Annotated in this window: 67 protein-coding genes, 1 other RNA gene and 1 pseudogene (1 of these 69 cut by a window edge); 51 read left to right on the top strand and 18 right to left on the bottom strand. The window is 64.4% G+C overall.

Annotated elements, in window-relative coordinates:
* From I2F59_RS03395 to I2F59_RS03285, 23 genes are all read left to right on the top strand, one after another.
* Window positions 1-205, top strand: partial view of a hypothetical protein gene (locus I2F59_RS03395; protein ID WP_195503250.1) — the 3' portion only. The gene continues 134 nt to the left of window position 1, outside the view; the window shows 205 of its 339 coding nt (coding positions 135-339); its start codon lies beyond the left edge, outside the window; its stop codon occupies window positions 203-205.
* A gap of 49 nt (window positions 206-254) precedes the next feature.
* On the top strand, window positions 255-455 hold the full coding sequence (locus tag I2F59_RS03390; protein ID WP_195503249.1) for a hypothetical protein: 201 nt from the start codon (window positions 255-257) through the stop codon (window positions 453-455).
* A gap of 88 nt (window positions 456-543) precedes the next feature.
* Window positions 544-744, top strand: coding sequence for a hypothetical protein (locus tag I2F59_RS03385; protein WP_195503248.1), 201 nt, complete (start codon window positions 544-546; stop codon window positions 742-744).
* Window positions 732-1,130, top strand: coding sequence for a hypothetical protein (locus I2F59_RS03380; protein WP_158551308.1), 399 nt, complete (start codon window positions 732-734; stop codon window positions 1,128-1,130). The genes I2F59_RS03385 and I2F59_RS03380 overlap by 13 nt, the downstream gene beginning before the upstream one ends.
* The gene (locus I2F59_RS03375; protein WP_195503247.1) at window positions 1,127-1,492 is read left to right on the top strand and encodes a RusA family crossover junction endodeoxyribonuclease; all 366 of its coding nucleotides are present in this window, start codon (window positions 1,127-1,129) and stop codon (window positions 1,490-1,492) included. Before I2F59_RS03380 ends, I2F59_RS03375 begins: the two co-directional genes overlap by 4 nt.
* Window positions 1,489-2,046 (top strand): hypothetical protein, encoded by a 558-nt coding sequence (locus I2F59_RS03370; RefSeq protein WP_117765305.1) that lies wholly within the window; start codon window positions 1,489-1,491, stop codon window positions 2,044-2,046. The genes I2F59_RS03375 and I2F59_RS03370 overlap by 4 nt, the downstream gene beginning before the upstream one ends.
* A gap of 42 nt (window positions 2,047-2,088) precedes the next feature.
* Window positions 2,089-2,385, top strand: coding sequence for a hypothetical protein (locus I2F59_RS03365; protein ID WP_117765307.1), 297 nt, complete (start codon window positions 2,089-2,091; stop codon window positions 2,383-2,385).
* Complete coding sequence (locus tag I2F59_RS03360; RefSeq protein ID WP_195503246.1) at window positions 2,373-3,656, top strand: ParB/Srx family N-terminal domain-containing protein; 1,284 nt, start codon at window positions 2,373-2,375, stop codon at window positions 3,654-3,656. Before I2F59_RS03365 ends, I2F59_RS03360 begins: the two co-directional genes overlap by 13 nt.
* Window positions 3,657-4,667 (top strand): DUF1351 domain-containing protein, encoded by a 1,011-nt coding sequence (locus tag I2F59_RS03355; protein ID WP_117637859.1) that lies wholly within the window; start codon window positions 3,657-3,659, stop codon window positions 4,665-4,667.
* A gap of 1 nt (window position 4,668) precedes the next feature.
* A complete protein-coding gene (locus tag I2F59_RS03350; protein WP_229065310.1) occupies window positions 4,669-5,241 on the top strand; it encodes an ERF family protein in 573 nt (190 codons plus the stop codon).
* Window positions 5,242-5,595 carry a hypothetical protein gene (locus I2F59_RS03345; protein ID WP_117637860.1) on the top strand — a complete coding sequence of 118 codons (354 nt, stop codon included), beginning with the start codon at window positions 5,242-5,244 and terminating at the stop codon, window positions 5,593-5,595.
* Complete coding sequence (locus tag I2F59_RS03340; RefSeq protein WP_161160587.1) at window positions 5,592-6,146, top strand: single-stranded DNA-binding protein; 555 nt, start codon at window positions 5,592-5,594, stop codon at window positions 6,144-6,146. The genes I2F59_RS03345 and I2F59_RS03340 overlap by 4 nt, the downstream gene beginning before the upstream one ends.
* A 19-nt stretch (window positions 6,147-6,165) precedes the next feature.
* Window positions 6,166-6,867 carry a conserved phage C-terminal domain-containing protein gene (locus I2F59_RS03335; RefSeq protein WP_117637862.1) on the top strand — a complete coding sequence of 234 codons (702 nt, stop codon included), beginning with the start codon at window positions 6,166-6,168 and terminating at the stop codon, window positions 6,865-6,867.
* The gene (locus tag I2F59_RS03330) at window positions 6,851-7,579 is read left to right on the top strand and encodes an ATP-binding protein (RefSeq protein WP_152067353.1); all 729 of its coding nucleotides are present in this window, start codon (window positions 6,851-6,853) and stop codon (window positions 7,577-7,579) included. Before I2F59_RS03335 ends, I2F59_RS03330 begins: the two co-directional genes overlap by 17 nt.
* Window positions 7,566-7,961: a hypothetical protein gene (locus I2F59_RS03325; protein ID WP_195503245.1), complete on the top strand. Its 396-nt coding sequence runs from the start codon at window positions 7,566-7,568 to the stop codon at window positions 7,959-7,961. Before I2F59_RS03330 ends, I2F59_RS03325 begins: the two co-directional genes overlap by 14 nt.
* Window positions 7,958-8,206 (top strand): hypothetical protein, encoded by a 249-nt coding sequence (locus I2F59_RS03320; protein ID WP_195503244.1) that lies wholly within the window; start codon window positions 7,958-7,960, stop codon window positions 8,204-8,206. The genes I2F59_RS03325 and I2F59_RS03320 overlap by 4 nt, the downstream gene beginning before the upstream one ends.
* Before the next feature lie 11 nt (window positions 8,207-8,217).
* Complete coding sequence (locus I2F59_RS03315) at window positions 8,218-8,616, top strand: DUF3110 domain-containing protein (protein ID WP_195503243.1); 399 nt, start codon at window positions 8,218-8,220, stop codon at window positions 8,614-8,616.
* A gap of 2 nt (window positions 8,617-8,618) precedes the next feature.
* The gene (locus tag I2F59_RS03310) at window positions 8,619-9,110 is read left to right on the top strand and encodes a hypothetical protein (protein ID WP_195503242.1); all 492 of its coding nucleotides are present in this window, start codon (window positions 8,619-8,621) and stop codon (window positions 9,108-9,110) included.
* A 2-nt stretch (window positions 9,111-9,112) separates the two neighbouring features.
* Window positions 9,113-9,295: a hypothetical protein gene (locus tag I2F59_RS03305; protein ID WP_195503241.1), complete on the top strand. Its 183-nt coding sequence runs from the start codon at window positions 9,113-9,115 to the stop codon at window positions 9,293-9,295.
* Window positions 9,292-9,513: a hypothetical protein gene (locus tag I2F59_RS03300; protein ID WP_195503240.1), complete on the top strand. Its 222-nt coding sequence runs from the start codon at window positions 9,292-9,294 to the stop codon at window positions 9,511-9,513. The genes I2F59_RS03305 and I2F59_RS03300 overlap by 4 nt, the downstream gene beginning before the upstream one ends.
* A 234-nt stretch (window positions 9,514-9,747) precedes the next feature.
* Window positions 9,748-10,500 (top strand): hypothetical protein, encoded by a 753-nt coding sequence (locus I2F59_RS03295; RefSeq protein ID WP_195503239.1) that lies wholly within the window; start codon window positions 9,748-9,750, stop codon window positions 10,498-10,500.
* 29 nt (window positions 10,501-10,529) lie between these two features.
* Window positions 10,530-10,961 (top strand): hypothetical protein, encoded by a 432-nt coding sequence (locus I2F59_RS03290; RefSeq protein ID WP_195503238.1) that lies wholly within the window; start codon window positions 10,530-10,532, stop codon window positions 10,959-10,961.
* Window positions 10,945-12,228 (top strand): PBSX family phage terminase large subunit, encoded by a 1,284-nt coding sequence (locus I2F59_RS03285; protein WP_195503237.1) that lies wholly within the window; start codon window positions 10,945-10,947, stop codon window positions 12,226-12,228. Before I2F59_RS03290 ends, I2F59_RS03285 begins: the two co-directional genes overlap by 17 nt.
* Before the next feature lie 130 nt (window positions 12,229-12,358).
* On the opposite strand, the gene I2F59_RS03280 is transcribed toward I2F59_RS03285, so the two are convergent.
* Window positions 12,359-12,622: a hypothetical protein gene (locus I2F59_RS03280; RefSeq protein WP_195503236.1), complete on the bottom strand. Its 264-nt coding sequence runs from the start codon at window positions 12,620-12,622 to the stop codon at window positions 12,359-12,361.
* 34 nt (window positions 12,623-12,656) lie between these two features.
* Between I2F59_RS03280 and I2F59_RS03275 the strand changes: the two genes are divergently transcribed.
* The 27 genes and pseudogenes from I2F59_RS03275 to I2F59_RS03150 all read left to right on the top strand — a co-directional run bounded on the left by I2F59_RS03275 (window position 12,657) and on the right by I2F59_RS03150 (window position 33,298).
* Window positions 12,657-13,742 (top strand): phage portal protein, encoded by a 1,086-nt coding sequence (locus tag I2F59_RS03275; RefSeq protein WP_195503235.1) that lies wholly within the window; start codon window positions 12,657-12,659, stop codon window positions 13,740-13,742.
* A 50-nt stretch (window positions 13,743-13,792) separates the two neighbouring features.
* On the top strand, window positions 13,793-15,415 hold the full coding sequence (locus tag I2F59_RS03270; protein ID WP_195503234.1) for a phage minor capsid protein: 1,623 nt from the start codon (window positions 13,793-13,795) through the stop codon (window positions 15,413-15,415).
* Window positions 15,412-15,615, top strand: a complete 204-nt coding sequence (locus I2F59_RS03265; protein WP_195503233.1) for a hypothetical protein — start codon at window positions 15,412-15,414, stop codon at window positions 15,613-15,615. Before I2F59_RS03270 ends, I2F59_RS03265 begins: the two co-directional genes overlap by 4 nt.
* 192 nt (window positions 15,616-15,807) lie before the next feature.
* On the top strand, window positions 15,808-16,365 hold the full coding sequence (locus I2F59_RS03260; protein WP_195503232.1) for a phage scaffolding protein: 558 nt from the start codon (window positions 15,808-15,810) through the stop codon (window positions 16,363-16,365).
* A 3-nt stretch (window positions 16,366-16,368) separates the two neighbouring features.
* Window positions 16,369-17,250, top strand: a complete 882-nt coding sequence (locus I2F59_RS03255) for a hypothetical protein (RefSeq protein WP_195503231.1) — start codon at window positions 16,369-16,371, stop codon at window positions 17,248-17,250.
* A gap of 14 nt (window positions 17,251-17,264) precedes the next feature.
* The gene (locus tag I2F59_RS03250) at window positions 17,265-17,429 is read left to right on the top strand and encodes a hypothetical protein (protein WP_195503230.1); all 165 of its coding nucleotides are present in this window, start codon (window positions 17,265-17,267) and stop codon (window positions 17,427-17,429) included.
* Window positions 17,419-17,778, top strand: coding sequence for a hypothetical protein (locus tag I2F59_RS03245; protein ID WP_195503229.1), 360 nt, complete (start codon window positions 17,419-17,421; stop codon window positions 17,776-17,778). Before I2F59_RS03250 ends, I2F59_RS03245 begins: the two co-directional genes overlap by 11 nt.
* Window positions 17,775-18,104, top strand: a complete 330-nt coding sequence (locus tag I2F59_RS03240; protein ID WP_195503228.1) for a minor capsid protein — start codon at window positions 17,775-17,777, stop codon at window positions 18,102-18,104. The genes I2F59_RS03245 and I2F59_RS03240 overlap by 4 nt, the downstream gene beginning before the upstream one ends.
* A 2-nt stretch (window positions 18,105-18,106) precedes the next feature.
* Window positions 18,107-18,457, top strand: coding sequence for a minor capsid protein (locus I2F59_RS03235; RefSeq protein ID WP_195503227.1), 351 nt, complete (start codon window positions 18,107-18,109; stop codon window positions 18,455-18,457).
* A 1-nt stretch (window position 18,458) separates the two neighbouring features.
* The gene (locus tag I2F59_RS03230) at window positions 18,459-18,857 is read left to right on the top strand and encodes a phage tail terminator protein (protein WP_195503226.1); all 399 of its coding nucleotides are present in this window, start codon (window positions 18,459-18,461) and stop codon (window positions 18,855-18,857) included.
* A gap of 2 nt (window positions 18,858-18,859) precedes the next feature.
* Complete coding sequence (locus I2F59_RS03225; RefSeq protein ID WP_195503225.1) at window positions 18,860-19,576, top strand: phage tail tube protein; 717 nt, start codon at window positions 18,860-18,862, stop codon at window positions 19,574-19,576.
* 108 nt (window positions 19,577-19,684) lie between these two features.
* Window positions 19,685-20,182, top strand: coding sequence for a hypothetical protein (locus I2F59_RS03220; protein ID WP_195503224.1), 498 nt, complete (start codon window positions 19,685-19,687; stop codon window positions 20,180-20,182).
* A complete protein-coding gene (locus I2F59_RS03215) occupies window positions 20,182-20,838 on the top strand; it encodes a Gp15 family bacteriophage protein (protein ID WP_195503223.1) in 657 nt (218 codons plus the stop codon). The genes I2F59_RS03220 and I2F59_RS03215 overlap by 1 nt, the downstream gene beginning before the upstream one ends.
* Before the next feature lie 2 nt (window positions 20,839-20,840).
* Window positions 20,841-23,531, top strand: a complete 2,691-nt coding sequence (locus I2F59_RS03210) for a phage tail tape measure protein (RefSeq protein WP_195503222.1) — start codon at window positions 20,841-20,843, stop codon at window positions 23,529-23,531.
* Window positions 23,528-24,241 (top strand): distal tail protein Dit, encoded by a 714-nt coding sequence (locus I2F59_RS03205; RefSeq protein WP_195503221.1) that lies wholly within the window; start codon window positions 23,528-23,530, stop codon window positions 24,239-24,241. Before I2F59_RS03210 ends, I2F59_RS03205 begins: the two co-directional genes overlap by 4 nt.
* On the top strand, window positions 24,241-26,793 hold the full coding sequence (locus tag I2F59_RS03200) for a phage tail spike protein (RefSeq protein WP_195503220.1): 2,553 nt from the start codon (window positions 24,241-24,243) through the stop codon (window positions 26,791-26,793). The genes I2F59_RS03205 and I2F59_RS03200 overlap by 1 nt, the downstream gene beginning before the upstream one ends.
* A 21-nt stretch (window positions 26,794-26,814) precedes the next feature.
* Window positions 26,815-27,135 (top strand): hypothetical protein, encoded by a 321-nt coding sequence (locus I2F59_RS03195; protein ID WP_117637887.1) that lies wholly within the window; start codon window positions 26,815-26,817, stop codon window positions 27,133-27,135.
* A 3-nt stretch (window positions 27,136-27,138) separates the two neighbouring features.
* Entirely contained in the window at window positions 27,139-28,041 is a 903-nt protein-coding gene (locus I2F59_RS03190) for a BppU family phage baseplate upper protein (RefSeq protein WP_195503219.1), read from the top strand.
* A gap of 12 nt (window positions 28,042-28,053) precedes the next feature.
* The gene (locus I2F59_RS03185) at window positions 28,054-28,962 is read left to right on the top strand and encodes a DUF6273 domain-containing protein (protein WP_195503218.1); all 909 of its coding nucleotides are present in this window, start codon (window positions 28,054-28,056) and stop codon (window positions 28,960-28,962) included.
* 105 nt (window positions 28,963-29,067) lie between these two features.
* Complete coding sequence (locus tag I2F59_RS03180) at window positions 29,068-29,538, top strand: hypothetical protein (RefSeq protein WP_229065309.1); 471 nt, start codon at window positions 29,068-29,070, stop codon at window positions 29,536-29,538.
* A gap of 34 nt (window positions 29,539-29,572) precedes the next feature.
* Window positions 29,573-29,710 (top strand): annotated as a pseudogene (locus I2F59_RS10065) (hypothetical protein); the annotation flags it as partial.
* 192 nt (window positions 29,711-29,902) lie between these two features.
* Window positions 29,903-31,084 (top strand): RNA-directed DNA polymerase, encoded by a 1,182-nt coding sequence (locus tag I2F59_RS03175; protein WP_195503217.1) that lies wholly within the window; start codon window positions 29,903-29,905, stop codon window positions 31,082-31,084.
* An 18-nt stretch (window positions 31,085-31,102) separates the two neighbouring features.
* Complete coding sequence (locus tag I2F59_RS03170; protein ID WP_195503216.1) at window positions 31,103-31,348, top strand: hypothetical protein; 246 nt, start codon at window positions 31,103-31,105, stop codon at window positions 31,346-31,348.
* A 74-nt stretch (window positions 31,349-31,422) separates the two neighbouring features.
* Window positions 31,423-31,848 carry a hypothetical protein gene (locus I2F59_RS03165; protein WP_233514508.1) on the top strand — a complete coding sequence of 142 codons (426 nt, stop codon included), beginning with the start codon at window positions 31,423-31,425 and terminating at the stop codon, window positions 31,846-31,848.
* Between the two features lie 13 nt (window positions 31,849-31,861).
* Entirely contained in the window at window positions 31,862-32,167 is a 306-nt protein-coding gene (locus I2F59_RS03160; protein WP_117637892.1) for a hypothetical protein, read from the top strand.
* 3 nt (window positions 32,168-32,170) lie between these two features.
* On the top strand, window positions 32,171-32,983 hold the full coding sequence (locus I2F59_RS03155) for an N-acetylmuramoyl-L-alanine amidase (protein ID WP_117765363.1): 813 nt from the start codon (window positions 32,171-32,173) through the stop codon (window positions 32,981-32,983).
* A 3-nt stretch (window positions 32,984-32,986) separates the two neighbouring features.
* Window positions 32,987-33,298: a hypothetical protein gene (locus I2F59_RS03150; protein ID WP_195503215.1), complete on the top strand. Its 312-nt coding sequence runs from the start codon at window positions 32,987-32,989 to the stop codon at window positions 33,296-33,298.
* 105 nt (window positions 33,299-33,403) lie between these two features.
* Here I2F59_RS03150 and ssrA read toward each other — a convergent pair.
* Window positions 33,404-33,767: a transfer-messenger RNA gene (ssrA, locus tag I2F59_RS03145) on the bottom strand.
* Window positions 33,768-34,005: 238 nt separating this feature from the next.
* Between ssrA and I2F59_RS03140 the strand changes: the two genes are divergently transcribed.
* Window positions 34,006-34,440: a hypothetical protein gene (locus I2F59_RS03140; protein WP_195503214.1), complete on the top strand. Its 435-nt coding sequence runs from the start codon at window positions 34,006-34,008 to the stop codon at window positions 34,438-34,440.
* A gap of 60 nt (window positions 34,441-34,500) precedes the next feature.
* Here I2F59_RS03140 and I2F59_RS03135 read toward each other — a convergent pair whose 3' ends face one another.
* The 16 genes from I2F59_RS03135 to I2F59_RS03060 all read right to left on the bottom strand — a co-directional run bounded on the left by I2F59_RS03135 (window position 34,501) and on the right by I2F59_RS03060 (window position 53,213).
* Window positions 34,501-35,016: a type II toxin-antitoxin system VapC family toxin gene (locus tag I2F59_RS03135; protein WP_195503213.1), complete on the bottom strand. Its 516-nt coding sequence runs from the start codon at window positions 35,014-35,016 to the stop codon at window positions 34,501-34,503.
* Window positions 35,013-35,366 carry a hypothetical protein gene (locus I2F59_RS03130; protein ID WP_195503212.1) on the bottom strand — a complete coding sequence of 118 codons (354 nt, stop codon included), beginning with the start codon at window positions 35,364-35,366 and terminating at the stop codon, window positions 35,013-35,015. Before I2F59_RS03130 ends, I2F59_RS03135 begins: the two co-directional genes overlap by 4 nt.
* 138 nt (window positions 35,367-35,504) lie before the next feature.
* Window positions 35,505-37,520: a heavy metal translocating P-type ATPase gene (locus I2F59_RS03125; protein WP_271755854.1), complete on the bottom strand. Its 2,016-nt coding sequence runs from the start codon at window positions 37,518-37,520 to the stop codon at window positions 35,505-35,507.
* 78 nt (window positions 37,521-37,598) lie between these two features.
* Window positions 37,599-37,844, bottom strand: a complete 246-nt coding sequence (locus I2F59_RS03120) for a DUF6110 family protein (protein WP_195503210.1) — start codon at window positions 37,842-37,844, stop codon at window positions 37,599-37,601.
* Window positions 37,845-38,494: 650 nt separating this feature from the next.
* A complete protein-coding gene (gatB, locus tag I2F59_RS03115; RefSeq protein ID WP_195503209.1) occupies window positions 38,495-40,171 on the bottom strand; it encodes an Asp-tRNA(Asn)/Glu-tRNA(Gln) amidotransferase subunit GatB in 1,677 nt (558 codons plus the stop codon).
* Entirely contained in the window at window positions 40,171-41,685 is a 1,515-nt protein-coding gene (gene gatA / locus I2F59_RS03110; protein WP_195503208.1) for an Asp-tRNA(Asn)/Glu-tRNA(Gln) amidotransferase subunit GatA, read from the bottom strand. The genes gatB and gatA overlap by 1 nt, the downstream gene beginning before the upstream one ends.
* Window positions 41,685-41,996 carry an Asp-tRNA(Asn)/Glu-tRNA(Gln) amidotransferase subunit GatC gene (gatC, locus tag I2F59_RS03105; RefSeq protein ID WP_055287082.1) on the bottom strand — a complete coding sequence of 104 codons (312 nt, stop codon included), beginning with the start codon at window positions 41,994-41,996 and terminating at the stop codon, window positions 41,685-41,687. Before gatC ends, gatA begins: the two co-directional genes overlap by 1 nt.
* 345 nt (window positions 41,997-42,341) lie before the next feature.
* Window positions 42,342-43,259, bottom strand: a complete 918-nt coding sequence (locus tag I2F59_RS03100; protein ID WP_195503207.1) for a class C sortase — start codon at window positions 43,257-43,259, stop codon at window positions 42,342-42,344.
* Window positions 43,260-43,391: 132 nt separating this feature from the next.
* Window positions 43,392-44,165 carry a hypothetical protein gene (locus I2F59_RS03095; RefSeq protein ID WP_195361732.1) on the bottom strand — a complete coding sequence of 258 codons (774 nt, stop codon included), beginning with the start codon at window positions 44,163-44,165 and terminating at the stop codon, window positions 43,392-43,394.
* A complete protein-coding gene (locus tag I2F59_RS03090) occupies window positions 44,147-45,115 on the bottom strand; it encodes a MarR family transcriptional regulator (protein WP_195503206.1) in 969 nt (322 codons plus the stop codon). The genes I2F59_RS03095 and I2F59_RS03090 overlap by 19 nt, the downstream gene beginning before the upstream one ends.
* Before the next feature lie 511 nt (window positions 45,116-45,626).
* The gene (locus I2F59_RS03085) at window positions 45,627-46,031 is read right to left on the bottom strand and encodes a prealbumin-like fold domain-containing protein (protein ID WP_195503205.1); all 405 of its coding nucleotides are present in this window, start codon (window positions 46,029-46,031) and stop codon (window positions 45,627-45,629) included.
* A gap of 412 nt (window positions 46,032-46,443) precedes the next feature.
* On the bottom strand, window positions 46,444-46,848 hold the full coding sequence (locus tag I2F59_RS03080; protein ID WP_267473345.1) for a family 4 glycosyl hydrolase: 405 nt from the start codon (window positions 46,846-46,848) through the stop codon (window positions 46,444-46,446).
* The gene (locus I2F59_RS03075) at window positions 46,808-47,947 is read right to left on the bottom strand and encodes a class C sortase (protein WP_229065307.1); all 1,140 of its coding nucleotides are present in this window, start codon (window positions 47,945-47,947) and stop codon (window positions 46,808-46,810) included. Before I2F59_RS03075 ends, I2F59_RS03080 begins: the two co-directional genes overlap by 41 nt.
* A gap of 164 nt (window positions 47,948-48,111) precedes the next feature.
* A complete protein-coding gene (locus I2F59_RS03070) occupies window positions 48,112-49,905 on the bottom strand; it encodes an isopeptide-forming domain-containing fimbrial protein (protein ID WP_195503204.1) in 1,794 nt (597 codons plus the stop codon).
* Between the two features lie 39 nt (window positions 49,906-49,944).
* A complete protein-coding gene (locus I2F59_RS10030; RefSeq protein ID WP_195503203.1) occupies window positions 49,945-53,028 on the bottom strand; it encodes a SpaA isopeptide-forming pilin-related protein in 3,084 nt (1,027 codons plus the stop codon).
* A complete protein-coding gene (locus I2F59_RS03060; RefSeq protein ID WP_195503202.1) occupies window positions 53,025-53,213 on the bottom strand; it encodes a hypothetical protein in 189 nt (62 codons plus the stop codon). The genes I2F59_RS10030 and I2F59_RS03060 overlap by 4 nt, the downstream gene beginning before the upstream one ends.
* Between the last annotated feature and the right edge of the window lie 275 nt (window positions 53,214-53,488).

Raw genomic sequence — 53,488 nt, 5'->3', positions numbered from 1 at the left:
CGTCAGCCTCAAGCGCCGCATCGCGGCCATGTGGGGCTTCCAGACGAGCGGCATCGAGCTTCTGGAGGCGAGCACGACCTGGTTCGAGCTCGGCGGCATGCAGTTCAACGTCTACAGCTCCGTGCAGTTCAGCGTGAACGGCAAGGGCTGGAGCACCGACTTCAAGACCGTCGCGCGCGACACCGCGTACGACGAGAAGGAGTAGGCCATGCTGAACGAGGTGACCGTACGGGGGGGGGTTCACCGCCCTCAACGTGAAGAGCGGCAAGTGCGTGCTGCAGTTTGAGCTGGACCCGAAGTTCCGCGACTCCATCCCCAAGCTGGTGGAGTTCACGGGGCAGATGCTCAACATCCACGTGTACGACGACCAGGAGGTGATGTTCGTGGATAGGGGCACCGGTGAGGTCGCCTACGAGGACGCCCCGCTGCTTCTGCCGGGCGTCGCGGGCGAATGACCCCGATACAGCGCGCCATGTGCGACGAGTGCGCCTCCATGATGCGCGAGTTCTACAAGGACCCAGAGAACGAGAGGAAGTTCCAGGAATGGAAAAGATCAAGGGAAGGAGGGTGCGCGTCGCAGCCGGCAAGCGAAAGACGCGCACCGCAACGGTTCACTTCCGAACCGAGACCAGTGTAACACCCGAGCGGCGCCGCGAGAGGCTGCAGGCCGTTTTCGCCGCCCTGTTCGTCTGCGCGTGCATCGCCGCCACATGGGCGCTGGAGGCAACAGTATGGCCGAGGTAGACGCCAAGGCCCAGGCCCTCGTGGCCAAGGCGTGCGGCTGGGTTGCCTCGAACCCCGATACATGGGCGAAGCTGCGCCGCATCTGCTACCGCCTGATGCTGGAGGGCCACGTCATCCAGCGCGACAACGTGTACACCCTGGCGTGCCAGAACGGCATGACCGTGAGCGAGGCCAGCGAGTTCAAGCGCGACCACAACCTGTGGAGCGTGCTGTCCCGCTACATGGTGCTGCAGCGCCCCTCCATGCTGGCCGCCGTGAGCTTCCGCCGCACGCCGGTGGACTCCGTGGACCTGGTGGGCACGTGGGAGGCCATCGTGGGCCCAGCCGTTTTCGCCGCCTCCACGCTAACCGAGGCGCAGGGCATCTACGACAGGGGCGCGCAATGAGGTGCACCGTCACGGTCGAGGGCCGAATGCCGAGCCTGAACGACTACATCGGCGCCGAGCGCGCCAACCGCTACAAGGCGGCGGCCATGAAGAAGCGCGAGACGGCGCGCGTGAGGGCGGCGGCCATGCAGCAGCGCGCGCCGCGCTTCGAGCGCCGGGTGACCGTGCGCACCACGTTCTACGAGCCCGACATGCGCCGCGACGCCGACAACGTGGGCTTCGCGCGCAAGTTCGTGCTCGACGGCCTGGTGGCGGCGGGCGTAATCAAGGACGACTCCCGCAAGTACGTGGAGCAGTGCCCCGACAGGGTGCTCACCGACAGGGCGCGCCCCCGCGTGGTCGTGGAGGTGAGCGACGAGTGACCCGCCGAGACAAGGGCAGGCCGCACAGGGCGTGGCGCAAGGCCGACCTCGACCGCATAGCCGAGCTGGCGGGAAAGGTGCCCGCCCGCGAGATTCGCCGCGAGCTGCGGCTGTCCAAGAACCAGTTGGATAACGCGCGGCGCGTGATCAACGCCAGCGGCGGCCACGTGTCCCTGCGCTGCTACCGCCACCGCCTGGAGCTGTGCCCGTCGTGCGGGTGCCGCAGGGCGACCCTCGGCAAGGACGGCATCTGCGAACCGTGCAGACGCCAGCAGCAGCTTGAGGCCATAGAGGCCCGCATAGCCGAGCTGCTGCCGAGGCTGACCGCAGAGGAGCGCCGCACCTACGAGCGCACCGAGTGCGGCCGAGAGAGCCGCGCCGACCCCATGCCGCAGGCCCCGGACACCTCGGGCATGAGCCGCTACGCCGCCGACAAGGCGGCAGAGGCGCACGACGAGGCCATGGAGCGGTGGCTGTGCCGTTACCTGTACCGCAGGGTCAAGGCGGCGCAGAAGCGCAAGGAGCGCATAGAGAAAAAAGTTCCGAAATCCTGAAAAGTTTTTATCACTTTTAGTTTTCCCAGTTAGGAGACCAAAATGCTCACGGAAATCATCAGCAAGACCGTCGCGGACAAGACGGTGGACAGCATCCTGAAGCGCATCGAGCGCGCCGTCCCCGTGCCCGAGCCGGGCGACGGCGGCTTCGACGCCGCCATGCGCCAGGCGTTCAACATGGGGGCCGCCTGCATGGCCGCGCAAATCAAGAACGGCCCCGTGCCCACCAAGCGCATCGCGCTCATGGGCGAGGTGGCCCGCGTGGCGTGCCGCGCCCGCCTGGTGGGCATGGAGTGCCGCGTGGTCGTAGACGAGGAGGCCCGCGCATGCAATCGCTAGAGGAGGTCGCGATCTGCGACGTGTACCCCTACGAGCGCGCCGACGGCGAGCCGATGAACCCGCGCGACTTCACCACCAGGGAGAGCGCCGAGCACATCGCGGGCCTGGCCGCGCAGTTCAAGGCCAACCGCCTCAACCCCGGCCAGCCCGTCATGAAGCCCATCCTGTACAAGGAGGGCGGCATCTACTGGATCATCGACGGCGAGTGCCGCGTGCGCGCCATGAGGGCCATCGGCACCGAGCGTTTCCTCGCCGAGGTCTACGACGACCTGGACGACGCCGAGCTGGCGCGCGTGGAGGCCGCCAAGGCCATGGTGGAGACCGACGCCAAGCTGGGGCTGACCGCCGAGGAGAAGTCGCGCGGCGTGCAGACCATGCTGGCGCTCGACATTCCCGACGAGGAGGTGGCCGTGGCCGCCCGCACCGACGCGGGCACCGTGGCCAAGGCGCGCCGCGCCGCCCGCAGGGTGCAGGACGCCGCCTACGACATGACGCTCGACCGCCTGGCCGCCATCGCCGAGTTCGAGGGCGACGACGAGGCCGTGGCCGAGCTGCGCGACTGCAAGCAGTCCGAATGGCAGCGCGTGTACGCGGGCCTGAAGGCCGAGGCCGAGCAGAGGCGCAACCGCGCCGAAGTGGTGGCGGTGCTTGCCGACGCGGGCGTCGAGTTCGTCGACGAATGCCCCGAGGGCTTCGCCGCATGCCGCACGTTTTCCGACTACCGCCCCGACCTGGCGGCGCTGGACGCCTACGTGGCCGGCAACGCGGGCGCGGGGCTTCTGGCCGAGGAGACGTCGTTCGGCGTGACCCTGCTGGCGCCGGTGGCCGAGGGGGCCGACGAGGCCGCACAGGCCGCAGCCCAGCGCAAGGCCGACTTCCAGGCCGCCTACGAGGACGGCGCGAAGGCCCGCCGCGAGTGGCTTGCCGCCCACGCGGGCGACCTCAAGTCGATGCGCCGCACGGCTCTGGCGCTGACCGCGTTCGCCATGGAGGCCGAGGCCGTGGAATCGTTCGAGGAGCTGCTGGGCCGACCCATCGACCGCACGCCCACCGAGCTGGCCGTGGCCATGGGCTGGCGGGCAGCGTGGAACATGAGCGGCTGGACGGCCTGGAGCCTCATGGAAGGCGGCAGCCCCGTGTACCTCAACCGAGCGACGGTCGAGAACGTGACCATCATCTACGAGGCCATGAAGGCCGACGGCTACGAGCCGAACGCGGCCGAGACGGAAACCTACGAGGCGTGCATGGCGCGCCTGGGAAGCGAGGAGTAAATGAGCGAAGCAGTTGAGGCCGAGATCATCGAGCCCGAGGAGGCGTCAGAGCTGACCGTGGCGTACTCCCCCGCCGTGATCGAGGCCAACTTCGACGCCCTGGAGGCGCACGTGCGCAGGCTGGTGGCCGACTACGAGGGCGCGACCTACGACATGGGCAAGGACGAGAACGTGAAGGCCGCCAAGCGCGACCGCGCCTACCTCAACGGCATCGCCAAGGAGATAGACGAGCGCCGCAAGGCCGTGAGCCGCGAGTACACGAAGCCCCTGGCCGCGTTCGAGGACAGGTGCAAGGCCGTGGCGGGCATCGCCAAGCAGGCGGCCGACGGCATCAAGGCGCAGCTGGACGAGGCCGAGGAGGAGCGCCAGCTGCGCGCGTACGCCAAGCTGAGGGAGCACTACGAGGAGTTCGCCGGGCTGCTGGCCCCCGTCGTGCCCTATGAGCGTTTCCACGAGAAGCAGTGGACCAACAAGACCTTCGGCGAGGTGAAGGCATTCAAGGCCCTGGAGGCCAAGGTGGAGCGCCTGGCCCAGGACTGGGAAACCCTCAAGGCGCAGTTCCAGGGCGAGCCGTTCTACGACGAGGCCGAGCGCGAGCTGTTCGCCACCCTGGACCTGGGCGCGGCCATAACGGCGGCGCACAAGGCCGAGGAGGAGCGCCGGCGCATCGCCGAGCTGAAGGCGGCCATGGAGCCGGAACCCGTGGAAGAGCCCGAGCCCGAACCCGAAGCGGTGCCCGAGCCCGCGGAATGCCAGCCCGCAGAGTTCCCGCAGCCGCTTGAGCAGATGCCCGAGCCGCAGCCCGCGCCCATGCCCGCCCCGGTGCCGCCAGCGCCGCCCGCACCGGCACCCGTGGCCATGGCGGGCGACCCGTGGACGGTCGTGGTGCCGTGCGCCACGCGCGAGCAGATGCAGGGCGTCGCGGCGGCCCTCAAGGCGCAGGGCGTCGTGGGCACCATCATGCACGGCACGGTGGGCCAGGTTTACGAGCGGATGAACGGAGGCTACTAGCATGACCCAGGAACAGCATCCCATCGACCTCATGGCGGCCGTTGCCCGCGTGCAGCGCGCCGTGGTGGTGCCCAAGGCCAAGTACAACGCTTTCGGCAAGTTCAGCTACCGCAGCTACGAGGACATAGTGGCCGCGCTGAAGGAGCCGTGCGCCAAGGAGGGCCTGGCGTTCTTCATGACCGACGAGCTGGTGCAGATAGGCGACCGCTACTACGTGAAGTCCACGGCGTGCGTGTTCCCCGCCGAGGGCGGCGAGGGCCTGCTGCAGGTGAGCGCCTACGCCCGCGAGGACGAGCACAAGAAGGGCTCGGACGACGCCCAGGTGACCGGCATGGCGTCGAGCTACGCCCGCAAGTACGCGCTGTGCGGCGCGTTCGCCATCGACGGGCAGAGCGATCCCGACGCCATGGAGGAGCGGCCCGCGCCCGAGGAGAAGCAGCCGCCCGCAGACGGCCCCTTCACGGCCCACTGCCGCAGCTGCGGGGCGCGCTACCAGTTCGCCAGCATGCCGCAGTACATGGAGTTCGTGGCCAACAGCCCGTGCTGCCCGCGCCCCGACTGGCAGGTGGAGTAGATGCAGGCGCTCACCGAGGAGCTGGACGAGCTGACCGACAGGCTGGAGGCCGAGCTGAAGACCTGCAAGGAGTCGGGCTGCCAGTACGCCGAGAACGAGGCCGAGTACCGCAAGGCCCTGCGCATCGCCATCCTGAACGAGCGCCAGAAGGGCACGCCCGTCACCATCATCGGCGACGTGTGCCGGGGCCAGGAGCAGATAGCGGAGGCCAAGCGCCGCCGCGACTGCTCCGAGGCCATCTACAAGGCCTCGCAGGAGGCCATCAACGTAATCAAGCTGCGTATCCGCATGGTGGACGCGCAGATCACCCGCATCTGGAACAGCGGGGACGTAACCCAAGGAGGGTATCTATGAGCATCAACCGCGTGTGCATATCCGGCAACCTGACCCGCGACCCCGTGCTGCGCTCCACGTCTGGCGGCATGTCCGTGCTGTCCATGGGCGTGGCCGTCAACGACCGCCGCAAGAACCAGCAGACCGGGCAGTGGGAGGACTACCCGAACTTCGTGGACTGCACGCTGTTCGGCACCCGCGGCGAGAAGCTGGCGCAGTACCTCGCCAAAGGCAGCAAGGTGGCCATCGAGGGCAAGCTGCGCTACCGCAGCTGGAACGACCAGCAGACCGGCCAGAAGCGCAGCGCGCTGGAGGTCGTGGTGGACGAGCTGGAGTTCATGAGCGGCCAGCAACAGCAGCAGGGCTACGCGCCGCAGCAGTACGCGCCCCAGGCGGCCCCGCAAGCGCCGCAGGCCCGCACGTACGGCCAGGGACGCCCCGCCCCGGCACCTGCGCCGCAGCAGCCCGCCTACGCGCCGCAGCCGGCCACTCAACAGGCGTACGCGCCACAGCAGCCCGCGCCGCAGCAGCAGGCCATGCCCGATCTGTACGACGAGGATATCCCGTTTTAGGGAAGGCGACGGCGACACTATGGGCATGGTTATACACGACGACTTCTGGGCGGCCGCGCAGGCCATGCCCGAGAAGCAGCGCGCGCCGTTCATCTACGCCATCGTCGAGTACCGGTTCACGGGCAAGGAACCGCAGGGCAGCCCCGCGTGGCTGCCCACCTTCCTGGTGCTCAAGGGCAGGCTCGACATGGGCGACGAGAAGAGCGAGCGCGCAAGGAAGGCGGCCAACGCCCGCTGGGGCAACAGGCCGGGGAAGGAAGACGCGGTGGACGATGCGGCGGCACGGGCGCAAGCCGATGCGCAAGCACATGCGGGAGCATATGCGGATACAGATGCAGTCGCACATGCGCAAGCAGATGCGGATGCACATGCAGGCGCATCGAGTTGCGGCAATGCAGAGGTTGAGGTTGAGGTTGAGTATATAGATAACCCCTTAATCCCCTTTGACGAAATCGTGCATGCGCTCAACGAGGCAGCCGGCACCCGCTACCGCTCAAGCAGCGCCAAGACCCGCAGGCTGATACACGCCCGCTGGGCCGAGGGCTACCGCCTCCCCGACTTCCTGGCCGTCATCGACACGATGGCAGCCGAGTGGGCGGGCGACCCGAAGATGGCCAAGTACCTGCGGCCCTCCACGCTGTTCTCGCCGAAGTTCGAGGACTACGTGAACCGCGGCCCGAGGACCCGGAAGGAGGCCGACGGCTATGCCGAGTACGACTGAGTGCCCCCACTGCGGGGCGCAGCTGGAGGTCCGCTACGTGGTGCTGGCTGGCCGCCGCACCTTCTGCGGCTGGAAGCCGTGCGGCTGCCCGGGTGCCGTGGCGGAGCGCGACGAGCGTTCGCGCCTTGAGGCCAGGGCCAAGGCCGAGGAGGCCGCAGCCAAACGCCGCCGGGCCTACGAGCGGGCCGGAATCAAGCCCCGCTTCATGACAGCCGCCTCCCCCATGGCCGAGGGCATTGCCGCGAAGGTTGAGCAAGGGCGCGGGGCGTACATCTGCGGCCCCGTGGGAACCGGCAAGACCCACCTGGCGAGCGCCGTGGCGCGGCTCCTGGTGGACGGCGGCACCAGCGTGAGGGTGACCGACATGCTGGGCGTGCTGGCCGCCATCAAGGGCACCTACGGCGGCGACGGCACCGAGGACGGCGTGCTGTCCAGGCTCTCCCGCGTGGGGTGCCTGGTGCTGGACGACCTGGGCAAGGAGTCCCCCACCGACTGGACGCTGGGGCAGGTGTTCCGCGTCGTGAACGACAGGTACGAGAACATGAGGCCCGTGGTCGTGACCACGCAGTACGGCAAGAGCGACCTCATACGCCGCCTGGCCAAGAACGGCGACGAGGAGACGGCGGTGGCCATCGTGAGCCGCCTGTCGGAGATGTGCGACAAGTACGAGCTGCAAGGCAAGGACAGGAGGCTATCGAATGGCAAACGTTGACACGCTGCCCGAGATCCTGCGCCCCCTCATGGAGGGGCCGAGCATCGAGACGCCCAGGTGCGCCGTGTGCGGCGCGCCGTGGCCGCTCAACCGCCACCACATCGTGAGGCGCGGGGCGGGCAAGCTGTTCCGCGACGGGCGGGAGGTTCCCAAGCCCACGGTGATGCTGTGCGGCAGCGGCAACGGCAGCGGCTGCCACGGGCTGGCGCACGCCAACCGGCTGCACTTCCGCTGGGTCAGGGCCGAGCAGAGGTTCAACCGCCTCGCCCCGCCGGGCTCTGGGCACTGGGAGTACCTGCTGCTGCCCGAGCCGACGAAGTACGCCGACGCGCTGGCCATGGACGGCTGGAGGCGGCTGCCAGGCGGGAGGCGGTGCATGTGAGCGGGTACGAGCCTTCAAGCGGGTGGAACCTCCCGCCCGGGTGCTTCGAGTCCGACCCCAGGGCACCGTGGAACAGGCCCGACCCGTGGGAGGGCCGCACGTGCCGCGAGTGCCGATTCTGCGGGCGCGTGCAGGGCGCTGGCGGCGAGGCAGTGTGCACCTGCGACGCCATGACCGGCGGCGGCCCCGACGTGGAGGCGGTAGACGAGACAAGCGAGGCATGCGAGTGCTTCGAGTTCGAATAGGAGACGAAACGATGAAGAAGATCTACGCGGTGGCCACGGAGAGCGACGTGGTGCTGGCGTTCGAGAGCAAGCCGGACGCCGAGGAATACGCAGGCGAGCACGACGGCATGGCGGTGCTGCCGGTGCCGTGCGTGGGGGGCCTACGAGTACCCGAGCGAGAGGTCGGCCACCGACTGGGACCGAATCGCCGACGCTCTGCCGAAGGGAGGCGAGCAGGCATGAGGCTGTACACGTGCGCATGCGAACGCTGCGGCAAGGAGGTGCCGGCGACCCTGAAGGGTTGCGCCATGATGGTGCTGAGGAACAGCGCGCGAATCGACGGCAAGGCAAGGGCCCTGTGCCCGGAGTGCGCCGAGAGCCTGCGGGCGTGGTTCCTCGCAGGCGCGGTGAAGCCGGAAGGAAGGGAGTAGCCATGGGAATCATCTGCGATACCTGCGGGCGCGATATCGACGCCCTGGGGCAGGACAACATGGGCGTGGACGAGCCGCTGTGCGAGGACTGCTGGAACGAGCGGCAGAGCCACGCGGTGGGGTCTCTGCGCCGCGAGGTACGCGAGCTGAGGTCCGAGAACGCACGATTGCGCGAAAAGCTGGACGCCAAGGCCGAAAAGGCTGTCGCGCATCCGAAAGTGGAGGTAGGCCCCGCGCTCGGGGTCGCCGCCCTGCGCCTGAGCATCGAGAACGCGTACGAAACGAGCCGAGAGCGCGCCCTGGCGCTCACGAAGCTGGACGAGTGCAGGCTGTGGCTGGGATGCTGCGAGCCCAAGGAGACGGCGGCTCCCGCTGCGGGCAGCGCGGCCCAAAACGCCGCCGCACCGTGCCTGAAGGAGGAAGGCTTCGCCATGCTGGGGCAGGATGCCCTGCGCAAGGTCGCCAAGCCCATGCTGCGGATGGCGGTGGAGTAGCCATGGAGCAGCAGACGAGGAAGAAGCGCCGACCCAGCATCGAGGTGCGCTGCCCGAAGTGCGGCATGCGCGAGATATGGCACCACCTGCCAAGGGGCGGCGACCGCTGCCGCTGGTGCGGGCACCTGTTCGAGGACTTCACGTACCGCAAGGTCGGCCCTGGTGCGGAGGAGGACGCGCGATGACGAACTGGGAGCACTTCTTCGGAACGCCCGAGCGCGCCGCGCAGATGGAGGTGGAGTTCCAGTCGTGGCCGTTCATCATCATCGTGAAGCGCACGAGCCGAATGAGCGCATGCACGTCGAGCCACCAGCTCGTAGAGTGGTTCTACGAGGAGGCCGAATACCTGAAATGGCTCAAGGCCGAGCACGACGACGGCACCATCAGATGGGAGGACGAATGAACCGCCCGGGGTGCAACTGGGGCTGCCTGCTTTTCATAGCGGCGGCGATCGCCATAGACGTGGCCGCGTTCTTCGCCATGCGCGCGCTGGCGGCCGGCCTCGTGGCCTTGGCAGCGGCGGCGTGCGGGTAGGGACAACCGAATACGCAAATAGGCAGAGGGCCGTCCTTCGGGGCGGCCTTTTCCGTGCCCGGCGACACGCTTGCGACCATATGGGCCGAGAGATAGGAGACGCATGGCGAGAGGCGAGACATACGAGGAGTTCACGGCAAAGTTCGAGCCGAAAAGGACGACGGACGACTGCTACACCCCGCCCGAGGTGTACGACTGCGTGCTGCGGTGGGCGCACCGGGAGTATGGGTTCGACCTGGCGAAGGTGGCGCGCCCGTTCTATCCGGGCGGCGACTACGAGCGCGAGGAGTACCCGCAGGGCTGCACGGTGGTGGACAACCCGCCGTTCTCCATCCTGAGCAAGATCGTCAAGCACTACCAGGAGCGCGGCGTGGGCTTCTTCCTGTTCGCCCCCACCATGACGTGCATGGGCATCCGCAACTGCTGCAAGGTCGTGACGGGCGCCGGCGTGACGTACGCCAACGGCGCAAGCGTCAACACGTCGTTCGTGACCAACCTCGACCCCGCCCAGGCCCGCAGCGCGCCCGACCTGCGCTCCGAGCTGGATGCCGCGATAGAGCGCCTGCGCCGCGAGAAGGCCAAGGCGCTGCCGAAGTACGAGTACCCCGACGAGGTGCTGACCGCGCCCATGCTGGCGCGCTACTCCAAGTACGGCATCGACTTCCGCGTGGGGCCGCAGGAGTGCAGCCTCACGAGGGCGCTCGACGCGCAGCGCGTGCAGAACAAGGCGATATACGGCAGCGGCTACCTCATATCAGAGCGTGCAGCCGCAGAGCGTGCAGCCGCAGAGCGTGCAGCCGCAGAGCGTTTCGCGCTTTCGCCGCGCGAGCGCGATGTGATCGCGTCGCTTGGCTAGCGCGAAACTAATCAGGAAGGAGGCCGCAGGTGCCCAAGAAGGACAAGCCGCTCACGGCGAAGCAGGAGGCGTTCGCCCGCGAGATGGCCAAGCCCCGCGCCAAGCAGCAGGACGCGTACCGCGCGGCCTACGACTGCAAGCGGATGAACTACAACTCGATAAGCTGCGCCGCCTCCAAGCTGATGCGCGACCCACGAATCGCGCACAGAATCCAGGAAATCCGAGACGCGGCAGCCCAGGAGTGCCGCTGGGAGCTGCAGGACGCCGCCGCGCCGCTGTTCGAGGTGCTGGACGGCGCGCTGCCCATCTTCCGCCGCCAGGCGGCCGAGGGCAGCATCAACGGCGACGCGCGCCTGGCCATAACCGAGAGCGTGAAGCTGCTCAACGATATGTTCGGCGCGGACGGCGCGAAGGCCGCCATGGCGGAGGCGGGGGTGACCATCGTTGACGACCTCGGTTAGGCTCTCGGACGTCGTGGCCGCCGTGTTCGCCGGCGTATGGCGCTCCATCAAGGCGCACGAGTTCACGCACTACTGGTTCAAGGGCGGGCGCAACTCCACCAAGTCGTCGTTCATATCCATCGCCATCGTGCTGCTGATCATGCTCAACCCGGAGGCCAACGCCGTCGTGCTGCGCAAGGTCGGCAACACGCTGCGCACGTCCGTGTACGAGCAGATAGGCTGGGCGTGCGACGTGCTGGGCGTGGCGCACCTGTTCGACTTCGGCCTGTCACCCATGGAGGTGACGTACCGCCCCACCGGGCAGGTCATACGCTTCCTGGGGTGCGACAAGCCGAAGAAGCTGAAGTCGGCGAAGTTCCGCACCGGCTACTGCGCCGTGGTGTGGTTCGAGGAGGTAGACGAGTTCGACGGCATGGACGAGGTGCGCAGCGTGCTGGCCACGTTCCTGCGCGGCGGCGAGCGTTTCTGGGTGTTCTACAGCTACAACCCTCCCCGCTCGGCTCGCAACTGGGTGAACAAGGAGGCGCGCGACCTGGAGGCCCACCCGGGCGAGGACGGGCGCTTCATATGCCACACCACGTACCTGGACGTCATAGACGAGCACCCCGAGTGGATAAGCGCCACGGCGCTGGCGGAGGCCGAGCGCAGCCGCCGCAAGACGCCCGAGTCCTACCGCTGGCAATGGCTCGGAGAGGTCATCGGCACGGGCTCCGAGGTGTTCCCCGACGAGCTGCTGGACATACGCCCCATCACCGCGGAGGAGCGCGCGTCCATCGCCCTGCGCTCGTTCGGCGTGGACGCGGGCAGCGTGCACCCGTGGGTGTTCATGGAGGCGGGATACGACGAGAACGAGCGCGTGCTGTACCTGCTGGACGAGGAGAGCCGCCAGGGAACCGAGGCCATCGACGTCAAGACCGCCGAGCTGGTGGCCGCCAAGCTGCAGGAGGCCGAGGACCCCGCCGCCGACGTGTGGTGCGACAGCGCGGCGCGCGGCATGATCCTCTACTACCAGGAGCAGGGCATCGGCGCGCAGAAGTCGCTCAAGCAGGGCCTGAACGCGCCCAAGAATCGCATCAGGTGGATGCAGAACCTTACGCGCATAGTCATCGACCCAGACCGCTGCCCGCTCGCCGCCAAGGAGTTCCCCGAGTACGAGTACGTGTCGAACGGGCAGGGCGACATAACCGAGACACTGCCGAAGGTCAACGACGACGCGATAGACGCGGCGGGCTACGCCGCAGGACTGTGGATAAGGAGCAACCTCTGATGGAGAAGCGAGGCAACACGGGCTACGCCGAGGCGTGGCTGCGCCGCATGGGATACCAGCCGGACACCCGCATGCAGGGCATGGTGGACGTCTGGTTCGGATGGTTCGCGGCGAACAACGGCTGGTACCACTACAGCGAGCGGCGCGGCTTCCGCGTGTACAAGCGCGAGCGCGCGAGCCTGCACCCGGCCGCGCTCGTGGCCGACGAGTGGGCCAGCCTGATAATGAACGAGAGCACGATCATCTCCAGCACGAGCGACGAGCGCCGCGCATGGATGGCGCGATACTTCGCCAACCCCACGGCGACCGGCGGCGACGGCCAGGAGGCGCCGGAGGACGGCCAGCCGGCGGCGCGGCCGAACGAGGACAGCGGCGCGCCCTCCTCGTTCGCCATGGACAACGCCGACTTCATAGCCCGGGCGTTCGCCATGGGGACCGGCGCGTGGGTCATCGAGCCGCGAGGCGTGACAGACAACATCTTCACCCCGGACGCCGAGCTGCGCATCGTGCGATACGACGCCACCCAGATACTCCCGCTGACGTGGAGCGCCGACGACTGCACGCAGTGCGCGTTCGTGGGCCGCGTGGAGGTCGGCGGGCGCGACTACGACCAGTGCCAGGCGCACGTGCTCTTGGGCGGCACCTACCACATCCTCACGCAGCTGTTCGACACCAAGACACACAAGCAGGTGGCGGTCGAGGGCATCAGCGCCGACATGGACACGCGCTGCACCCGCCCGCTGTTCAGCCTGGTGCGCCCCGCCGTGTCCAACCGCTACTACGGGTACTGCGCCATGGGCGCGAGCGTTTACGCCAAGGCCGTGGGCGCCATGAAGGTGGTGGACGAGGCCGTCACCTCCCTGCTCGACCACATCCGCGTGGGACGCCCGCGCACGTTCGTGGACAAGACGCTCATAGAGTCGAAGAGCGAGAAGGGGCCGGACGGCTCCATGACCAAGACCTACTACGCCTTCGGCGAGGCCGACGACACCATCTTCTCCATGAACCCCGGCGACGAGGGGGCCTCCAAGATTCAGACCTCCCAGAGCGACCTCAAGGCGGACGAGAACGCCAGCGCCATCAACACGGGCCTGCGCCTGCTGTCGATCGCGTGCGGCTTCGGCAACGGGTACTTCAGCTGGGAGGCGCACACGGGGCTCAAGACGGCCAAGGAGGTCGCCGCCGACAACTCGCAGCTGATGCGGTCCATCCACAGCCACGAGAACGCCCTGCGCAAGTCCATCGTGCGGCTGGTCAACGGGATGGCGGACGCCTGCCGCAACATCAAGGGCGAGGCGGTGCCGTACGGCGACGTGACGGTGGACTTCGACGACTCCATCATCAGCGACACGCAGAGCGCCCGCGAGATGGCCATGAGCGAGGTGGGCGCGGGCATCATGGCCCCGTGGGAGTACCGCCGCCGCTTCTACGGCGAAACCAGCAACGAGGCCAAGGCCAACGTGCCCGAGCAGCAGGGCGGCGCGTTCGACATGCTGGGCGACGGGCTGGCCTGATGCTGGGGCCGGACTACATAGAGCACTTCACCGACGCGGCGCAGGGGGCCATGGACGAGTACACCCTGCGCCTGGTGTGCATCTACGCCGCGCTCATAGGCTCCATCGACTTCGAGGGCGAGAGCGCCTACTCCCAGGCCGCCAGGAAGGCCGCGCTGGCCGCCAAGGACGTGCAGAAGGCCATGAGCGAGGAGGGCCGCAGAGCCGCGCGAGAGGCGGCCAAGGCTGCGGCCGAGGCCGTGGCCAAGAGCGCCGAGTCCGACCTGGCCGCGCTGGGCACGGCCATGGGCGCGCTGTCCAAGGCGATGCAGTGGAGGCTCCACAACTCGGCGCGGGCCACGGCGGCGGGCGTTCAGGAAGTGGTGAGCCGCGACAACCTGAAGATGCCCGCCAACGTGCAGCGCGCGTACCTGGAGGTCGTGGCCCAGGCCGTGGCGCAGGTGAACTCGGGCATGGCCGGGTACGAGAAGGCGACCCGCGACGCCGTGCTGAAGCTGGCGCGGCGCGGCGTGTCCGTGGTGGAGTACAAGAGCGGGGCGTGGGCGCAGGCGGACGTGGCCATGCGCCGCCATATCCGCACCCAGGTGGCGCAGGCTGGCAGCCGCAACACGCTGGACCTCATGGAGGAGACCGGGCACGACCTCGTGCAGACCTCCTCGCACGGCGGCGCGCGCCCGAGCCACGCCAAGTGGCAGGGCCGCGTGTTCAGCTTGTCGGGCAAGTCCAAGAAGTACCCGCCCTTCAGCCGGACCGGGTACGGCGCCGTGGACGGCCTGTGCGGGGCCAACTGCAAGCACGACTTCGGCATCTACGTGGAGGGCCAGCCGCTGCGCTACGAGCGCGACCCCGATGGCGGCGACGAGAAGCGCGAGGAGCGGTACCAGGCCGAGCAGAAGCAGCGCGCCATCGAGCGCGAGATACGCGCCACGAAGCGAGAGGCGACCGCCCTGAAGGCGGCGGGGCTGGACGACACCAAGGAGCGCGTGCGCCTGGGCAAGCTGCAGAAGCGCCAGCGCGAGCACATAGCGGCCCACCACTACCTCGCCCGCGACTACTCGCGGGAGAACCCCTACGAGACGGGCAACAAGAAGCGCGCCCTCACACGCCAGACGGCCAGCCGCACGGCCTTCATGGCGCAGCCGGACGTCAAGGCGGCCATAGCCGAGGCGGGCGTGAGCCGCAAGCGCGTGGGAGAGCTGGTCAAGGCGGGCGGCGATGGCTTCGGCCTCATGGCCAAGGCGGAGCGCGACAAGGTTCTCAGAACCGCCATAAACCAGGCCAAGGCCGAGAAGGCGCGCGACCTGCGCGTGGCGGACGCCGCAGCGATGGCGGTGCACGACGACAAGCAGGCGAAGCACATAGCGGGCAGCCGCCAGCACGAGCAGTACGTGGCGAACCTGAAGCGCAAGGGCAGCGAGTACAAGGAGCCGAGCGGCATCACAGCTACGCTCGAAGAGGTGCGGGACCTCGTCTCGAAGCACGCGGGAACAGGGCTGGCGCGCGCGACGCGCGCCGGAAACTGGAACAAGCGCGAAGTTTGCGACGCGGGGCGCGTGATCGGATACGTAATCGGCGATAATGGAGAGCATATCCCGACCACGCGCTTCACCATCCACTACGCCGAAGGCGACGTGCACATCGTCCCAGCGAAACCGAAGGAGGCACAGCAATGAAGCTATCGGAAGCGGTGAAGTTTTTTCGCCAGCAGGTCAAGGTGACGTGCACCGACGGCCAGGTGGTCACGGGCAGGTTCGACGACTACCAGAGCGATGCCGAATCGCTGGACGAGCCGAACACTATCGGCATCGACAACGGCGCGGGCATCATCGTGGACATACCCGTCGACGAGGTGGCGAGCATCGCCGCCCTGTAACCACAACCGAATAGCGAACGGCATCAAGGCCGCCCATCACGGGCGGCCTTTTCTTTTGCCTGGCGACACCTCGGGGAAGATGCGGTCACGCGATGGGGCGGCGACAACGGCCCCGCACGCGACCGCGGCGACAACGGCGGGCCATCCAAGCGCGCAGGGAAGCGCGACAACCAAACACGGAAGGAGCAAGCGATGGCGGACGACAACAAGCCCCAGGGCAACGAGGGCGGCGACAACGGCCAGCAGGCCGAGCCCGCGAAGGAGGTCGTGTCCTACGCGAAGTACAAGCGCGAGACCGACGAGTACCAGGAGCAGGTGAAGGCCCTCAAGGCCGAGCTGGAGCAGCGCGATAAGCAGATCGAGGAGTTCACCGCCAAGGCGGGCAACGCCGACGAGCTGCAGGCCGCGCTCGACAAGGCGAAGGCCGACAACGAGGCGTACAAGGCCGACGCCGAGAAGCGCGAGGCCGACATGCGCCGAGACTTCGCCATCGACACCAAGCTGGCGCAGATGGGCGTGCGCAACGCCAAGGCGGCGCGCGCGATCATCCCCAACATCGCCGAGGCGAAGCTGGACGAGCAGGGCAACCTGACCGGCATCGACTTCGACGCCCTGAAGAAGGACAACGCCTACATGTTCGCCGACCAGCCGCGTTCGAGCGCGGGCGGCGAGCAGAAGGGCGGCGCAGGCTCCGACGGCCTGGCGGACTTCCGCGCAGCTTTCGGACTGACCAACGAATCTAAGGAGTAAATCATGCCTAACAGCATCGAACTGCCCCATGGCTACGAGAACGTGCTCATGGAGGCGTACCGCAAGGAATCCCTGACCGCCGTGCTGGAGAGCGCCGCGCCCACGGGCAACATCGCGCAGATGGAGCAGCTGGGCGAGTTCTACTACCCCGTCTACAGCATGGGCGGCCTGGGCGACGTGAAGGACAACGGCCGCCTGCCCCAGAACAGCGGCGCGTCCCTGACCTGGAAGCCCATCAGCGCGAACTACGACCGAGGCACCATCCTCGAAATCGACCAGAAGGTCGACGCGCAGTCCTTCAACCTGGCGTTCGGAAACGCGGCCGCGCACTTCAACCGCAACAAGGTCGTGCCCGAAGGCGATGCGTTCGTGTTCTCCACCCTGTGCAAGGGCACGGGCATCAACAAGGAGCAGAATACCTACGCCGACGGCGCGGACATGCTCAAGGGCCTGAACGCCGCCATGTGCGACATGGACGAGAAGGAGGTGCCGGAGGAGGGCCGCGTGCTGTTCATCACCCCCACCCTGCTGGGCATGGTGAAGGACCTGGACACCACCAAGTCCCGCGAGGTGCTGGACGGCTTCTCCAGCATCGTGAAGGTGCCGCAGTCCCGCTTCTATTCCGCCATCGACCTTTTGGACGGCTCGACGAAGGACGAGGAGATCGGCCACTACAAGAAGAACGCGTCCGCCGTGGACATGAACTTCCTGATCGTGCACAAGGACGCCGTAATCCTGCGCTGGAACTTCGCGCACGGCAAGGTCATCGACGCCGAGGACAACCAGCAGGGCTTCGGCCACCTGTTCAAGTACCGCAAGTACGGCGTGTGCGGCGTGCGCGAGAACCTGGCGCACTACATCACCGCCGGAATGAAGGCAGCGTAGGAAGGGGGCGCGAGATGCGCGTAGTGGGACTGACGTTCGAGAAGAAGCCCGCCGCCAAGAAGAAGGCGGCCGCCAAGGGCAAGGAGCAGGCCGCGAAGGCCGAGGAGCATCCGGAGAAGGCCGCCGAGCAGGCCCCGGAGCCGGAGAAGGCCGAGGAGGCCGAGGGCGATGGGGACTAGCGCCCCGACCTACGAGGACTACCTGGCATCCGGGCGCGGGGAGCTGTCCGCCGAGGAGTTCAAGGCGGCGCTCCCCCACGCCACGGCGGCCGTGCGCGACCTGATCTTCCCCAACGAGCCGGACGGCTCCGAGGAGTGGGCGCGCGCGGTCATGGCGGCCTGCGAGGTCGATGCAGCGTACGGATGCTCCGGCGGCATCATGGAAGGCGGAGGGTTCACCGTCGGCTCGTTCTCGTGGAACCCCGGCACCGGGATAGAGGGCAGCTACCGCCGCGACATGCAGGCGGCCGTGCAGAGCGAGCTGCTGGGCACGCCGCTGCTGTATCCGGGCCTGGGGGGCGCGAGATGATGCGGGTGCCGCGCTCGGCGCGGCCCTCCACCATGTTCGTCAAGGTGCCCAAGGAGGGCGGCTACGGCGGCGAGTTCGAGCAGCCCGTCCAGGTGCGCCGCGTGCGCTTCGAGCCGGCGAGCGCATGGCTCGTGCGCGAGTACGCCCTGGGCGACGGCGCGCAGGGCCTCGTGATAGCCGACGGCGCGGACAGCCCGGGCATGTTCGAAGTGCCAGTGGGCAGCCGCGTGAGCATCGACGGGGGCGAGTGGATGAACGTGGCGAGGTGCACGCCCCGCCGCGCGTTCGGCACGCGCCCCCACCACTGGGAACTGGAGGTGAGGTAGCAATGCCCGCAGCAGTGACGGTCGACCTGACCAAGCTCATGAAGCGTTTCAGCGCGAAGGAGCTGGAAGCCAAGCAGGTGAAGTTCGCCATGAGCGTGGCCGAGGACATGAACGCCTACACGCCCGAGGACTCCCAGCACCTGCACAAAACCATGCAGGCGGCCTCCGACTTCAGGCAGGGCTTCGTCATATGGGACGCAGACTACGCCGCCGCCGTGCGAGAGCTGCCCGACGGCTCCATCAAGCACGGCAAGAACCCGAGGGCGAGGGCCGACTGGCCGAAGGCCGCGAAGGACGCGCACGGCGAGGACTGGAAGCGCCTGGCAGTCGACCTCCTGACCGAGGAGGCGTGATATGGCCCCGGACGTGATGGAGGCGGCGAAGGCCGCCATAGAGGCCCTGGGCTACGGCCCGGTGCTCCTCACCCGCCTGGCAGCATCGCGCGGCCACGACGACGCGATTGTGCTGCGTCCCATGCCCACGGCCGACGTGGTGCGCCACATGGACGGCACCCGCCGCGTGGGATACGTGCTGCAGGTCATCGTGAAGGCCACCTCCGAGGCCAAGGCCATGAACGACGCCTACGACCTGGCCGACGCGTTGGACGGCGCCGACCTGTCCTCGCCCACAGGCTCCTACGGGTTCACGAGCGCGGCGCTGTACACCGAGCCGCAGGAGATAACGCCGCCGGAGGGCGGGCCGTACCTGTGGGAGTTCCGAATCAAAGCGATCATAACCATAGAGAAGGGATGACGATGGCAAAGAATCAAGACCTCGGATTCGCACCAAACTACATGAGCGCGCTGGAGGTTGACATCACGCCCGAGGCGGCGACCCCCACGTGGGCCATCTTCTCGCGCGGCATCACCGAAATTAAGCCGGCCACGAACGAGACCACCGACACCAAGGACTACTACGACGGCTACGGCACGCCCACCGACAAGGTGAAGAGCGTGCAGCCGCAGTACGAGGTCACGGGCGACCGCTGCTACGGCGACCCCGCGCAGGACTACGTGGCCAGCCTGGCGCTGGAGACCGGCGACGGCCGCACGGGCCACTTCCGCCACACCGACCCCAACGGCGACGTGGTGGAGGGCGACTGCACCTACCTGAACCTGACCGTAGGCTCCCAGCAGGGCGCGGCATCCGACCCGGGCGCGTTCTCCTGCACCATCTCCGGGGCGGGCGCCATGAGCTTCATCGAGGCCAACAAGCTGAAGCAGCCTGCAAGCGTGACGTGCACCGCGCCGACCGGGGCCGCCGTCGGCAAGTCCGTGAAGCTGGCGCCTGCGGTGATGCCCGCCGAGGCGAACCCCAAGTGCTTCTTCGCCTCCGGCAACACCGACATTGCGACCGTGGACAGCGACGGCAACGTGACCGGCGTGGCGGCGGGCAAGGCCGTCATCACCGTGCGCTGCGCGTCCAAGCCGAGCCTCTGCACGCAGGTGGAGGTGACCGTGGCGGCGAAGTAGCGCCAGGCGACACCAGACATAACCTCCCAGACATGGGGGCGCGGGCTAGTGAGCGGCCCGCGCCCCTTTTCTATGCCCAACGCTCACCGCTCACGAAAGGGGCAGCAAATGGAACTTTTGAAAAACATCCGCGCGTACGAGGACGTGTACTTCGAGGACCCAGAGGAGAACCCCGACACGCCGCGCTTCCGCGTGTGGTTCGACGACAAGCACATCGAGGAGTACCTGGCCAAGGTCGGCAACGCCATCGACCGCGCGCAGGCCAACGAGGAAATGGCGCGCGAGGCGGACACCCCCGAGAAGGTGGCAGAGGCCAACGCCGCGCAGGCCCGCCTCATGAAGCGCACCGTCTCGGCGTTCATCGGCACCGAGGGCTGGGAGGAGCTGCTCGCGTGGATGGGCGGCGACGAGGGCCCCATCGTGCCGGAGGAGAACATCCGCATCTTGGGCGAGGTGTTCGCCACGTTCCTGAACATGCTGGCGCGCCACGCCACGAGCGAGCAGCTGATCGCGTGCGGGCTGGCCTACAGCGACCGCGCGGGACAGGTGCATGCGCTCAACCGCGCACAGCGCCGCGCCAAGGGCAAGCGCAAGAAGGGCAAGTAATGCTCCCCGCCGCGCTCACGGCGGAGCGGGTGCGGCTGCCGGACGGGACCAGCGCCACGCGCTACCCGTGGAACGGCGAGGACGTGCTGGTGCGCGACGACGCGCTCACGATCATCCGCGTTATCGAGGTGCTGACCGACGAGGGCAAGTCCGACGAACAGCGCCGGGACGAGTTCCTGGCGCTGTTCTTCGTGGACTGGGCGGACGCGTGGTGCGCATGCGACTACGACGCCGCCGAGTTCATGCGGATGCGCGACGCGGCGGTGTGGGATATGTGCGGGCTGGACCTGACCGGCAACCGCCCGCACGAAACGCCTCTGTGGGACCTCGAAGAGGACGCCGCGCGCATCCGCATCAGCTTCCGGCAGGCCTACGGCATCGAGTGGGACGAGGTGCGAGGGCGGATCAGCTTCGCCGAGTTCGTGGCGCTCGTCGGCGGATGCCCGCAGGACACGCCGCTCGGCGCCGCCATCCACTACCGCAACCCGGCGACCAAGCCGAAGCCAACCAAATACAACAGGCAGGAGGTCGAGGCCTGGAACGCCGCCCACAAGGCGTTCGAACTCGGCAAAGGCCGCAGCTCACACGGCTCTGAGGAAGGAAGCGACGCGGCGATGCGCGATGTTTTCGCCGCGCTCAAGAGAGCAACGAGGTGAGCATGGACGGCAGCGTCATCATCAAAGCGGTGCTCGACACCGTAGACGTATCCAAGAACATCAAAGCCCTGGAGCGCGACCTCCAGGGCATCTCCTGGAAGAACATAACCGAAGGCGACGAGAAGGCGGCGAAGCTGTCATCCTCGTTCAAGAAGGCCGGCACCGCCGCCACGCTGACGCTCACCGCGCCCGTGGTGGCCGCCGGCAAGGCCGTGTTCGGCGTGGCCAGCGACTACGAGCAGGCCAACGCCCGCATAGCCGCCGCGTTCGGCGTATCCGGCGAGGAGGCGGAACGCTTCAGCGGCATAGGCAAGCGCATCTACGAGGGAGGCTGGGGCCAGTCCCTGGACGAGGTCAACGACGCGCTCATTCAGTGCAAGTCCACCCTGCGCGACGTGTCCGACGAGGACCTGCAGACCGTCACCACCAACGCGCTGATGCTGTCGCAGACGTTCGGTGCCGACGTGAACGAGTCCATACGCGGCACCAACGCCCTCATGGAGGGCTTCGGCCTGTCCGCCACCGAGGCCAGCGACCTGCTCACGGCGGGCATGCAGCGCGGCCTGAACTACACCGACGAGCTGGGCGACAACCTGAGCGAGTACAGCGTGCGCTGGGGCGAGGCCGGCATGAGCGCCAGCGAGTACTTCAGCCTGCTGGAGGCCGGCACGTCCAACGGCGCGTACAACCTCGACAAGGTGGGCGACTACCTCAACGAGTTTTTGACCGCGCTGGCGGACGGCCGCATGGAGGAGTCCATCGGCTCGTTCAGCGAGGGCACGCAGGAGGTATTCGAGAACTTCAAGAACGGAAGCGCCACCGCCGAGGACATGCTGCAGGCGGTGCTGGGCGACCTGACGCAGATGCCCAACGAATACGACAAGGCCGCGCTGGCCTCCACCCTGTGGTCCTCGCTCGGCGAGGACAACGCCATGGGCATGATCGAGTCCCTGGCGGGCGTGCAGGACAGCTTCGGCGACGTGGCCGGCGCCGCAGAGCAGGCCCAGGAGGCCGCCTCCGATAGCTTCGCCGTGAAGTCGCAGGAGGCCATGCGCGAGCTGCAGGGCTCCATCGAGCCGCTGGGGCAGCCGCTCCTCAACATCGCCACCAACGTGGCCGGCGTCGTCAAGTCGTTCTCCGAGTGGTTCGCAGGCATCGGCGAGGGCGGCCAGACCGCCGTTCTCGCGATCGCCACGATAGCGGCCGCCATCGGCCCCGTGCTTTCGACGGTCGGCACCGTCGTGGACACCGTGCCGAAAATCGGCGCGGCCTTCCAGGTGGTCGGCAAGCTGGGCACCGGCGCGCTGGGGCTCATAGCCGCCCATCCCGTGGTCGCGGCCATCGCGGCCATCATCGCCGCCGTCGTGCTGCTGTGGAACAACTGCGAGGGGTTCCGCGACGCGGTAACGGCAATCTGGGACGCGGTATGCCAGGCGTTCCAGGTCGCCGTGCAGGTCGCGGGCGAGGTCGCGCAGTCCGTCGGCGGGTTCTTCTCCCAGCTCGGCGAGACGCTGGGCGGAATCTGGGACGGGATATGCGCCACGGTGCAGGGCGCCATAGAGGCCATAGCCGGGTTCTTCCAGGGGATGGCCGACACCGCCGCGAGCATCTGGGACGGCATCTGCAACGTGGTGCAGGTGGCGGTCATGCTGCTAGGCGAGATATTGAACCTCGCCATAGAGGTGCTGCTCGCCCCGTGGACCTTCATCTGGGAGAACTTCGGCAGCCAGCTGAGCGCGGCGTGGGACGCCATATGCGCGGCGGTGGGCGCCTACCTGGAGGCCGTGAGCCAGAACATCACCGCCGTGCTGACCGTGCTCTCCGAGTGGTGGTCCGCCGCCTGGGGCGCGGTCAGCTCCGTGGCGAGCGCGGTGTGGGAGGCCATCAGCTGGGCGGTGTCGACCTACATCACCGCCGTGCAGACGAACATACAGACGGTCCTCGGCATCATCCAGGAGGTGTGGAGCACGGTCTGGGGCGCGGTCAGCTCCACGGCGTCCACCATATGGGGCGGCATCAGCTGGGCGATAGGCGCGGCCATAGACGCCATCAGCTCCACCATCTCGGCGGTGCTGTCGGCAATCCAGGCCGTGTGGAACTCCATATGGGGGGCGGTCAGCTCCACCGCGTCGAGCGTGTGGGGCGGCATCAGCTCGACCATATCCGGCATCGTGAACGGCATCCGAGACACCATCTCCAGCGTGTTCAGCGCCGCGCGTGACACCGTGTCGAGCGTGTGGGACTCCATCAAGAGCGCCATAGAGACGCCGATACAGAACGCGCGGGACACCGTGCGCAACGTCATCGACACGATAAAGGGGTACTTCAACTTCTCGTGGTCGCTGCCGGACCTCAAGCTGCCGCACCTGTCCGTCAACGGCTCGTTCAGCATCGACCCGCCTTCCGTCCCGAGCTTCGGGCTCAGCTGGTACGCGAAGGGCGGCGTGTTCAACGGCCCCAGCGTCATCGGCGTCGGCGAGGCCGGCCCGGAGGGCGTCGTGCCGTTCAACGAGCGCGGCGCGCGCCCGCTCGCCGAGGGCATCGCCAAGCTGCTCGACGGCAAGGGCGGGGCCGCGCGCGGCGACACAAACGTGACCATCAACGTGTACGCGACCGTGCGGGAGGAGGCCGATATCGAGAAAATCTCCCGCCAAATCGCGAAGGAGATCAAACGGCAGGAGTGCTTCGCATGATATACAACGGCTTCGACTTCGGGCCATGGTTCGACACCCGGCTCATGACCCGCTCGCTGCTACCCGACTACGACATAACCACCAGGACCGTGCCGGGAACGCCCGGCGAGCGGTTCATGCGCGCGGACCTGAAGCCGCTGTCCATAGACGTGACGGCGGCCTTCCGCGCCCGCCCCACCGACGACATGGCGGCGGTTCGCCGCCTCATGGCGTCGAGGCTGCTGTGCCTGAATGAGGCGGACCTATGGCTGGACGACGAGCGCCACCTGGGCCTGCGCTACAAGGCGGTGCTCACGTCCCCCGGCGAACTCGACACGCTCTGGCACACGGGAGAGGCGACGCTGACCTTCACCGCGTACGACCCCATAGCCTACGGGGCGGACGCGCAGGCCACGTTCTCGGGCACCTCCTCGCTGCAGGTCGGCGGGACGTTCCGCACGTACCCGGTCGTGACCATCACGCCGGGCGGCAACACCTCCACGCTGCGCCTGACGAACATGGACACGGGGCAGTACGTGCAGGTCGACGAAGCCGTATCGGCATCGACCCCGGTGGTGATAGACATGGCCGCGCCGCAGGCGACGGTGAGCAGATCGGCGGCGCGCGTGACGTTCGACAGCGACTTCTTCTCGCTCGAACCCGGGGCGAACACGCTGCGGGTGTCGAGCGGGACTGCGGTAGTGAGATGGACGGAAAGGTACGTGGGCTGATGCTGCTATGGGTCACGAACAGATGGGAGACGTACAAGGGGCCCATCAAGACGCTGTTCGAGTGCAAGGACACGCGCGAGGTCAACGGCGAGAACGCCTTGAGCATCACCACGCTGGCGCGCCTGGACAAGGGCGACCGCCTGGTGTGGCGCGACCTCAAGGGCCGATGGCACGAGAACATCGTGGACGGCGTGGAGGAAGAGCGCGCGAGCGCGGGCATCCTCTACACGTATTACTGCCCCACCTCCGCGCAGGTCGAGCTGCTGGGCGACTACCTGGAGGACAAGCGCCCTTACGACGTGAGCGCATACACCGCGCTGGCCTCGGCGCTGTCCTCCTCGCGCTGGCAGGTCGGCACCGTCGATGACCTCGGGCAGGCGGGCACGAACTTCTACCACACCAACGCATGGGCGGCCATACACGACGTGGCGGACACCTGGGGCGGCGAGCTGTCGTTCGAGATACAGGTGAGCGGCACCAAGGTGACCTCGCGCCGCGTTTGCATGGCCAAGCAGGTCGGCGAGGACAACGGCAAGCGTTTCACCTACGCCAAGGACCTCGTGAGCGTCCGCCGAAGCGTTGACGAGGGCAACGTGTGCACCGCCCTGTACGGCTACGGCAAATCCCTGCAGACCACCGACGACGACGGCAACCTGACGGGCGGCTACGACCGAAAGCTGACGTTCGGCGACGTGAACGGCGGGCAGAACTGGGTGGGCAGCGCCGACGCTCTGGCCCGCTGGGGACGGCCCGACGGCAAGGGCGGCAAGGCGCACGTGTTCGGCGACGTGGAGTTCTCCGACTGCGAGGACGCGGCCGAGCTGAAGAAGCTCACCGAGGCGCAGCTGGCGAAATCGTGCGTCCCGGTCGTGTCGTACACCGTGGACGCCGTGGCGCTCGCCAGGGCCGGCGAGGGCTTCGAGGGCGCTGACGAGGGCGACCTCGTGACCGTGCTCGACATGGTGTACAACCCTCCCCTGCGCGTCCAGACCCGCATCACGAAGGTGGTCGAGGACCAGCTGCGCCCCGGCGAGGTCACCTACACGTTCGGCAACTACCAGACGGTCGCCGAGCTGATGGCCGCGCAGAAGTCCGCCGCCAAGTCCACGGCCTCGACCATCCGGGCGACCGTGACCGAGGCCGTGAACGCCTCGAACAAGGCCTCGACCGGCAAATGGGGCGAGAGCCTGGCGGCCGCCGAGGAGCGCCAGAAGGCGTACACCAAGGAGGTCGGCGGGGCCGCCCAGGACTACACCGACCAGATAAGGGACGAGCTGGACAAGGCCCTCAAGGAGTACGCCGACAACGGGGACACCACGCTGGAGAAGGCGCTGAAGAAGTACTCCGACGACGGCAACCTGACCCTGGACGAGGTGCTGCGCCTGTACACCGACACGTCGATAGAGCAAAGCGAGAGCGTGCTCAAGCAGATAGACGAGGCCAACAAGGAGTACCTGGAAGGCGTCACGGACAAGCTGAACGAACGGCTGACGAGCGCCGAGGGCGAGGTGGATGGGCTGCAGAAACAGCTCGACCAGCTGCCGACGGATATCCGCAAGAAGATCGTGGAAATGCTCAACAGCGAGATAAACACCACGGGCGGCTGGGTGTACGAGGAGCCGGGCCAGGGCATCCTCGTGTACGACAAGAAGCCGGAAAGCGCGACCAAGTGCGTGAAGATAGGCGGCGGCGTCATCGGCGTGGCCAACTCCAAGTACTCCACCGGAGCCTGGAAGTGGCGCACGGCCATCACCGGCGACGGCGTGACCGCCGACGAGCTGACCACGGGCCGAATCAAGGGCGGGAACTCCTACTGGGACCTCGACAGCGGCGCCTTCTACCTGCGCGACGGCTCCATCTTCATGACGGACAGCAACGGCAACAAGGTGTACATCAACGCCACCAACGGCTTCCAGATATACAGTAAGACCGGCTCCATCATCGCCGGCACCGTGCTGGTGGGCAACACCGCCATGTTCCGCTGCAACATGGTGGGCACGTCGTCCACGAACTACATCACAACGGGCACCACGACGGACAACCGGCCCGGCGCGTCGTTCGTCAACAACACGGCCGAATACTGCACCATCGAGGCGCTCCACGCCGTGGACAACCCGATAAAGACTGCGACCGACGGTGTAGGCATATCGGCATGCGGCTACGGGTTCCTTAGCGCGAACCGCTATTACCGGCAAACGAGGCTCACGACCCCCTACTACAAGGGGCACATGAGCCTCCCCGACGAGATGCTGTACATGAGGAGCGGCAACAGCAGCGGGGGCGGATCGCCGTATGTGAAGCTGCAGGAGAACTCGAGCAACTACCTGTACCTGGACAACGGGCGTGCCGACCTCGGCGCGTCAGGCACCGCCAGGATACTCGCGCCGAAGTTCGCCATTGGCACAAGCGCGGGCTCCGGCGGCACCTACGGGTACACGGGCTCCACGCAGTTCATCGGGTGCATAACCAACAACGGCAGCAACTGGACGTGGGGCACCATCAACGTGGTGAACGGAATCATCACCGGCATGAGCAGCATCACGGGAAACTAGACCAGCAAGAGAGGAAACGGAATGTTCTACCACCTTGTGCAGCAGCCCGAAGCGCCGCAGGCGCTCGACGGCGCGCCAAAGCCGCCCGAGGCGCTTCCGGTGTTCGAGTGTATCAGCGACCCGGCCACGGCGCGGGCCATCGTGGAATCGGAAGACGTGTTCGAGTTCGACGGCAAGGGCGGCTTCACGCTCGTGTCCAGCCCCGTGGCCGTCATGGACGCGGAAGGCGGCGAGGCCAACGCCGTGGACTTCTCGGCGCTCACCGACGAGGAGATATGCGGGGTCCACAGAGCGCAGCCCGGCGACATATCGCGGACACTTGCGGCCGAAGGAAAGGAATGAGGCATGGCAACGCACGAGCTTACGCTCAACCTCAAGAAGACCAACATAGCGCCGCCCGTCATCACCGTGCACCAGGGCGACAGCGCCGAGGTCCTGAAGGCCGCCATCTACGACGGCGACAAGAAGGCGGCCCTGACGGGCTGCAAGGTGCACCTCATGGCTGCGAAGCCCGACCACACCTACGTGGAGCAGCAGTTCACTGGCATCAGCGACAACGTGGCCACCGTGACGGTCGACCCCGCCGTCTTCGGCGTGGCCGGGCTGCTCAAGGTGTGCTACGTGCGCGTGCGGAACGCGGCAGGGCTGGACGCCACCACCGAGAACGTCCTGGTGAACGTGCTGCCCTCGGCGAGCGCGTCGGGCGAGATATCCGGCCCGTACGTCGATGCGGTGGAGGCGATCATCGCGAACCTCGAAGGGCAGCTAGCCGACGTGAGCGCGCTGAACGCGCAGATGCAGAAGGCCGAGGCCTCCCGCGCGAGCGCGGAAAACCAGCGCGCCGCGAGCGAGAAGGCACGCCAGACCGCCGAAACCGGGCGCGCAGAGGCGGAGAAGAAGCGCGCCACGGCGGAAAGCGCCCGCGTCACCGAGGCGGCGCAGCTGAAGACGGCCTCGCAAGCCGCCACGGCTGCGGCAAACGGCGCGGCCTCGAACGCCGACGCGGCGGCCAACACCGCCCTGCAGATAGCCAACAGCGTGGCGCAGGGCAGCGCGGGCAGCTCGGACATGGCCAAGCAGAGGCAGCAGATAGCCGACCTGTACGGCAAGCTTGCCGACGCCACGGACGCGTTCATCTACGACGACGGCACCGTGTACTGCCCCGCCTCCAAGGCCAGTGCATCTGGCAGCACCGTCACGTTCGGGAGCACCTGCACGGCGTCCGGCACAACCCTCAACCTCAAGTAGAAAGGCAACGAAATGGCACAAGCGAAAACCCTGTCGGTGGGCGGCATCGGCTACGAGGTCATCGACGATACCGCGCGCAGAAACGCGCAGACGGCGCTCAACAACGCCGAGTACAACCGCCAGGGCCAAATCGGCAAGTACGGCGGGCAGAACATCGCCACCATCCTGGCGGGAGAGATCGGCAGCGGCAGCGTGTACGACGCGCTGCACAAGCGAGCCGCCAACGGCAACTTCGCGGGCCTGCGCGTGGGCGACTACTTGGACGTGCCGCTTGTGAGCGCATCCGCCGTCACCGCACAGCAATCTGTGCGGTTCCTGCTTGCCCACATCGACCCGTACCTTTACTGCGGCGACAGCTCCAAAGGCCACCACATCGCCTTCGTGGCCTCCGCGCCCATCGCCGTGGCCAAGACCGTGACCGGCGTTGCCAACGACAGCTTCCTGATGTGGAACACGACCAACACGAATCAGGGCACCGCCGACCGGAAATGCCCATACCTGGGCAGCAACCTCAAGGCGTGGGAGAAGCTGTTCGAGGCGTGCCTGCCCGATGGGCTGACCAAGTACCTGCTCACCCAGCGCGTGCTGCTTGAGGAGCGTTACAGCGCGAGCGGCGCGCTCAGCGACTCCAACAGCTGGAGCTGGCAGGACATCGGCAAGGTGTGGTCGCCCTCCGAGATGGAGGTGTACGGCTGCCCAGTGTGGGGCACCAAGGGCTACAGCGTGGGCTTCGACTGCCAGTTCGACCTGTTCCGCGATACCGCGCACCGCTTGAACGGAACTCGGTACCATTGGTGGCTGCGTTCCGTCATGGGTGGCTCCTCGTCCCACGTGTGCTGCGTCGGCCACAACGGCCCTGCCGACTGCGCCTCGGCGACGAACGTCTGGGTTCGCCCCCGCCCCGGCTTCCTCGTCGGCTAGCCAGCCGAGTGCTCTATACTTCTCTTTCGATGCGACCGCCTTGCGCGGTCGCATCCCTGCCCGCGCAGCGGGCCGTTTTTTTCGCCACTATTTCCGGGAGGTGCCATGAGCGGCGTCTACCAGCGAAACCGCGAGGTGTCCGAGTACAAGTTCTTCACGCAGGCCATCGCCATCCGCGTGGAGGTCAACAAGCTCATGGCCTCCTCGTCGGTCGTGCCGAAAGCCTACAGGCTGCTGAACGCGGTGCCCACGGTGGAGACCGCGCGCAGCATCGTGTACAACGTCAACCGCGCCGACTGCTTCTACCCCAACAGTTCGTTCAACGCACTTGAGCGCAAGCGTTACCTGACGCTGGCGATAGCCGACTGCGAGCAGCTGATGCTCGACATGCAGTGCCTCATGGATATCGGCCTGCCCGTGAACGCCAACCGCTTCGAGGAGCTGGCGGCCATGGTCGAGGAGGAGATCAGGCTGCTAAAGGGCGCGCGCAAGAACGTGCGCGTCACCGGCAAGAAGTCCACCGAGGAGCGCATAGCCGAGGCCGAGGCCGAGCTAGAGCGCCTGCGTTCGCTATAATGGGCGGCGGTCGCGCCTTGTATATCGGTACAATTGGTGGCTGCGTTCCGTCATGGGTGGCTCCTCGTCCAACGTGTGCTACGTCAACAACAACGGCAATGCCAACTACAACTCGGCGACGAACGTCTGGGTTCGCCCCCGCCCCGGATTCCCTTATTGCCAGACCGAGTAGGCCCCAGGGCCGAAAGCAGAGCGCGGAGAGGAAGGAAGGCGCGACCGTCGGGCTCACGCCCGTAAATACGCACCCCGCGAGGGTGGCCGGACGCTGCTTGCATGGCGCGGCGCTCCGTGGCTTCGCCGCGTTTCATGGCCATACCTCAAGCGGCTGTCAGAGCCACATTGAAAGCCGTGCGGGGTGCCTTCTGTGAACTCCGAGCAAAGAAGGGCCGCACGCCGGAAGCGCCGCGAGGAGAAGCGGGCCAAGGCCAAGGCCGAGCGCGTCAAGACGTGCACGCTTGAGACCGTGGCCGACCTCAACAGCCTGTGCAAGGCTTCCAAGCAGGCCGCGCGCGGCGTGATGTGGAAGGCGTCCACGCAGCGGTACATGAAGGACTATCTCCGAAACGCCGTCCTGTCCCGCCGCGACCTTTTGGAGGGCCGCGACATATGCCGGGGCTTCATCCGCTTCGACCTATGGGAGCGCGGCAAGCTGCGCCACATCAGCGCCGTGCACTTTCCCGAGCGCGTGGTGCAGAAATCGCTGTCGCAGAACGCGCTCGTGCCCGCGATCGTGCCCACCCTCATAGCCGCGAACTCCGCGAACATAAAGGGGCGCGGCACCGACTACGCCCTGAAGCTGCTCAAGCGCCACCTGGCCGACCACTGGAGGCGGCACGGCCGCGAGGGCTACATACTGCTCGGCGACTTCTCCGACTACTTCGCGCGCATAGCGCACCAACCCGTCAAAGACCAGGTGGCCTCCGCGCTGCTAGATCCGCGCGTGGTCGCCTTGGAGCACCGCCTGATAGACGCGCAGGGCGATGTGGGCCTGGGGCTGGGCAGCGAGCCGAACCAGATATGCGCCGTCGCGCACCCCAACCGCATTGACCACTACGTAATCGAGATGCTGCGCCCCGAGGCCTACGGTCGATATATGGACGACTTCTACCTGATACACGAGTCCAAGGACTACCTGCAGGTGTGCCTGCTGCTCATAGAGCGCAAATGTGCCGAGCTGGGCATCGAGCTGAACCCGCGCAAGACGCGCGTGGTGAAGCTCACGCGCGGGTTCACGTGGCTGAAGAAGCGCATCTTCTACACGGAGACGGGCCGCATAGTCGTGAAGCCGTGCCGAGACTCCATAACGCGGGAGCGCCGCAAGCTCAAGAAGATGGCCCGCATGGTCGCCGATGGCATCATGACCCCCGAGCAGGTGGAGCAGAGCTACCAGAGCTGGCGCGGAGGCATGAAGCGGCTGGACGCGCACCGCAGCGTGCGGGCCATGGACGCGCTGTACCGCAGCCTGTTCGGAAATCCCGCGGGGGGGGGTTGCTCAATGCAGTCCAAACCTGGAGGCGACACGGATGGGAACATGCCCCTACCCTAGCAACGGAAGGAGCGACCCATGACGGAACAGGAAATCGCCGGGGAGATCAACGGCTACAAACAGCAGCTTGAGCAGAGCGACTACAAGGTCATGAAGGCGGTGGAGCGCATCTTCTCCGCATCGTCCATCACCGACCTGCTCTCGGGCATCGCCGCAGCTGCCAAGGAGGTGGCCGAGATCATCTCGCAGCGCCAGACGTGGCGCGACCGCATCAACGAGCTGGAAGCCATGGAGCCCGACCAGCCGGAAGCGCCGCAGGAGTAGCGAGCGCCCCTTCGGGGGCGCTTTTCTTTTGCCCGGCGACACCTCGCGGACAATCGCGGCAGCGATTCGAGGAGGTGAGAAAACGAATGACCGACGTGCTGGAAATCTTCGCGCCGTACGGCCCCGGGTCGCTTTTCGGCGCGCTGCTCGTCCTAGTGGTCCTGTACTTCGGCAAGCAGTTCCTAGAAGAGTTCAAGGCCCAGAACGAGCGCAAGGCGAACATCGACCTCAAGCGCGAGGAGCGAAAGCAGGACGAGGTGAACGAGCGGGCGCAGCGCGACCGCGAGCGCAGCCAGATGGAGGGCCGCATCGCCGCGCAGATGGAGCGCAGCAACGCGCTGATGGAGGCTATGAAGGCGCTCATGGAGTCCGTCGTGACCTCCAACGAGGTGCTGCACGCCGACCTGGCGAACAGCCAGGCGCGCAGCCAGGGCATGGCGGCGAAGGTCGACCACATCGCCGACCGCGTTGACCTGCTCTACAAGGAATCGGCTCGATAGAAAGGAATCCGAAATGACAGAAATGCAAGCAATCGCAGCCATCGTGCTGTCTTTCGCCGTGCCGTTCGCGGTGCAGCTGATCAAGACCGAGGCCATGACCGGCAAGGCCGCGCGCATCCTGGCGCTGGGCTGCTCGCTCCTGGCGGGCGTCGTGACCGGCTTCGTGGGCGGCGTGCCCGCAGACCCGGGCGCATGGGTCACGTGCGCCTTCGCCGTGGTAGGCGGCGTGCAGGCGGCCTACACGCTGTTCAAGTCGGTGGGCATCACATCCAAGTGGCTCGACGCCCTGTTGGGCGTGACCGTAGGCGGGAAGGAGTAGGCAATGGCTAAACTGTTCATCATCTGCGGCCACGGCGCTGGCGACCCCGGCTGCTGCGCAGGCGGCTGCACCGAGGCCGAGCGCGTTCGCGCCCTGGGCCAGCGAATCAAGGAACTGGGCGGTTCCGAGGTCGAGCTGGGCGATACGTCCCGCAACTGGTACGCCGACGGCGGGCTTAACCGCCTGAGCACCGACGCGCCAGTGGTGGAGCTGCACATGGACGCCAGCGGCATCGCCACGGCCCACGGCGCGCACGTCATCATCAAGGAGGGCTTTGAGCCTGACGAGTACGACAATGCGCTGGCCGACAAGCTGGCGGCGTTCATGCCCGGGCGCTCCGAGAAGCTGGTGCGCCGTTCCGACCTCGCGAACCCGAACCGAGCCGCCGCGCGCGGCATCAACTACCGCCTGTGCGAGAACGGCTTCATCGACAACGACGGCGACCGCGAGAAGTTCAACGGCAACCTGGACGAGCTGGCGCGCATCTACCTGGAATGCTTCGGCATCACTGCTGGAAGCGCCCCCGCAGCCGTCCCGCAGCCGCAGCCTGCGCAGCAGGAAACGACCGAGAACTTCGGCGGCACCTACCGCTGCACTGTGGACTACCTGCGCGTGCGCGACGCCCCCGGTCTGGGCGGCACCGAGGTGGCGCACTATTCCAGCGGCGAGACCGTGACGCTGGATAACTGGTACAAGATCGCCGACGGCTACGTGTGGGGCCGATACACGGGCTACAGCGGCGCAACGCGCTACATCGCCGTGGGCAAGGCCACGGGCAAGCCAGAGGCCGACGACTATCTGGTGAAGGTGGGATAGGCCATGCCGTACCCGAGCCCCGCAGACGAGGAGCGCAACGGCGGGTGCGGCCCCATCCTCGCGGCGGCCGTCCTGCTGTTCATCGTCCTGGCCGCCGCCAGCTGCGCGTCGCAGGCCATGGGAGCGCAAGACGTGACCGTGAGGCAAGCCCGCACGGACGGCCCCATATACGACCTGCCCGAGGGCATCGGCCAGGAAATCGTGTGCGACGAGCACAACCGCGAGTACCTGCTGCTTACCACCGAGCAGGGCGGCGTGTTCCTCATGCCGTACATGGACGAGGACGGCGAGCAGGAGATCATGCCGCAGGCCTAGAACGCAAAGAAGCCGCCCCGTATGGAGCGGCTTCTTTCTATCTGACGAGCAATACGAACGCCCGCCTAACGACGAACACGCGTATGTGTTCGCCTACTGAACAGTTGGTGGAGGCGCGGAGAATCGAACTCCGGTCCACGAAAGCCCCCTGATTGGCATCTCCAAGCTCAGTCGCTGGTTTAGTCTCGGACGCTTTGCGCGCAGCGACACGCTCGCGGCGTCCTAACCGGTTCGGTCTTAGCCTGCGCCATACCGATTACGTGCGCAGGAGCATTCCCCTAAAATGACGTCGCACCGGTGGCGGGGAAATCACCGGGTTGACGCGCCGCTATAAACTAAGCAGCGAGAGCCATAGGCTCAAAAGAAGAGTTGTTGTCAATTCAATTTGACGGTACCCCTGTTTAACGAGGCGAGGAGACCTCGGCTTGCTTCCTCTCTCAGAGCTATCGTGTCGAAACCAGTCGCCCCCGAATGTTGGGAAAGTCTGGATGGTATCGGGTCTGCAAACACCCGATAACCGTCGACTTTTCAAGGAACACGCGGGGTGAACCCCGCTCGTGGATAGCTATCTTACCACGTTCTAAAGGCAGACAGCCGTTCTATGCACGAGCTGTGAAGACCCCAATGTGCGCCGCACTTCGCACTTTTGCTACCGATCGCGTCACGTATATTTTCGCCAAGCAAATTGCCCCGTCGAAAGGACCGTTATGGATACCAAACAGCAACTCATCAATGCCCTCGCAGGCCTGGGCTCAACCATTACCGAAGCTATGGATGTCATCGAAGGCTTTGTCCCCTGCGGACATCCCGCCCTCACGGTATCGAACGCACTCGTCGCGCTGGACGCTGACGATGATGCAGCTCTCGCCCAGCAGCTTGAGACCGTCGAGGGCTTTATCGACCACGTGAGTGAGAACCGCGGCGTGTCCGCCTACCACGACCTCACGGTCGAGCTCGTGGGCCCCAAGGCCGATCTGTTCGCAGCAATCCGCGAGGTAGGCGCCCTTATGCAGACCGCAGGCGTCAAGAACACCCAGGTCAACGAGTGGGTCTATCGCGGTCTGGCTGCACTGAACGATTCCGATGAAAAGGCAGCCGAGAAGCTCGCCGAAGCCCCTGCCATCAAGGCCGCGCTTTTGTAATTTAAGGATGCGTGCCCTTCGGAATGTCGACGTTCCGAAGGGCACGCAGACAGCAAGGCGCTAGCGGGATGCCCGCCCACCGCGTTCGGCCAGCGCGAGAATCGGCATCATTTGGCGCGGCGTCTTTGCTGCAAGATCGGCATGTTCGAGCAGTTTGCGATCGTTAGTTACCAAGTAATCAACCTGGGCGCGCTTGCATGCAGCGAGTACCAAGTTGTCCTCGTAATCGCGATGGAGCGTCAGATATTTGTCGGCTAGCCACAGATCGGATGCATCAGCGCCCACGGCTGTAGCGTTTTCGGTCATATTCCGAACAAACGCCAGCGCAGCCTCGCCGATCGCTTGCGCCGACGCTTCGTCGACCGAGCCTTTTTCGACAAGAACCCTGCGCTTGAACTCGTGCTGAACTACGTACAGCACGTCCTTGGCGATATGCACCGGAAAGAGCAGCGCCGCGCCCGATTCCGCTGCCTGCCCAATAAACGCACGCGCGGCAAGCGACTCGGCATGGTCGGCGCAAAACGAATCGACCCACACATTGGCATCCACCATGATCTTAAGAGGGGCTCCACTCACAGGATCATCCCCTTTTGGCGATAGCGATCGTGCATGGCTTCGGAATAGATTGTGTCCCAATCACGATCATCGGATGCAGGTGACGCATCGATGCCCAGGTCCGCGTAAAGCTGATCCGCCGCCGCCCATGATGCGGCGAACGGAGTATCGGGCGCGACGGTCTGCTGCCGGTCGTCGACGGCCGCAAGCACTTCCTCGCACTGCCCGCCACCCTGCGCGACCTTGGCCACCACCTTTTTGATGAGCTCGGGCAGTGACCCGCCCGAAAGCCGCAGCGCTTCCTCGGCACGGTTCTTGACCTGGCGATCCACGCGAACGTTCACCTGCGCCATGCCGTCAACAGCATCCATCTCAACCTCACCTTCGACTTCCGCTATCTTAGCTAGCACAACTATATATTGCTGCTAGCACATGGTCAAACGCAAAAGGCCTGCATTCTGGCGGCTGCAACACCGCCCAAATGCAGGCCGAAAACTAAAGTAAAAGTGCTAGCGCAGATATGCTTTCGCGTTGCTCAGGCTGTAGGCAATCGTCGAACCATTGTGCAGCAACGACGACGTCTGCGGGGTAATCGTGCCGGTAATACCCAGTGCCAAGAGCGCTGAGTTGGTGAGCATCACCTTAGAGTAGGAGCTCGTCAGACGATCAACGAGGCCCTGGCTCATGCGGCGCAGGCGCACGATCGCGGCGAGATCCGTATCGGTCAGGATGATATCGGCGACCTCCTTGGCGATGTCGCTTCCGCCACCCATCGCCAGGCCCACGTCGGCCAAACCGAGCGCCGGCGAATCGTTGACGCCGTCGCCCACCATGGCAACGTGGCGCCCCTCGCTCTTAATTCGCTCCACATAGGCGTACTTGTCCTCGGGCAGCAGCTCGGCCTTAAACTCGTCGACCCCCGCCTCTCGCGCAATGCGCTCGGCTGTGCGCTCGGAGTCGCCCGTGAGCATAACGACATGCTTGACGCCCAGCGCATGCAGGTCGGCGATGGCCTCGCGGACCCCGGGCTTGAGCGGATCCTCGATGCCGAGCACGCCCACGACCGTGCCGTCGACCGCCAGATACAGCGGCGACAGGCCCTGCATCTTGAGGTCGATTTGCCCCTTGATGTCGGACTCGAGCTGCGCACCCTCGTCCTCAAACACAAAGTGCGCAGAACCGATGATGGCGCGACGCCCTTCAATGGACGAAGCGATGCCGTGCGCCACGATGTACTCGACCGCAGCGTGACGCTCGCGGTGCTCGAGCCCGCGCTCGCGGGCGGCGTTGACCACGGCACGCGCCACCGGATGCGGGAAATGCTCCTCTAAGCAGGCGGAAAGGCGCAGAACCTCGTCCTCGCTCCAGCCATCGGTGGTGAGCACGCAGGCAAGACGCGGCTGCGCCTCGGTGAGCGTGCCGGTCTTATCAAACACGATGGTATCGGCCTTGGCAAACGACTCAAAGTACTTCGCGCCCTTGACCATGACGCCCATCTTGGCGGCATCGCTCATAGCGGTCATGACGGCGACCGAACCCGTGAGTTTAAGTGCGCACGAGTAGTCGACCATCAGCGCCGCTGAGGTCTTGATGAGACTGCGGGTGGTAAGCGCAACCAGGCCCGCGAGCAGGAAGTTCCACGGGACGATCTTGTTGGCGAGGTCTTCCATGTGCGACTGGCCCTCGGACTTGAGCGAGTCGGCCGCCTGCACGAGCGAGACGATCGAGCGGAGCTTGGTCTGAGCCGTGTTGGCGCGCACACGCACCAAGATACTGCCGTCTTCCACGACGGTGCCGGCGAATACATCGTCGCCCGCGCTGCGCTCGACGGCAAGCGGCTCGCCGGTCAGGGTCGCCTGGTTAACCATGGCGCTTCCCTGCTCGACCACGCCGTCGATGCAGATGGACATGCCGGTGCGAACGGCGACCAAGTCGCCGGGCTCAAGCTCGGTCGCGGCAACGCTTACCTCGGTGTCGCCGACGACCTTTTGCGCCTTGTCGGGCACATCAAGCAGCGAGTTGATGAGCTCGTTTTCGCTCATGGCGCGTGTGTAGTCCTCGAGCAGCTCGCCCACGTTGAGCAGGAACATTGTCTGGCCCGCGGTGTCGACATCACGTTTGACGAACGAAATGCCGATGGCCGAAGCGTCGAGTACGGGAACGGTCAGGCGCGGCTGCGCGAGCTCGTGGAGGGCGGCACGCAAAAAGGTCATGTAACCGGCCACGACAAAGATGGCACGCAGCGGCGTAGGCAGGAACCAGCGGCGCGCGTAGTGGGCGCCGATAAGTGTGGCAAGATCCATGACGAGCTTGTGCTTGCGTGGCTCAAGCTGCATCACGTAACCCGTCTTTGCGTCGGCAATGGCCTGGGCATCGAGCGCACCCAAGGCGTCGAGCACGCCCGCACGACACTGCTCGTCATATTCGAGCGCCATCTGGCCAATACGGCCATAAACGCGCACTTTGCGCACGCCGTCGAAATCGCCGCTGAGCTTAAGAAGTGCATCGAGATCGCTCTCTGGCACAGGACCCGCCAATTGAAGACGGGTCCTGCCGGGGATCTCGCTAATAATCGAGAATCTCATAGTTTGTGCCTGGGAGCGTTACTCGGCTGCCTCATCAGCAGCGGCCTCGCTCTGGGTGATGTAGGCCGCCTCGGCAACCATGTCATCGACATTGGCCTTGGCCTGCTCGACCATGTCCTGGTAGCAGTTCTTGACGCGCATACCGCACGCGATGCCCCGCACGCAGGCATTCTTGACCGGAGCGCTGGTAAGCAGCTTGATGCCGGCCGTGCCGAGCAGAAAACCGCCACCAACAAGCAGGGTGTTGAACGTGGACTTCTTCATGTTGCTTCTCCCTTTTGCCGCATTGGGCGCGGCACGGTGCCTCAGCACCCGAGTAAACAAGTTTGCTCGAGCACACTTTTGGAAAATAGTTTAGTTTATCTAACTATTAAGGTCAACAAAGGTTAACTTTTTGGAAATCTTCAGGCGCGGAACAGCCGACTTCTGGCGATCCGCCTGCCGCAGCGTACACCTCCGGCATCCAAGAAAGGCTCTCCCCCAACCCAACAAATCGAGGTCTAATACTTTTCCGCGAAGTGAACGAGTGAAATCGGACCCCCGAAACATCTGCATTTTTCGCCAGCAAAACCGCAGGAAAAACTCGACAAAACCGCAGGAAACAGAGCCAGAAAAGTGTTGATGTTTCAGGGGTCCAAAATAGGTCGTTCACTTCGCGGAAAAGTATTCACCTTCGTTTTCAACATCCATAAAGAATGAGGGCGCCATCGGCGCCCTCATTCACCAAATTCCATTCAGCCCACCTGACCCGAACAGCCGAGTCGTCACAGAACCCGGGAGCCCCGGCAGGGCGGGCGCTTGCTCAAAATGAGTTCCGCACGCAAAGAAGGCCACTTAATGTGGCCTTCGTCTTGCGCAGGACTGTTCGAAATTTTGAGGAAGCACCCGCTCTGCCGGGGCTCCCGGGTTCCCGTTTACGAGAGCGACGTTCTCAGCAACTCGTTGAAGAGCTTCGGGTTACCCTTGCCGCGGCTTGCCTTCATGCACTGGCCCACCAGAAAGCCGATGACCTTCTGGTTGCCGTCACGATACTGCTGCGCCTGATCGGCACAGTTTGCCAGCACCTCGTCCACAATCGGCTGCAGCGCACCGGCATCGCTCACCTGACGCATACCGCGCTCGTCGACGATCTTGTTGGGATCGTCGCCGGTCTGGGCCATGGCCTCAAAGACCTCGTGAGCCTGGTTGGAGCTGATGGCATCGGTCGCCAGCAGCTTGGCAAGGACTGCCACCTGAGCCGGCGCGATGCCGGACTCGGCCAGCGAGACGCCCGCACCCTTAAGGTAGGCGATCATCTCGTTGACCAACAGGTTTGCGACCGTCTGGGCCTCCTTGCCGGCCATACCGGCAGCAGCGGCCTCAAAGAAGTCGGCAAACTCGGGGTCGCCGGCAATCTGCTCGGCGTCGGCCGCCTTAATGCCAAAGTCGGCCTCAAAACGGGCGCGCTTGGCATCGGGCAGCTCGGGGATCTCGCCACGACAGCGGTCGATGAACTCGTCGTCCAGATCGAACGGCGCCAGGTCGGGGTCGGGGAACAGACGATAGTCGTCGGCCGTTTCCTTGACGCGCATGACCACGGTGCGCTTGCGGCTGGGCTCCCAGTGGCGGGTCTCCTGATAGATGATGCCGCCCTCCTCGAGCACCTCGGCCTGACGGCAGATCTCGTAGGCAAGGCCGTCATGCAGGCTCTTAAACGAGTTGAGGTTCTTGAGCTCGGTCTTAGTGCCCAGCTTGGTCTCGCCGCGGCGGCGCAGCGACACGTTGCCGTCGCAGCGCATAGAACCCTTCTCCATGGAGCAGTCCGAAATGCCCAGCGTCACAAAAATGCGACGGAGCTTCTCCATAAACAGGCGGGCCTCCTCGGGCGTGCGCAGATCGGGCTCGGTGACGAGCTCAATCAAAGGCGTGCCGCAGCGGTTGTAGTCGACGAGCGACTCGGCAGCGGCGGTAATGCGGCCCTCGGCACCGCCCACGTGGACCATCTTGGCGGCGTCCTCCTCCATGTGGATGCGCAGGATGCGAATGGGCACCGTGTAAGAACCGTCCTCGCGGCGCTCGGGCATCTGCAGGTTGGACGCATCATAGCTGGCCAGATGACCAGAGCGCTGATTGCCCTCGCGCATGGTCGACGTCATGGACGTGGACAGGCCCTCGGCGTTGGCCGAGGCGCTCGCCAGGCTCTGGGCCTCGGCCTCGCCAAACGCGCAGTCGGGGCGCTCGGCGGCACCGCGACCGGTCACGTCCAGGTCCAGGTGACCGTACATGGCAAAAGCGACCGGACCCTGCGTGGTTTGGAAGTTCTTGGCCATGTCGGGGTAGAAGTAGTGCTTGCGGTAGAACATCGAGTGACGCTGGATCTCGCAGTTGGTGGCGAGACCCGCTTTGACGATGCTCTCGATGGCGCGCTTGTTGGGCACCGGCAGGGCGCCGGGCAGGCCCAGGCACACCGGGCACACGTTGGCGTTGGGCTCGTCATCGTGGCTGAGCTTGCAGTTGCAGAACATCTTGGTATCGAGCGCGGTGAGCTCGGTATGGATCTCCAGGCCGATCACGGCCTCCCAATCCTGCAGGACCTCGGAAAGCTCCTTCATTACAGCTCGCCTCCCTTCCCGGCAAAATCGGGCGCGACGGAAAGCGCGGGCGCACCCGTGGCGGCATCGGAAAAGCCGCGCTCCAGGGCGCGGGCAAACGTAAGCAGCTGACGGTCCTTAAAGGCCGGACCCACCAGCTGGGCAGAAACGGGCAGTTTGCTGTCCTCGCCCAGGCCCAGCGGCACCGAGATGCCACCGTTGCCGCAAATGTTGAGCGAGATGGTGTACAGGTCCGAAAGGTACATCTGCGTGGGGTCGCTGATCTCGCCAAACTTAAAGGCCGTGCGCGGTGAGGCGGGCATGAGGATGGTGTCCACCTTGGCATACGCGGCGTCGTAGTCCTGCGTGATGAGCGTGCGGGCCTTCTGCGCGGCGTAGTAGTACTTGTCGTACACGCCCGAGCTCAGCAGGTAAGCGCCGAGCATCTGACGGCGCTTGGCCTCGGCGCCAAAGCCATGGGCGCGCGAAAGCGAGCTCTGGTCGGACAGGTTGGCGCAGCCCTCCTCCTGATAGCCGTAGCGAATGCCGTCGAAGCGGGCCAGGTTGGAGAACGCCTCGGCCGGGCCGATGACGTAGTAGGCGGCGATGGCGGCGTCCAGGTGCGGCAGGTCGACCTCGACCAGCTCGGCACCCTGGTTCTGCAGCTCCTGGGCGGCGCGCTGAACAGCGGCCTTGACCTCGGGCGTCAGGCCCTCGGCCTCCATAAACGCGGGGATGATGCCTACGCGCTTGCCCTCGATGCTGTCGTTGAGATGCTCGGTAAAGTCGACGGCGCAGTCCTGGCTGGTGCAGTCGTACGGATCGTGGCCCGCACCGGTAAGCGCGTTCATGGCCAGCGCGACATCCTCGACCGTGCGGCCAAAGGGGCCCACCTGGTCGAGCGACGAGCCAAAGGCGACCACGCCGTAACGGCTCACGGCGCCATACGTGGGCTTAAAGCCCACCACGCCGCACAGCGACGCCGGCTGGCGAATGGAGCCGCCGGTGTCCGAGCCCAGCGAGAGCGCGACCTCGCCCGCGGCGACGGCGGCAGCGGAGCCGCCCGAGGAGCCGCCGGGCACGCGCTCGGTATCCCAGGGGTTGTTGGTGCGGTGGAACGCCGAGCTCTCGGTGGAGCTGCCAAAGGCAAACTCGTCCATGTTGGCCTTGCCCATGGGCAGGCAGCCGGCATCGAGCATGCGCTGGACGCAGGTGGCGGTGTAGACGCTCTGGTAGTCCTCGAGCATGCGGGAAGCGCAGGTGGTGCGCGTGCCCACGAGGTTCATGTTGTCCTTGATGGCCAGCGGCACGCCCGCGAGCGGAGGCAGCGGCTTGCCTGCGGCACGGTCGGCATCCACACGCGCGGCGGCCTCGAGCGCAAGCTCGGGCGCCACCTGCAGGAATGCCTGGACCCCGCCCTCGCGCGCCTCGATGGCGGCAAGGGAGGCCTGGGCCACCTCGGTAGCGGTAAAGTCGCCGGCGGCAACGCCTGCGGCAATCTGGGCGGCGGTAAGGGAATCGAAGCTCTGCGCCATTACTCGCTCTCCCCCTCTCCCAAAATGGACGGCACACGGAAGTAGCGGTCGCGCGCGCTGCCGGCGTTTTCGAGCGCAACGTCGAGCGGCAGGTCGCGCTCGGGCTCGCGCAGGTCATCGCCCATCACGTTGGACAGGCTTCCGATAGGATGGAACGTGGGCTCCACGTCGGGCAAGTCATATTGCAAGACGGGCTCGAGCATCTGGACGGCGTCGTTCAGGTAGGACGTCATCTGGGTGAGCTCGTCATCGGTCAGTGCGATCTTTGCGTACTCGGCGATGCCGCGCACGTCTTTCTCGCTGAGTGCCATAGGCGCTCCCTTCCGCATAACAGTTAAACCGTTCCAGTATACAAGGCAACGCCGCTTGGAGCAGGCGCTTTACCCAAATGCAGCGAAAACGTAACGAGGGCGTCGGTTGACAGGCGGCGGGCCGGCGGTTCTGCAGCGAAACCGCACCGTCCATAGCGAAAACCGTCCTGTCCACAACGAAAACCGTCCCGCCCACAACGAAGACCGTCCCGCCCACGACGAAAACCATCACAACATTCGACGCTTTTCGTCAAAATCGCGATTTTCATCGAATGTTGTGATGGTTTGGAAGTCCCGCCCACCACAAAGGTGCCTGTCCCCATTGCGGTGGTTCTGGAGAATGTCTTATGCCGAGGCCTTGGCCTTGCGGCGCTTGCGGACCGCGTGGACCACGATGTCCAGCAGCAACAGCACAATGGCTACGACCACGATAAGCACGGCAAACTCGCGCTTGCCCCAGTGGCGGCCGGTCAGCGACTTTTGCTTGTCGACGTCCTTCTTGCTGTACTTGGTGCGCACGCAATGCACCAGCAGGCGATGGTCGTTCACGCCGTAGGGCGTGCAGGTAACGAGCGTCACTTTGTCGGCGCCGGGCTCGATGGTCAGCGACTCCATCTCCTCGGGCAGCACCACCTCGGAGTCCACCATCTTGTAGGCGAGCGTCTTGTTCATGGTGTGCAGCAGCACCAGGTCGCCGGGCTCCAGCGAATGGATGTCGTCGAACATGCTCAGGTTGCGCATGCCCGAGTGCGCGGTGAGCACGCAATGCGTCGAGGTGCCGCCCACCGGCAGGCTCGTGCCCTCCAGGTGGCCGACGCCCGCCATAAGGACTTCCTCGCTCGTGCCGTGGTAGATGGGCATGCTCACGTCGATGGAGGGAATCTCGACCCAGCTCATCATGGGGTCGCGGTCAAAGATGAGCTGCTGGGCGTAGGGCTCGATCTGGTCGGCGGGAAGCTCGGTGGCCTCGCCCGCCAACTGCTCGTTAAAGGAGCGTGCCTGGAGCAGGATGCGCTCGCGCTCCTCGGCAGACAGCGCATCCACGGTGCTGGACACCGTGCTGATCTGGTTGAACACGCCCGAGGCCTCGAGCCGGTCCAAGATCCACGGCCAAGTCATAAGGCCCACGCCAATAAGGATGATGACGATGGTGATGAGCCGGTCGGCCCAGCGCGGCAGTCGCTTGCGACGGCGCTTGGGCTTTGGTTGAGGTTTGGGCTGAGGGCTTGAGCCGCCGTTGGCCGCGGCGTTATTGCTCTTCATGTGTTTGGCGCCCTGCACCATCGCCGGTCACTCCTCTACAACTCAAGTTGTCTAAACAAATAATACCCGATTAGCGAGCTCATGCGCCGGACAACGCAACTAGACTGCACCGTCCGGGCCACGTAACCCCACTCAACCAATCAAGCCATATGTTGCTTTCATCGTCTCGAGCAACTGCGCCATCGTTACGCCCGCAACCCCAATCTGTTTCAGATTGACGTCGCCCACCTCGCAATCTTTAACAAACGCAAGCATATCGTCCTTCAGTTCTCCGCGCAGGTCGACGCCTTCCGACTCGCCAAGCAGCTGAGCAAGCCTCAGCGCATCGCGTTTATGCTTTTTTACCTTATTCGAATCAACGTTCTCCCCCGCTTCCCTTCTAGCTTTTAGGTCGAGATACGCCTTCGCTTTGAACGGGACAATGTATTCCGTACCCAGGACCGAAACGCCGCCTACGGTCCGGATTCCCTGAAGGAACAAGCCGTAGTAAGCATCGTCCAACAAAATTGCCGAAAGACTGCTTATGTTTTCATCAACGTGAATTGGTGCCACATCAATCCCCGCACGACCCTTTAGAAAGTCGGGGCACTTCGCAAAGAGTTCGATCATACGGGGGTAACCCGGCCTCTTAGGCTCTGTAAACCGATAAAAACATGAGCCTTTGCCTTCGCCCCAGCCGCAGCGGTAACCTCCATCATGCACCAAAGTCCATATAGCTTCTGCCGTCTGAGGCAACCGGTCATCGGCGACAATTACAACATCAAAATCGTGAGTCATCCTAAACGGAAGTCCCGCCTCCGCGAGCAAAATGTCACATGCCGTGCCGCCGATAAGGGCATACGATCCTGCAGCTTTTTGCATATGCTGCTGAAATTCTTGGAGACCTTCTACAGCGCTTCTTGCCATGGATATTCCTTTCCAAACATGCGATCGACTTCGAGCTGAATTCGCTCATCGTCGATTGCCGCCAAAGATAGCGCAAGCGAAATGTCATCGACGCGGGAGGAGTCGGCAAACACGGGCGCATAGCGCCACACTTGGATCATCGCCGTTTCGTTATCCGGCAACTCCCCGTCTGCGACTTCGAGGTCGCTCAGTTGACGCCATGCACTTCTTAAGACGGCCTTTTGTTCCATGCCCGGCGCAGCGAGCATCGAACGCGCAGCGAGCGCCGTCTCCCCGGCGTCAACAAGATAGTCGATCTGCGGCGTCTTCCTTGCAAAAAAGACCTTCGAGACAGGCGAGGAGAGCTCTGCCATGTGCTCGCTGAGCAAAAGATCGACGGCGATAGGGAGCACGACGACACGCCGCTCGCGACGCTCGCGCCTCGCGAGCCCCCTGTCGACAAGCTCGGTTATGGCCTCACTCGCACGGCTTGCCGAGATCCCAAGCGCACGACAAAGGTCATAGGGACGATATGGCTCCTGGGCTGCTCCCCAAATTGCGGCAGCCTGCGCGTTGGGTGACATCTTGGTCGCGTGATTGCGAAAGCGGGCACCGCCCCTCTCCGTGCAGGCTGTGCCCATAAATGGAAGAAAAGCCTGTCTACCTGGGCAGACAAAGGGAATCCCTTGTGCGACCAATGCTTTGCGCTGACGTGCATCGGCATCAGGAAACGAAACGACAACAGGAGTCTCCGCGCGCAAGGCTAGCTGGCTATAGACTCTCTTAGCCTCGGGAAGCCCGACGCCCGTAGGCAAACTTGCAAGCAAAAACGAAAAACCGTTTGCGTCAACAGCGCGGACCTCAATCGCCCGCAGATGCAGCGGCAAGCGTGCGGATCTAGGCCAAGTTTTGATCTTGGCGGAGAGGCCTAGTGCTTCTTGTAAGTAGATTAGCGCTTCGTTCATTTCCATCGTTTTCGCTTGATTCCAGTTTATATTGGAATTATACATAATTTTCGGAATTAACGAGATTCCTTTCGTGCATAAGCCAGCATTTGAGTTTTCAGAATATCCCGGATCGGCGGGGCGATTCGGGATACAATATCAATAGAAAACGACGCACCCCGCGTAAATGTTTGGGAGCGCGGGCGGCCTAGTTTTCTGGTTTTGTTAAATGCCCGGGCCTCTAACCCCGGGCATTCTTATTTGCGCTTGTTGCGGCGCAAATGCCGTCCACCGTCCGCACCGCGCGTGCGCCTACGGACCTTAATCCGAACCTCATACGAGTCAAGAAACGCGATGACGAACGTACCCGCATCGGACGGTGGAGGCTGGCTGCGTTATCCAAAAAACGGGGCAGACTCCAGCGTGGAGTCTGCCCCGAAAAGAGAATGGCAAAGCAAGAGCGTAGATGGACGAGAAAAGTGTCCGCAAGTCTCATGGCCATCACATCCCACCTGCCAAAGGGATGGGTGAGTGAGCGTTACTCCTGCTCGGACTCCTCAGCTTGCTTGCGACTACGGATGAGGTGCGCCACGCCGATGCACAGCACCTCGCCACCAGCGATCCACGTGAAGGTCACGCCGTTAAGACCGGTCAGCGGGAGACCGGAGCCCTTCTTGTTCTTGACGGTAAGGGTAACAGTGCCGTCACCAGAAGAGGAATTGGTGACGAGACCAGAGCCTTTCGTGGATGTGGTCACCGTCAACGTATTCTCGCCCTCGTTCTGATTAAGACCCGTGGCAGTAATGGTGAACGTGAATTTGGGCACGGTGTTATAGCCGGGGAGCGTATTGGTCTCCTCGACCGTGTAAGCGCCAGCATCGAGGCCCTTGACGCCGATTTCGCCCTTATCATCAGTCGTAAAATCATAGGCAGTATTGCCCAAAGAACCGTTCTCTTAGACATACTGGGCGCCGGCGCCCTCGTCGGTTCCCTTGGAAGAGGTGCCGGGCGGGGAGCGGAGCATGGCCACCGGACCCACCGAAACACATCTCCACCGTTCCTTCAACTGGGAAAATGCCGCCCCGGGGCCCGGGAGGGACCCCGGGGCTTTCGGCTAACTGCGGGAACGGCCTATCCGCTCAATGTGTTCAGCTGAGATTGGAAATCAACCGGAGAAATCGACCCTCCTAAAAGGAGGCCATGTATGAAGACTGCATATCCCTTTTGCCTCCATATACACAAAAAGCGCCCCTCGGGCGCTTCTGAGAGGCTCCCCCTGGGATGTATCCCAGGGGGAGCCTATGGACCTCATAGTCCGCTGCGAACCGTTCGCAGTCGGGCCGTCGAAGGCCTCGTTACTTAAGCTCAGGCCAGAATTCCTTGTTGGCCTCGATCATGTCGTCGAGAACCTCCTTGGCGACCGTCATGGACGGGACCGTCTTGTTGAGCGTGAACGCCCTGAGCGCCTTCTCATACGAACCCTCGATGCACGCCTCGACCACGAGCTTCTCGGAGTTGAGCCGCTGCATCATGAGGCCCTGCTGGAACAGCGGGATGTTGTCGCGCGAGATGACCTCGGGGCCGTTCTTGCCGATGTAGGCGGGCAGCTCGACCATCGCGTCGTACGGCATGTTCGGAATCGCGCCGCGGTTCTGGCAAATGACCAGGAAGCGAGCGAAGGCGCTACACTTCGAGCGATATTGAGCACCAACGCGGGCGCTAGCGCAGGTGTCGCCCGCGATAGCCGGAAGAATCAGCATCGGAATCGGGGGAAGCCGAAGGATCTGAAGCAGAGGAGACGAAGGGGGCCGCAGGTCCGGAGGCTCCCACGGTCCACCCGTTTCCGCCATTGCCAGCAGCCGCGTCGGCGTCCAGCGTCACCGCAGCCGCCACGGCCGCACGCTGAGCCGCGCGGCGCTTCTTGCGCACGTGTCCGGCCACGGAAAGCCCAATCACAATGGCCAGCAGCGCGCCCAAAACACCCAGGGCCACGGCGGTGGTGTTGATGCCCTGCACGTCCTCGGGCACGGGTATCTCGTTCGGAATATCCGCCCGCACGCCCGATACGAGCAGGCGATGCGAGTTCACGCCGTAGGGCGTGCAGGTCATGAGCGTCACACGGTCCTCGCCGGCGGTCACGCGCAGCTTGGAATCATCGTCGGGCTCAATCACGTCTATGCGGTCGATCTTGTAGCCCAGTTCTTCGCCCATCACCTCGATGTAGAACGAGTCGCCCACCTGCAGCTCATCCAAGCGCGTGAACAGGAGCGAGCCCGGCACGCCACGGTGACCGGTGAGCACGGCATGCGTACTCTCGCCGCCCACGGGCAGCGATGTTCCGTACAGGTGGCCGGCGCCTGCAGCGAGCACCTCGTTGGAGGTGCCGTGGTACACGGGCAGGTTAACGTCAATCTTGGGAATGCGTACCGAGCACATAACGCCCGATCCCGCGTTAAGGAGTCCCTGGTAGGTGGTGTCTTGCGAGGCGATGGAATCCTCAGAGCCCGAGGCGGTGGAGGCGCCGGAGGTGCTACCGAACGGGTCCACGACCTCGCCGATAACGTCCTGACCGCCGGCAGCCAGCTGTTCGTTGTAGGCGCGGGCGGCCGCGAGGGCCTCCTCCGCCTGCGGATAGGGCCAGCCGTCCACCGTGTTGGCAGCGGCGGTAACGGCGGCCGTTTGCTCAGCCTGGGACATAGCGCGCAGGACGAGGGGCGTGGCCACGATGGCAAAGCCGGCGGCAAAGCACAGAAGGGAAAGCAGGCGCAGGACGAGGGGCGGTTTGCGTCGGCTGGGGGAAGCCGGGTTCGAACCGCCGCTCGGCGTGCGCATCGTCGATACGGGCTTGATTGCCTCCATGTGGTTCACCTCCGGGGGTGTGGGTGCGTGGGCACGGTCAAAGCACCGACCCCGCCGCGTGTCCAAGCGCGACGGGGTGCGGCGAAAGGGAATATGAGAACGCGGCGCGCAGGCGCTGATAGGAGACGACGATCGCCTGCTCGCCGCGTCATCAAGCTAGGGAATTAAGCGCGCATACGTGCACTCAGGGCGAAGGCGGCGCCAGCAGCCATGAGCAGCACACCCACAGTGACGAAGACCTTGATGCCCAGGTCACCGGTCATAGGCAGCTCGGTGAGATTCTTGGCGTTCTTGATGTTGGCCTGAGAGGGGGCCTTGGTGTCGAAGGCGATGCGGTCGCCGTCGGTGTCGGTGGTCTTCTCGTACTTCAAATTCACCACGGTCTTGCCATCGGTATCAAGATCAGCGGAAATCGTAAACTCGAAGCTAGGCAGGCCGATGTTGGTGTACCCGGTCGGAGCCTTGATCTCCTCGACGTAGTAGGTACCCTCAGGCAGGCCGGACATCTTAATCGTGCCGTCCGCACCGGTGGTGAACACACCGTCGGACTCGGTACCGTCCTTGGCGGGCGTGGTCGCGGTGAGCTCAGACCAAGCACCAGTCGCGGCATCCCTCTTCAGGAAGGTCTTGGTGTTATCAGAAGTGTTCACACGAGCGATGGCGAACTGAGCGCCCTCAAGGATGGCTTTGCCAGCCATGTCGGTCTTCAGGATGCCGAACTCGTAGGTGTAAACGCGAGGAACCTCGGGGCCAGAAATCTTGGTGGACACGTTATCAGGAGTGCGAGAATACTCAAGCTCAACGGAGTTGGGGTTACCAACGCCAGCCTTGACGGCGCTGCTGTTGACAGTAGCCTCAAACTCGACGGTCACAGTTGCGCCCTCGAGAATACCGTCGGTAGAGGAGGTAGAGCCAGCTGCCTTGTTAACGTAGTTGGCCAGGTCGATGGTGGTCACCGTACCGCCAGCATACTCTGCGTTGTAGCCGGTCTTACCCTCGGTAAGGTCGTAGGGTTTAGAAGAAACGACATAGTCATTATTGCTCAGGGTAACAGTAGTACCGCTCTTGGTGAGTTTAACGGACTTCACAGAGTTCGCGTCAACCGTCAGACCCTTGGATGCGGTATCGATAAGCTTGAACACACGGGGCGGGTTGGTCATCTCGTAGCCGGTGTAGCTCGGGATAACAGAGCTGAGCTCATACTTGACCACGTCGCCGATGCGGGCGTCTGCGTTGGAGCCATCGGCTGCAACGGTACCGGTAGCAGAGCCAGCGATCTTCTTGTCAACGGTCGGCACGTTCATCTTCAACGTGACGCTGCCCCAGTTGACAGTTTCCGTGGAATAGTCGGCAAGCTTGGTGGCGACGATTATGGGGATGGACTGGGTCGTAGGATCGGTAGAAACATCCTTCAAGAGCCACAGGCCCTGGTCGCAGGAGTTCTCGAAACCTGTGGCACTGCTCTGGAAACCAGTCTTAGTAGCAGTAGGCGCGCCGGTCACGGCGAGCTTCTTCGAAAGATTCGTCGCGAACGTGCGCAGCGCTGACGAATTTCCACCCCACGGATCGGACGTCTCGGGAGTTTTGCCCCCGAAGCTGTTGGCAACAAGCCAGCCGATCGGGTTGTTTTCTTTACCATTCTCGGTGTAGTAGTTAGCGTCTGCCTTGTAAAGAGCGAGCTGGTCGCTAGTCATGGAAGCCTCAATGAGCGGAACCATGGCATTGTTAGTATCGATGAGGAACGTGAGCTTGCCATCGGCGGAGGCAACGTTCTTCAACGACGCGAGCTTCCAACCGTCAAGCGTATGCGTCGCAGTGTCGCCGGAGGCATTGCTGATGGTGATGGTGCCCGTGGTGGGATCCGCAGCCTTGGCCACAGGCGCTCCACCCAACAGGCCGGTTACGGCGATCGCTACGGCGGCGGCGCCGGCGATCAGCTTTTGTACGAATCGGTTCATGATTCCCCTTTCAGAAATGAGCCCGACATTCATAAACATCTATCTACCAGCGCCATCGGACGGGTCGTCCTGGCGGCGCTTTGTAGCGAACCAATACGCTCCCGCAGCGATGCCGCCCAGAAGCATGAGACCGGCGCCCACGAGGAGCATGGAGTTCTCGGTCCATCCCGCGCCGGTGAGCGGGAGGTCCGTGAGGACTTTCACGTTGGTGAAGGTGGAGGCGGGAATGGCGTCGGGCGCGGCGGCGGAGGGTTGAACCTCGACGCCCTGCCCGTCCTTACCCAGGGCGTTGCCCATGTCGTCCTTCACCTGCGTGACCGTGGTGGAGGTGGTGAGGCCGGAGCGCTTGCCATTGGTCATATCGGCCTTCACCGTGACCGCCACCTGGTACTCGGCCTTGGAGTAGCGGAGCTTATTGACGGCACCGGTGGCGGGCGCGACTTCCTTCACCATGTAGGTGTAGGTCTTCTCCCCCGTCGGGTTCGAAGCGTCGATGGTGGCAAGATGGTCCTTGCAGAATGTGATCTTCCCAAAGTTCGCAACGATGTCGTTGACCTTGGACTCGTCCGTAGGCGCAACGTGAATGGTCGTTTCGCCAGGCATCGGAGCCGCGGGGTCGGACGTCGCCGTGATCTTGAAGTCGAACGAAACATAGTTGTCGTTGGCATCCTTCGGCCAATCCGTATTGCGAACAGATTTGGTCACCGGGATCGTCACGGACGTAGTGGCAAGAGTGTCGGAAATGTAGACGTTGTTCCCGTCAATCGTCAGGCCCTTTTCCTCGGTCCACGTAATGGAGCCGTTTGTGCTGTCCACCGTGAACTTGTAGGTCTTCTCGTTCAGTTCGTAGCCAATCGGAGCCTGGGTCTCAACAAGCGTGTACGTACCCGGCAGCAGGCCCTCGAGCGTGAACTTGCCAGGCGCGGTGTCGGTGTCTGCCCACGTGGTGCCACTCGGAGCCGATTGGTCACTCACGGTCCAGGACTGCGCCTCGGTCGAGCCATCGGTACCCAGTTTCGCAAGCTTCCACTCGGAACCAGCCAAAGGAGCGAACTTCGCATCTCCGTCCTCAACCTTGGTCCAAGACACCGTACCTGTGATCTTGGCGTTGGGGATGGCACCCGTGGGGTTAGAAGAGTCGAACTGAACCAGCTTGTCGTTTGCCGTGTTCACGTAGCCTTGGACATAGTTCACCGACTCACCGGCATTGTTCATGGTGGCGTAGTAGATCTTGTCCGAAACCTGGTAACCCTCCGGCGCCGTCACCTCTTTGATGTAATAGATGAATGCCAGGTTAGAATCCGAGATCTCCGTACTCGGATTGGCCTTCTGATTCAAATAGTTGAACTGAAGCTCGCCATCAGTAGAAGCGTAATCGTTGGCAGCGCCATCCGTTACCGTAACGATGGGATTCTTCCCGTTCTTGGCATCATCGACAGTGCCGTATATCGTCCACGAAGAACCGGGAAGCAGCGTAGTGCCATCCGCAGCGTCGACCTTGCTCCATGCAATGGAGGAACCGTCCGGTGTATACGAGCCAGACCACGGGAAGTTGTGACGCTCCTGGTCCATGTCGATGACGGAAGCCGAGCTACCATCGGGGTTGAACTTCCACGCTTCCGTAGGGTTGTACATCTCAAAGTCGCCGCCCACGTACACGCGGCCGTTAGTGGTCACGTGATCCTCGAAGCTACCGTTGGGCACAACGATGCTGCCCAACATGGCGGCTGCTGGGTCGTCGTCGGTCCACTTCCCGTCCGCTTTAGAATCAAGATCTTTATTGCCCTCAAGGGCCATACCGCCGCGGATTGTTACCTGCTTGGCCGTAGTGAAGTTCCACAGGATGCTCTGGGCGGCAGTGGAGTACTGAGACTCGACGTCACTACCTTCCTCGTACCCGCGAGAGATTTCCTTACCATTCCACCAGAAACGCCAGCCGGTGTTGAACTCAACCGGAGTCGCGGTCTGCCCCGCTTCGTCGTCGTCGATAATGTTGACCACCACGGAGGCGTCTGTAGGAATCATGTCGAAGCTAAAATCTACACCACGGTAGGTCGTGCCGCCAATGGAGTTGGTTAGATCGGACGCCTTGAGGTAGAAGACCTGTAGCGGAGAACCGTTGCCGTTAGCGTCCGCATCGCCGGTAAACTTGATGAGCTTCTCGTTGTTGACAAGGGCCACCTTGCCGGAAACGTTCTTGCCGTTAACGTCGGTATAGTTCGTCTTGCGCTTAAAGGTCTTGATGGAGTCGTCGAACGTGAGGCCGTACTGCTCCTTATTGTTGTACTTTTTAATCATGTATTTGGAATTCTGCTCAGCAACACCGACTTTGTATTCCCCGGTGGTCTTAAGCTTTGCGAGAGGCGCGGAGATCTTCGCCTTTACTTCGGACTGCAGGTATTTGGTATAGTCCTTACCGTTGATGTTCGACATGATACTCGCGCCATTATCGTCGCCCGAGAACAGGCCACCGTCAGACCAGTTGCTCTGCGTCTTTACAACAGACTGGCGCTGTTTGTTAGTATTCCAATAGGTAATGGGGCCTGCAATCTGCGCGGTGTATTCATAGCCAGCGGAGTCACCCGTTGTCGCCTTGCCGACCCAGGCACCCTTGGTCCACGCGCCAACGGTAGTCGCCTGCGGCGTGTCCCCGCTGTAACCAACGCTCATGCTGGTGATCGCGCTGTCGATTCCGGCGACCGCAAGCACCGTGCTTCCCTCACTGGGACGAAACTGCGAGCCAAAACCAACGGTGCCGAAACGGAAGCCATGGCCGCTCCAACTCTCCTTGATAGGATTCATGGCAAGCTTGCCACGGACCACGGTAAGGCCCTCCGCCTCAGCGGCATATGAGCCGGCGGGGGCGTTGCTCGCATCAAGAATATTAGTGTCGCTCGGCTTACCACCGATGTACATGTCGCGGCCGACGTAGGTGGCAACGCCGGGATCGGAGGTGGAGACATTGATATTCGTACCAATACCGATGGGCGTTGGCTTGTAAATGCCCGGAGTGAGATGTCCAGCATCTTCCGCGCTTGCGGTGGAGACCGCGCTAAACGGCGACAACAGAGTGCTCACTACGAGAACAGTTGCCATAAAGCTACATGCGGCGAACTTCTTCACTTTGAGCACCCCATTACAGTTTCCTCGGTAAAAACTGTCTGGGTGTCGCTGGCGATGGCCTGCGAGATCGGGGGCATAACGAGCGACAGTACCAGGCTCAAAACGGAAGCTCCGCACAAAACATCTGCCAGCACACGATGTGCCGCTTTATTGTCCTGCTTAGATTTATCTGAATTTGCTGTCATCGATGTCTCCTCCCCAAGAGACCGCGATCTTGCTCTTTCACGAATTAGTATAGAGCGCGCAACCTATAATTGCTCGCGCTCGATATGCATAATATTACTTATTGTTTAAACAACGAAAAGCCAGATTCTTTCAATCGCTTTTCTCAGAGTCTTTGTTCTTGTTAGCGCCGGGCGATTTTAGCCGCTAATAGTCAAACGATTTTGACCAATCCCGGTCACCGAATAATGGCCACCGTGCCTCCCCGCCGCCACTACGCTGGTGGTGCCAACACGCC

The organism is Collinsella aerofaciens, from assembly GCF_015556945.1.
GTDB classification, from domain to species: Bacteria; Actinomycetota; Coriobacteriia; order Coriobacteriales; family Coriobacteriaceae; genus Collinsella; species Collinsella aerofaciens_AO.
This window is presented reverse-complemented; position numbering and strand designations above follow the sequence as displayed.

Coding starts and splice junctions, on each gene's coding strand:
- I2F59_RS03275 (WP_195503235.1), top strand. CDS start 12,657: ATGGGGACCGGCGCGTGGGTCATCGAGCCGCGAGGCGTGACAGACAAC.
- I2F59_RS03180 (WP_229065309.1), top strand. CDS start 29,068: ATGAGCGGCGTCTACCAGCGAAACCGCGAGGTGTCCGAGTACAAGTTC.
- I2F59_RS03335 (WP_117637862.1), top strand. CDS start 6,166: ATGGGCATGGTTATACACGACGACTTCTGGGCGGCCGCGCAGGCCATG.
- I2F59_RS03220 (WP_195503224.1), top strand. CDS start 19,685: ATGGAACTTTTGAAAAACATCCGCGCGTACGAGGACGTGTACTTCGAG.
- I2F59_RS03080 (WP_267473345.1), bottom strand. CDS start 46,848: ATGCTGATTCTTCCGGCTATCGCGGGCGACACCTGCGCTAGCGCCCGC.
- I2F59_RS03155 (WP_117765363.1), top strand. CDS start 32,171: ATGGCTAAACTGTTCATCATCTGCGGCCACGGCGCTGGCGACCCCGGC.
- I2F59_RS03200 (WP_195503220.1), top strand. CDS start 24,241: ATGCTGCTATGGGTCACGAACAGATGGGAGACGTACAAGGGGCCCATC.
- I2F59_RS03205 (WP_195503221.1), top strand. CDS start 23,528: ATGATATACAACGGCTTCGACTTCGGGCCATGGTTCGACACCCGGCTC.
- I2F59_RS03300 (WP_195503240.1), top strand. CDS start 9,292: ATGACGAACTGGGAGCACTTCTTCGGAACGCCCGAGCGCGCCGCGCAG.
- I2F59_RS03265 (WP_195503233.1), top strand. CDS start 15,412: ATGAAGCTATCGGAAGCGGTGAAGTTTTTTCGCCAGCAGGTCAAGGTG.
- I2F59_RS03130 (WP_195503212.1), bottom strand. CDS start 35,366: ATGGATGCTGTTGACGGCATGGCGCAGGTGAACGTTCGCGTGGATCGC.
- I2F59_RS03365 (WP_117765307.1), top strand. CDS start 2,089: ATGCTCACGGAAATCATCAGCAAGACCGTCGCGGACAAGACGGTGGAC.
- I2F59_RS03375 (WP_195503247.1), top strand. CDS start 1,127: ATGAGGTGCACCGTCACGGTCGAGGGCCGAATGCCGAGCCTGAACGAC.
- I2F59_RS03240 (WP_195503228.1), top strand. CDS start 17,775: ATGATGCGGGTGCCGCGCTCGGCGCGGCCCTCCACCATGTTCGTCAAG.
- I2F59_RS03360 (WP_195503246.1), top strand. CDS start 2,373: ATGCAATCGCTAGAGGAGGTCGCGATCTGCGACGTGTACCCCTACGAG.
- I2F59_RS03330 (WP_152067353.1), top strand. CDS start 6,851: ATGCCGAGTACGACTGAGTGCCCCCACTGCGGGGCGCAGCTGGAGGTC.
- I2F59_RS03060 (WP_195503202.1), bottom strand. CDS start 53,213: ATGACAGCAAATTCAGATAAATCTAAGCAGGACAATAAAGCGGCACAT.
- gatB (WP_195503209.1), bottom strand. CDS start 40,171: ATGAAGGAGCTTTCCGAGGTCCTGCAGGATTGGGAGGCCGTGATCGGC.
- I2F59_RS03230 (WP_195503226.1), top strand. CDS start 18,459: ATGGCCCCGGACGTGATGGAGGCGGCGAAGGCCGCCATAGAGGCCCTG.
- I2F59_RS03120 (WP_195503210.1), bottom strand. CDS start 37,844: ATGAAGAAGTCCACGTTCAACACCCTGCTTGTTGGTGGCGGTTTTCTG.
- I2F59_RS03350 (WP_229065310.1), top strand. CDS start 4,669: ATGACCCAGGAACAGCATCCCATCGACCTCATGGCGGCCGTTGCCCGC.
- I2F59_RS03325 (WP_195503245.1), top strand. CDS start 7,566: ATGGCAAACGTTGACACGCTGCCCGAGATCCTGCGCCCCCTCATGGAG.
- I2F59_RS03070 (WP_195503204.1), bottom strand. CDS start 49,905: ATGAACCGATTCGTACAAAAGCTGATCGCCGGCGCCGCCGCCGTAGCG.
- I2F59_RS03140 (WP_195503214.1), top strand. CDS start 34,006: ATGGATACCAAACAGCAACTCATCAATGCCCTCGCAGGCCTGGGCTCA.
- I2F59_RS03345 (WP_117637860.1), top strand. CDS start 5,242: ATGCAGGCGCTCACCGAGGAGCTGGACGAGCTGACCGACAGGCTGGAG.
- I2F59_RS03385 (WP_195503248.1), top strand. CDS start 544: ATGGAAAAGATCAAGGGAAGGAGGGTGCGCGTCGCAGCCGGCAAGCGA.
- I2F59_RS03100 (WP_195503207.1), bottom strand. CDS start 43,259: ATGAAGAGCAATAACGCCGCGGCCAACGGCGGCTCAAGCCCTCAGCCC.
- I2F59_RS03185 (WP_195503218.1), top strand. CDS start 28,054: ATGGCACAAGCGAAAACCCTGTCGGTGGGCGGCATCGGCTACGAGGTC.
- I2F59_RS03210 (WP_195503222.1), top strand. CDS start 20,841: ATGGACGGCAGCGTCATCATCAAAGCGGTGCTCGACACCGTAGACGTA.
- I2F59_RS03305 (WP_195503241.1), top strand. CDS start 9,113: ATGGAGCAGCAGACGAGGAAGAAGCGCCGACCCAGCATCGAGGTGCGC.
- I2F59_RS03355 (WP_117637859.1), top strand. CDS start 3,657: ATGAGCGAAGCAGTTGAGGCCGAGATCATCGAGCCCGAGGAGGCGTCA.
- I2F59_RS03190 (WP_195503219.1), top strand. CDS start 27,139: ATGGCAACGCACGAGCTTACGCTCAACCTCAAGAAGACCAACATAGCG.
- I2F59_RS03250 (WP_195503230.1), top strand. CDS start 17,265: ATGCGCGTAGTGGGACTGACGTTCGAGAAGAAGCCCGCCGCCAAGAAG.
- I2F59_RS03090 (WP_195503206.1), bottom strand. CDS start 45,115: ATGGAAATGAACGAAGCGCTAATCTACTTACAAGAAGCACTAGGCCTC.
- I2F59_RS03150 (WP_195503215.1), top strand. CDS start 32,987: ATGCCGTACCCGAGCCCCGCAGACGAGGAGCGCAACGGCGGGTGCGGC.
- I2F59_RS03195 (WP_117637887.1), top strand. CDS start 26,815: ATGTTCTACCACCTTGTGCAGCAGCCCGAAGCGCCGCAGGCGCTCGAC.
- I2F59_RS03215 (WP_195503223.1), top strand. CDS start 20,182: ATGCTCCCCGCCGCGCTCACGGCGGAGCGGGTGCGGCTGCCGGACGGG.
- gatA (WP_195503208.1), bottom strand. CDS start 41,685: ATGGCGCAGAGCTTCGATTCCCTTACCGCCGCCCAGATTGCCGCAGGC.
- I2F59_RS03280 (WP_195503236.1), bottom strand. CDS start 12,622: ATGGCGAACGAGGAGGGCGCGCCGCTGTCCTCGTTCGGCCGCGCCGCC.
- I2F59_RS03270 (WP_195503234.1), top strand. CDS start 13,793: ATGGACGAGTACACCCTGCGCCTGGTGTGCATCTACGCCGCGCTCATA.
- I2F59_RS03380 (WP_158551308.1), top strand. CDS start 732: ATGGCCGAGGTAGACGCCAAGGCCCAGGCCCTCGTGGCCAAGGCGTGC.
- I2F59_RS03295 (WP_195503239.1), top strand. CDS start 9,748: ATGGCGAGAGGCGAGACATACGAGGAGTTCACGGCAAAGTTCGAGCCG.
- gatC (WP_055287082.1), bottom strand. CDS start 41,996: ATGGCACTCAGCGAGAAAGACGTGCGCGGCATCGCCGAGTACGCAAAG.
- I2F59_RS03340 (WP_161160587.1), top strand. CDS start 5,592: ATGAGCATCAACCGCGTGTGCATATCCGGCAACCTGACCCGCGACCCC.
- I2F59_RS03075 (WP_229065307.1), bottom strand. CDS start 47,947: ATGGAGGCAATCAAGCCCGTATCGACGATGCGCACGCCGAGCGGCGGT.
- I2F59_RS03315 (WP_195503243.1), top strand. CDS start 8,218: ATGAAGAAGATCTACGCGGTGGCCACGGAGAGCGACGTGGTGCTGGCG.
- I2F59_RS03225 (WP_195503225.1), top strand. CDS start 18,860: ATGGCAAAGAATCAAGACCTCGGATTCGCACCAAACTACATGAGCGCG.
- I2F59_RS03245 (WP_195503229.1), top strand. CDS start 17,419: ATGGGGACTAGCGCCCCGACCTACGAGGACTACCTGGCATCCGGGCGC.
- I2F59_RS03235 (WP_195503227.1), top strand. CDS start 18,107: ATGCCCGCAGCAGTGACGGTCGACCTGACCAAGCTCATGAAGCGTTTC.
- I2F59_RS03260 (WP_195503232.1), top strand. CDS start 15,808: ATGGCGGACGACAACAAGCCCCAGGGCAACGAGGGCGGCGACAACGGC.
- I2F59_RS03170 (WP_195503216.1), top strand. CDS start 31,103: ATGACGGAACAGGAAATCGCCGGGGAGATCAACGGCTACAAACAGCAG.
- I2F59_RS03160 (WP_117637892.1), top strand. CDS start 31,862: ATGACAGAAATGCAAGCAATCGCAGCCATCGTGCTGTCTTTCGCCGTG.
- I2F59_RS03255 (WP_195503231.1), top strand. CDS start 16,369: ATGCCTAACAGCATCGAACTGCCCCATGGCTACGAGAACGTGCTCATG.
- I2F59_RS03310 (WP_195503242.1), top strand. CDS start 8,619: ATGGGAATCATCTGCGATACCTGCGGGCGCGATATCGACGCCCTGGGG.
- I2F59_RS03095 (WP_195361732.1), bottom strand. CDS start 44,165: ATGGCAAGAAGCGCTGTAGAAGGTCTCCAAGAATTTCAGCAGCATATG.